We start from the raw sequence: 57671 nt of genomic DNA, 5'->3' as shown, positions 1-57671 counted from the left end.
GGCTTCAGCATTGACCTATCAGATGATCTATCGCCAGCCCGTCCGCAGCGAGTACAACTTACTCAAGCCCAGCGTGCTGCTGATTGTGGGGGAGCAAGACCGGACGGCCGTGATGCGAAACTACGCCGACCCAGAGACGCAAAAGACGATGGGGAATATTCCAAAGCTGGCCGAGGCCGCCGGGAAGGACATCCCGCACTGTAAGGTCGTGATCGTTCCCGACTGCGGACACGTTCCGCATATGGAGCAGCCGGAACGCTTTGACCGCGAGCTGCTGGACTTTCTCAAGTAGGAGGCGACGAAGCGCCTACCAGTATTTCCACGCATTGAAGTGGACTACGTAAATTCCCAGCAGCAGATTGCAGACGGCGTGCGCCAAAACGCAGGCGCGTAAATCTTTCGTCTTCCACATCAAGCCGCACATCGCCGCCGAAAAGATCGCGGCGACCAGCCACTCTGGATGGGAAAAGGCGAAGAGAAGGATGTTCACCGCCAGCGCCGTGGCGTTGAACACACCCGGCGGCACACGCCGGAAGTTGTCCATATCCGTAACGAAACGCAGCAAGAAACCTCGATAAAAGAGCTCTTCGATCAGCGGCACCACGGCCACCAATCCCAGAAAGCGAATGGCGAGAAACGCCGAGCGCCCATTGACATCCCCGATCTTTGTGAAGGGATTGTATTCCTCACGCTTCCCTAAAAAATCAAAGTGATGCGTCAGTGGATCGACCGTCACCCAAACTCCCGTCATCACCGCCCCCACCACAATCGCCAGCAAGGCGTTCTTCACGCTCAGCTTATCCGTCGGCGGATCCGCCGGCCGAAAGATCAGCAGCGTCGCCGCGACCACGGCGATTTTAAACGCATAAAATGCGGGGTAATGCGCGGAGAAGAACGATTCCAAACTGGTGAGCAGAATGAAAAGGGCGAAGGGGACTACATAGTGCAGCCACGATTGGTTGGATGGACGAGACATGGGGCTAGTATAAATGCCGAAGGGGGAGGGTGTCAAGTATAAACATCGCCGTCGGCCATTCTCGCTCTCTTAGCAAACCCCAATTCCCATCATCAGCAAAGCGCGCCAAAAGAATTTTGCGCTCGGGCGAAAAAAGTGTCCGTATTTTCGTCCGAGCGTACATATATCAATATAGGGATCGACGAAGACGAAAAATTTCCCTAGCGAGAGTTGGCAATATGGAACAAAAGAGAAGAAATTGCGGTATATACGAATTAGTTCGTACGAATTAAAACGTAATTGAGTGAGAAAGAAAATTAGGATGAAACAAGTTAAGAAGTCTGGATTTACTCTGATTGAGCTGCTCGTCGTCATAGCCATTATCGCGATTCTCGCGGCAATACTCTTTCCCGTATTCGCCAAGGCGCGTGAGAAGGCCCGGCAGATCGCCTGTTTGAGTAACGAGAAGCAGATCGGCCTGGCGATTATGCAGTACGCCCAGGACAATGAAGAATTGATGCCTGGCTTCAACTCTCTCTATCCTGCCGAACTGCCGTCGACCGATCCTAATTACGATAACCAGTTCCCAGGGTGGGCGGGGAAAGTCTATCCCTATATCAAGAGCAAGGCCGTGTTTAAGTGCCCGGATGACCCCACGACGGCCATCGCTCCCAAAAGCCCAGTTTCTTACGGGTTCAACAAGGACGCGATCAAACAGCCCTTGGCTCGCATGACGGCGCCGGCGTCCACGATACTTCTGTTTGAAATTCAGAATAACTTCGGCGCCGATCCCTCGGATATCAACGACAGCAACTCCGGGGCAGGCCTGGCAATCGGCGCTCCGCTTTCCAATCAGCCATCGGGAACGGCGACGGAAGCGAAGTATGCGACCGGCATGTTTCCCAATCGCAACTATGTGAGCACGCCGACGCCCGTCCATAACAGCGACGGCGCCAACTTCATTGCCGCCGACGGGCATGTGAAGTATCTCAAACCGGGGCGCATCTCCAGCGGCCACAGTCCCAGCTCTCCGGATATTGCACAGGACGATTCCAACGCCGCCAACTGCCCCTCGACACCCTGCGCCAGTGGAACCGGCGTTCTGAACAACGGCGGCGGCAGCGGATCGGCGACACTGACCTTCAGCCTGATTTAGGCGCGGTCGGCCTTGAAACCAGTTCCCACTGCCGGCACGCAGAGAAGGAACTGGTTTTTCCGCAGTCAGACATCTGGCGACGACGCCAAAATCCTTGAACTTCGATAAGGGCGCTATTTATGTACGCAGGAATAGATCATTTTTCACACGGCGCGTGAGAGTGCGCCATCTCACCCAGATGACAAGAAATTCACTCCGAAATATCACTTTTAGAAAACTTACTATGGATCGACATCTCTTCGTCAGGGTTCTCTGGCTCCTTGCCGGCGTGATTGTTACGCCGGCTTTCCATACAGCGGCGCACGCCTCGCCGGCGACGATATGGACACAGCGTAATGACAACGCCCGCAGCGGACAAAACAACAATGAGACGGAGCTGAATGTCGGCAACGTCAATAAGAATACGTTCGGGAAGCTCTTTAGCTATCCGGTGGACGATCAGGTCTACACGCAGCCGCTTTACATACCCGCGCTGACAATGAGCGCAGACAATAAGCCGCACAACGTCGTTTTCGTCGGGACTGTCAACAATACGCTCTATGCGTTCGACGCCGACGATCCCAAGGCGAACGGGGGGAAGCCGCTTTGGAGCCGGAACCTTACGCCCGCCGGCGCGCGCCCTCCGACGGCAAGCGACATCGCCTGGGATTATCGGGACTTCGCGAAGAACATGGGGATCGTCGGTACGCCCGTGATCGATACCGATTCGCGAACGCTGTATGTCGTCTCACGTCACGTCGCCGGCGACAACTTTGCGCAGCAGCTGCATGCCGTCGATATCCGTACAGGTCAGGAACGGCCAAATAGCCCCGTAGTCATCACTGCCGCTTATACTGCGGCGGGAGTCACAACGAAATTTGACAGCCTCTATCAGAACCAGCGCGCCGCGCTGACGCTCGTGAACGGCGTTGTGTATATTGCCTGGGCGTCCCATGGCGATATCGGCGATTACCATGGCTGGATTATGGGATACCGAGCTTCGGATCTGAAACAAACCACGGTCTGGAACACCACTCCGTCCGGTTCGATGTCTTCGATCTGGCAGGCAGGGGAGGGACTGACGACGGACGACGCCGGCAATATCTACTGCATGACGGGCAACGGCGCATTTGATGGGAAAGACAATTTCGGGGAGTGCGTCCTCAAGCTGTCCGCCAATCCGGCCACCGGCGCGCTGTCGGTGCTGGACTACTTCGCTCCCGCCAACTGGGAAATGCTGAACGCCACGGACAACGACTTAGGCTCATCGGGAGTCATGGTGATCCCTGGAACAAAGCTGCTCCTTGGCGGCGGTAAGGGGGGCGCGCTCTATCTCATCGATTCCGACAACATGGGCAAGGAGAACGACGCCAACAACATCGTTCAGGAGTTTCAGGGGACAGCGCCCGTCGGAGGGCAGTCGGGTCATATTCATGGATCGCCCATCTACTGGAAGGACGCTTCCGGCCAATTCGTTTACGTCTGGGGTGAGAACGACTATCTGCGCCAGTACAAATTCACGAATGGCGCGGACGCCAACCACGGATCGTTCAATACGTCCGCAACCTCGCACAGCCCATTCCGGGCGCCGGTCTTTTACCGGGGCATGCCCGGCGGATTTCTCTCGGTGACGTCCAATAACGCCGCGCCGGGAACGGGAATTCTTTGGGCCTCGACGCCATTCAATGACAATGCAAACCAGAAGGTCGTCGAAGGATCCCTCTCGGCGTTCGATGCGCGAGATGTCTCGCACGTCCTCTGGACCAGCAAAGATTTCCCGTCGCGGGACGACATCGGCCTCTTCGCCAAGTTCGTCTGCCCGACGGTCACTAACGGCAAGATGTACATGCCCAGCTGGGGCGTCCACGGCGGCCCCTGTCAGCTCTGCGTCTACGGACTAATCCCCGCTCCGACAGCCGGAACCGGCCTCGCGGTTCAGTACTTCAACGATCCAGCGAACGGCAAGTATCCTCTTACCAAACCGTTCGCAGGCTCGCCGATCTTAACGCGCATCGATCCCGTGATCGACTTCGACTGGGGCAGAACCTCCCCCGATCCCATCGTCCGCACGAACCATTTCTCCGCCCGCTGGACCGGACAAATCGAGCCGCGTTACTCTGAAAACTATACGCTCCATCTGCAATCCTCCAATGGCCGCCGTTTGTGGGTCAATGGGCGTCTCCTCATCGACAAGTGGATCGATAACCGGGACACCGACTACACCGGTCAGATCGCGCTGGAAGCCGGGAAGAAGTACGACATTCGCCTTGAGTATTTCGCGAATGTCGGAATGGCGGACGCCAAGCTCAGCTGGCAAAGCGCCAGCCAGGCGCTGGAATCCGTTCCACAGTCGCAGCTCTATCCTGTTCCCTACACGCCGCCCAAGCGCGCCGTTCTCCCGAAGACGCAACACGCCGTTCCGAAACGTCCCTCATTGGTCAAATAGACACTCCACGCTAGTCTTAGCGGATTGGCAGCCGCCCCGATCTTCGGCGCGGCTTTTTTGCTTGTGCGGCGCCAAGATTGAAAATCAAAATCGAAAAATAAATGTGTCCGGTTTTTCACGCCGATATACATACTGTCATGTGGGGAGAGAAACAGCGTGAACGACCAGCGTCTACTGCGGAATTTTGTCGAACAAGGATCTCAGCAAGCCTTCGCAGAGCTGAGCCAGAGGCATATGGGATTGGTGTTTTCCACCTGTTATCGGGAGCTGGAAGACAATGATCTGGCGCAGGACGCCACCCAGGCTGTCTTTCTGCTGATGGCGCAAAAGGCGAAGTCGCTCTGCCGCCACCCACACATCCCTGGATGGCTGTTTCACACCTCACGCTTCGTCGCCAAGAACGTTCGTAAGACCGAACTGCTCCGCAGAAGACACGAGGAGGCCATGATCGAACAGATAACCAAAAGCGATTACCCCAACGAACCAGAATGGAACGCAATCGATCCACTCCTCAACAACGCGCTGGCGGCGCTGAAGACGCTGGATCGCGACGCCATCCTGCTCCGATACTTCGAAGGCCGAACCTTAGCCGATGTCGGCGCGATCCTCGGTGTCTCCGAGGATGGAGCACGCAAGCGAATCGAACGGGCGCTGGAAAAGATGCGTACCCACTTCAAGCGGCATGACATCGCTGTTACCATCTCAGCCCTATCCCTGCTGCTCGCCGCGCACGCCGCCAAGGCCGTTCCCGCTGGCTGCGTCGCCGCCGTCAAATCGTTCAGCGCCTCCACGGTCGCGGGAGGCGTTGCGTTCACACACGCTAGCCCCCATATTGCACATATCGCCCAAGGAGCAATAAAATCCATGAAAATCGCCAGTTTCAAAACCGCCGCCTCCATCGGAGTCGCCAGTCTCGCCATTGGCGGGACCGTGCAGCATATCGCCGTCGCGCAATACAACGCGCATAAGCCGGCGCAAGTTCTTGTCGCCGCGCAAACGCCCGCCACTGAGAAACCCACCGACCCGACCGCAGGGATCGATCCGCAAGTCCTCACGATCCTCAATAAAGTACAGCACAAATACGCTTCGGCGAAGACGCTGACCGCAGATACTCTCACCACCATCTCAAGAAACAATAATGTGCAAGGCGCTATTCCGGGGGTTCTCCGGCTGATGCGACCCAACTTTGCGGAGAATGAGGAAACATCTGCAGACCTCAATCCAACTTCTCGCGTCGGTTCGGATGGCGTAAAATGCTGGGATCAGGTGATCTATGATCAGTATTACTATAACCAATCCCCAGAGAAAAAATCGGCCCTAGATGGGAGCAATATTTTTGATCGGATCGATCCAATCAATCCCAAAAGCAATTCGACAGATCCCAAAAGCGCATTCTTTAACGTGTACTCGTGGCTAAAACGGAGCACAGAACCGATCGGCGGCCTAAAAGTAATCACCGATACAGGCAAGGAAGATGTTGACGACGTCACTTATGATGTCCTGTCTTGGACGGATACACGCCAACAAAGAGAGGGATATGTATTCGAATCAAAATTATATATTGGAGATGACAATCTTATTCACCAATACAGCAATACGGAGATTGATCGAGGGCAAAACGGCGCACAAGCGCGAATGACTTTTACCACCAGCCAAAGATTTGACAATATCCAGCTGAATACGCCGTTAAAACCGGCGTCGTTTGCCTACATTCCGCCTGCGGTCCCGCTTCGTGTTCCGCCTGCTTCCAGCACATCCGGCCAAGTGCAAAACGCCGGCGAGGGCTAACGCCATTTCCCCGTCAATCGCCGCGCCGATCTTTGGCGCGGCGTGAGCGGCTCGCCTCAACAGCGCTTCTCCCGAAACGCCTCCCCTTCCTCTCATCATTCACTCTCTAGACTATTGAAAATAAATTTTCGCCAAAGGGTGGTTATTTTCGGCTCGCCTGCACATATCAATATGTAGGGAGAGAAAATTTGAACGATCAGCGGCTGCTTCAGGATTTTGTCGAACAGAAATCTCAAAACGCTTTCTCGGAATTGAGCAAGCGGCATATGGGAATGGTGTACTCCACCTGTCAGCGGGAACTGGGAGACAGCGAACTGGCGCACGACGCCACGCAGGCTGTCTTTCTCTTACTCGCCCAGAAGGCAAAGGCGCTGCGCCGTCACACCCATCTGCCGGCCTGGCTGTTCAACGCTGCGCGGCTCATCTCCAAAAACATTCGCCGTTCGGAACAGCGACGTCAGCGACTGGAACAGGTCGTAATGGAGGAAACATTGACAAGCGCTCCTCAACATGAAGCTGGCTGGGAAGCGATTGATCCATTCGTCAATGATGCTCTGGCGATATTAAAAGACCACGAGCGAGACACAATCCTGCTCCGCTATTTCGAGGAAAGAACGCTGGCCGATACCAGCGAGATCCTTGGAATTTCTCAGGAGGCAGCGCGGAAGCGGATCATACGCTCACTGGAAAAGATGCGTACCCACTTCCGGCGCTGCGATGTCGCCGTCTCGATTTCAGCGCTCTCCCTGCTCTTAGCCGCACATGCCGCTAAAGCTGTTCCCGCTGGCTGCGAGGCCGCCGTCCAAACACTCAGCGCTTCCACCGTTGCCGAAAGCGCCGCACTCTCCCACGCCAACCCACATATCGCACAAATCACCCAAGGAACATTGAAATCCATGAAAATTGCTAGCCTCAAGAGCGCTGCCTCGATTGGGATCGTCTGTCTCGCCGCTGGCGGAGTCGCACAGCATCTCGCCGCCGTCGCCCACCCACAGCCGATTGCCGCCGCCCGCAAAATACCCCTCGCGCCCCAGCAGTCCTTCGATACTTCTGGAATAGATCCCAACGTGCTGACGCTTCTTAATAAGGTCCGGCAAACCTATACTCACGCACGCGGATTGACTGAGGACTGCGAGTACCATTTTTCTAACGGAGATAAATATATTGACCTCAGCGGGAAAAGATTTTATGATATCAGGCACTTAAGACTGATGAGCCCCAATCTCGCTGACTACGTTAATCTCGCTGACGAAGTTGACTCAAAGATGACATATGACCAGGACAAAATTGATCGCACAGTGTCGGATGGCTCGGCAATATGGTATTACACGAAGTTTAATGTGATAGAATATACACATAGCGATGGTTTTGACGCAAAACCAATTGGTGTTCCCGGCTACTCAAGGACGCCGTTTACCCATTCTTCAAACCTCGTTCCTCATAGGTATTTTGCAAGTATAGGTGGGGTGTTTACACCCGGTACGAATTTTTATTTCAATGTCTATCAGGAACTGCGAGAGACCGTTCTCAATCACGACCTTCGAAACATAAAATACTCTGGTAAACAAGTGGTGGACGGCGTGACTTATGATGTATTATCCTTTCCTGGAAGTTTCGAAGGAGTAAACATCAGAATCTATATCGGAGCCGATAATTTTCTACATATATATAAATACTCTACCGATACACAGGTCAAAACATTTGTTTATAAAAATATAAAAGTCGATCAAACAATGACGCAGAAATCGTTCAAATATGCGCCCCCGCCCGGCACACGGCTCATCAAACCCTGGACGCCAGGTCAAGAGAGTCAGCCATCTGGTTTCGCTGTGGGCTAAAGCAGATGGCGCCTGCCGCCAATACTCTCTCACGGAATATATCTCAGACCGCCGCGCCGATCTTCGGCACGGCGGCAAGTAAAAGCCTCCTCACATTCCCACCACCAAAAATAATAATCTCCGAATGCTTCGTCAAAAAGTGCGTTTTTTCGTCGCGCCTGCACATATATAGCTGTAGGGAGAGAAATTTTGAACGATCAACGTCTATTGCGGGACTTCACCGAACGAGAATCTCAGGCGGCATTCTCGGAACTGAGCAAGAGGCATATGGGGCTGGTGTACTCCACCTGTCGCCGAGAACTTGGAGACAGCGACTTGGCGCAGGACGCCACGCAAGCTGTCTTTCTCTTACTCGCCCAAAAGGCAAAGGCGCTGCGCCGCCACCCCCATCTGCCGGCGTGGCTATTCAACGCCGCTCGGCTCGTCTCAAAGAATATTCGTAGGACGGAACAGCGCCGTCAGCGACAGGAGCAAGCCTTGATGGAGCAGACATTGAGAGGCGCTTCTCAAATCGAACCCGAATGGGATGCGATCGATCCGTTCGTCAACGACGCCCTGGCGGCGCTCAAAGATCGAGACCGCAATGCGATCCTTCTTCGCTTTTTCGAGGAACGAACCCTTGCCGAAACAGGCGCGATCCTTGGAATTTCCGAGGCAGGCGTACGAAAGCGAGTGGATCGATCGCTGGAAAAGATTCGACTCCACTTGCAGCGGCGCGAGATTGCCGTCTCCGTCTCGGCTCTTTCCCTGCTGCTCGCCGCGCACGCCGCCAAGGCCATTCCCGATAGATGCACCACCGCCATCCAAGCGCTCAGCGCCTCCGTGGCTGCCGACGGCGCTGCGCTCGCCAACGTCAGCCCTCATATCGCCCAAATTACCCAAGGAGCTATTCGATCCATGAAAATCGCCAGTTTCAAAACTGCCGCAGTCATCGGAGCCGCCAGCCTCACTCTCGGCGGAGGCGCCCTGCATATCGCCGCGCGAGCCTATCCGAACGCTTCTAAGCGCCCTGCAGCCAAGGCAGCCATAACTCCGGCCCCTAACTCAGCTGCTGTGGATCCGCAAGTACTGAGGCTGCTTAATGAAGTTCAGCAGACGTACGCGCAGGCGGAAGGCCTGACGGAAGAGAGCAGACATTACACGGCGACTTTTGCTCCCAGTGCGCAGAACATCATAATGAACGAATCCAAGCTCCGGTATCGCGATCTCAAGTTATGGTCCGTCGGCAGCATTCGCCTGATGCGCCCTGGACTGGTCGATACTGTTATGAACATGAGTATTCCCGGGCAGAGTATTATTCAGCATACGGTTACGGACGAACCTTATCTGCGCCGCGCTGTTTTCGTCACGCCGGAAAATGGTTCGACAACCGTATCAAGTTCTGAGGACCCATTAGAAGTGAGCCGCCATCGCATCTATTCGGACCTGGATTCTGAGCAGGTAGGCTGTTTTTTCAATGTGCATAACTGGGCGAAAGCGGTCACTCATGGCAAACTGCAAAATATGAAGTACACCGGCCTACAAAATGTCGAGGGCCTCACCTGTGACGTCCTGACATCATCAGAAGTTACCAGAGCCTCCTCTTCAGAAACCACCCAAGATCTCAACACGATTATGATTGGGATTGACGACCATATGATTCATGCGTACGTACACGCTCGTATCTCAAGATTTGACGATAAGACGCATCCCAGCTCTGTTAAGATTGATACGATAAGCTACCGCTATATTAGGATCGACCAAATGATGGATCCTAAGTCGTTTCAGTTTACGCCTTCTGCTGGAGTTAACGATCTCAACGCTCCAGAGCTGCCGCAAAATATAAGCGCCACTGCTACGATTCGGTTCCCCGATGTGAAAGATCTGACTTCTCTCGTTTTGTCTCAAAATGCTGGAGAGGATTAATGACGAGGACCAATGGACAAGCACTATTCCTGAAATTCATTCGTTCTTAGTGTTCAACTTTTCGCCAAATCTATGCACCACGTACGCAGATGGGGTACAATAATGCTTCATGACACCCACTATCGGCTGCTACGTTCACATCCCCTTTTGCGTGCGTAAGTGCGCCTACTGCGACTTTAACTCCTATTCGGGTTACACGGACGGCACGATCCGGCGCTATGTCGATGCGCTGACTCTTGAGATCGAGCGCGCCCCAGTTCAGCCACAGGCGGTGGACACGATCTTCTTCGGTGGCGGGACGCCAACGGCCATCCCAGCGACCGACGAAGCGGCCCTGCTGCGCGCAGTCCTGGACCGTCTGCCGGTGGCGCCCGACGCCGAGATTACGACGGAGGCAAATCCAGGGACAATGGATGTTCAGCATCTGGAAGTTCTCCGAGAGGCAGGGTTCAATCGCATCTCCTTCGGCGTGCAGTCGTTCGATAGTAATTTGCTGAAGACATTAGACCGAATCCACAGCGCGGACGAGGCAAAGAACGCCGTGAAGGCCGCCCGGGCGGCGGGGTTCGACAACGTCTCGATTGATTTGATGTTTGCGCTGCCCCGGCAGACCAAGACGCAGTGGCGGGATACTTTAGACCAGGCGATGGCGCTGGAGACGGAACATATCTCGCTTTATTCGCTGATTGTGGAAGAGGGGACTGGGTTCTATACGCTGCGCCAAAAAGGACGCCTGCCGCTGCCGGACGAAGACACGGCGGCGGAGATGTTCCAGATGGCGATCGACGCCGCGCACGCGGGCGGATACGAGCAGTACGAAATCTCCAACTTCGCCAAGCCCGGACGCGCCTGCAGCCACAATATCCACTACTGGCGCAACGATCCCTACTATGGGTTCGGCTGCGGCGCCGTGGGCTATTTGGACGGCAAGCGCCTCATGAACATAAAATCGCCGGCGAAATACTGCGAGACGATCGAAGAACAAGGCGATCTGACATACACGTGCGAAGAGCTGACGGCGGAAGAGACGATGGCGGAGACAATGATGCTCGGCCTGCGCCTGACCGGCGAAGGCGTGGACTGCCGTCGCTACGCTGAGAAGTTCGGCGTGGACCCGCGCGTGAAGTTTCGAGAAGATATCGCGAAATTTACGAAGGACGGATTGCTGGAAACCGTCGGCGACTCGCTGCGCCTGACGCCCCATGGGGTCTTTCTCGCCAACGAGGTCATGATGGCGTTCGTGTGAGCCAAAGAATCGCGGGTATGAAACCCACGTCTGGGAGTCGCTTCGCGACTACCCGTCCGTGCCGGACGGACAACTTATGGACAATCGACCACCGGCATTTGCGTCCGGCACGGACGCTTAGCGCGTAGCGCTCCCAGACGTGGGTTTCATACCCGCGATTCCTAACGGGCGTGGGTTTCATAACTTCGGCTGCGCAAACGCTCACGTTGACTTTCCACCCTGCGAGAGCCATAATTAAGATGTTGTGTCAGATGGGACCCGGCTTCGGCCGGGTTAATTTGTGATGAAGTTCTATCCCATCCAGGTGGATCTGAGCGGCAAGCGCTGCGTGGTGGTTGGCGGCGGCGCCGTCGCCGAGCGCAAAGTCGCCGCACTGCGCGAGTATGGCGTCATGGTTTGCGTGGTTGCGCCCGAGGTCACGGAAGAGCTGCGCGCTCTGGCGGAGACCAGCTCTGTCACATGGATGGAGAGCGTTTACCAGCCTGAACATCTCGATGGCGCGTTTCTTGTGATCGCCGCAACGGACAATCGCGAAGTCAATGCGGCGGTAGTGCGGGATGCGCAGGAACGGAATACTCTCGTCTGCGCCGCGGATCGGTTCGCGGATGGAAATTTCGTCTCGCCTTCGACAGTCGTTCGCGGCGATTTGATGCTGACCGTCTCGACGTCGGGACAGAGCCCGACGCTGGCCGCCGTGCTGCGCGAGCGGCTGATGGATGAATTTGGCGAGGAGTGGGCGGGGTACGCCCAGCTGTTCGGCGCGCTGCGCCAAGATTTGAAGGCGCATGGCGCGACGGAGCCCATGCGCAAGAGCATGACGCGGCGAGTGCTGGACGATCCTGAGATCCGAGCGCTCGTGTGCGACGGCAAGTTATTAGAAGCGGAGGCCCAGGCAAGACAATGCCTCTCGTCCTGGTCGGAATAAATCACGAAAGCGCGCCCGTCGAAGTGCGCGAAAAACTGGCGATTGGAGAGCATGCGCTGCCGCGCACGCTCCTCGCCCTCTCGGGTCTGGGCCCTGTCCTCGAAGGCGCCATCCTTTCCACTTGTAACCGCACGGAGATCTACGCCGTTCTGGACCCGGAGTCGGGCGCGACGGAAGAAATTCTCGCGGAGTTTCTAGCCGGTCAGCACGGTCTTTCCCGACATCAATTCGATGGCCGCCTCTACTTCTATCGCGACGGCGCCGCCGCCAATCACCTCTTTTCCGTCGCCGCCGGCGTCGATTCCATGATCCTGGGCGAACCGGATATCCAGCGGCAGGTCAAGCAGGCGATGGAGGCGGCGCAGGGCGCGAAGACACTGGGAACGCTGCTCAATCGCTTGTTTCAGGACGCCCTGGTGGCCGGCAAGCGAGCGCGGACCGAGACGGAGATCGCGCGCGGCGCATTTTCCATCGGCGCGGCCGCCGTGGAGCGCGCGGCGCAGATCTTCGGCGATAGTTTAGAAGGCAACACGGTCCTGGTGCTTGGCGCCGGGAAAATGAGCGAAGTCACCGCGCGGCACTTGCAGGCGAAGGGCGCGCCGACCGTGCTGGTGGCCAATCGCACCTATGAGCGCGCGGAGCATCTGGCGGCGCAGTTCGGCGGACACGCACGGCGCTTTGACGAGCTGGAAAGCGCTCTGCTTTCTGCTGATATCGTTGTCTGCTCTACCTCGGCTCCGCATCCGGTCGTCACGCGTACGCTGATCAAGAACGCCATGCGCGCCCGGCATAACCGTCCTCTCTTTTTGATCGATATCGCCGTGCCGCGCGACGTGGAAGCCTCGGTCGGCGATCTGGACAACGTCTACCTGTACAATATCGACGACTTGATGCAGATCGTCGCCGGCGCACGGCAAACTCGTTCGGGAGAAGTCGCACAGGCGCGGGACATCATCGACGCGATGGCGACGGAGTACGGCCGCTGGCGGCAATCGCTGGAAGTCGCGCCGACAATCGTCGCAGTGCGCGACAAGCTGGCGGCGGTACGCGCCGCCGAGCTGGCCCGCCTGCGCACTCGTCTGCCGGGCCTCTCCGACAAGGAATGGCGCTCCGTGGAGGCGGCGATGGAGTCGCTGACGAATAAAATCGCCCACCCGGCGATCGTCGCAATCAAATCGAGCGCCACCGAGACGGGCGATTCGGCGGCGCTGGAGACGATCCGCCAGGTCTTTGGACTGGAACGGGAAGACGACGACCAACTGCCGGCGACTGCGGTCCCGGCGGCGAACACGCGGAGGGCGCCCGATGCCTAACGGGACGGAAGGTTTTCTGCTCGTCGCGGCGGCGGTGGCGTACCTGATCGCCAGCGTTGGGTACGGAGCGAACTTGCTGCTGCGCCGGTTGAATCTGGCCCGCACGGGGCAGTACGCGGCCATACTCGCCGTCGTCTGCCACACGTTCGCCATCGGCGTCCACTGCGCCGTCACACGCCAAACGCCCTTTACGACGCCTGCCGAAACACTATCCGCCTCCGCCTGGACGGTTGCCCTCGTCTACTTGATTTTAGAGTTTTTGATCAAGCCGAAGCCCTACGCCCTAGGCGCGCTTGCCTTGCCCGCATCCTTCCTGTGCCTCTTCGCCGGCGCGGTGCTGCATCAAACCCAGCGGTCGAATGCGCCGATCACGGTCGCGCCGGAACTTGATTCGCGTCTCATCAGCCTGCATGTCATCGCCATTCTCTTCGCCTTCAGCCTGCTGATGCTCGCCTTCGGCTGCGCTCTGCTCTACTTAGTGCAGCACCGGATGCTGAAGCGCAAGCGAAGCGGCGGTTTGTTCGGGAAGCTCCCGCCGCTGACAACACTGGAAACGCAGGCGTTCAGCATGGTCGCTTTCGCATTTCCTTTGCTGACCGTCGGTCTCGTCTCCGGCGTCATCCGCGCCGCCGCCGGTGGCCTCAGCGGCGCCTGGGCCGCCGATCCGAAGATCCTGGCCTCCACGGTCACCTGGCTCGTCTACGGCGTTTACCTCGGCCTGCACAGCATCGCGCATTGGCGCGGCCCCCGCGCGAACTACATTCTCATCGGCGGCCTACTCGCCGCCCTCGCCACCTATTTCATGCCCACCACCGCGCATCGATTTGGGTAGGATAGAACGGCTCCTCGGAATTCCCCGGTTATGAAACCCGGGTCTGGGAGCGCAAGGCGCTAAGCGTCCGTGCCGGACGCAAATGCCGATAATCGACCACAAGATATTTTGTCCGTCCGGCACGGACGGTTAGATGCGAAGCATCTCCCAGACCCGGGTTTCATAACCGGGGTTCAGGGAGGGCCTCTCTTAGGAACCCACTTATGTTCAAACGCGGACTCTTCAAAACCCTTTTCCAAAAAGTCGACCAGCTTGTGACCGGCCGGGGCCGGATTGATGAAGAGCTTTTTGAGGATCTGGAGGAAGCGCTGATCGGGTCAGACCTGAACATCCATACCACCATGCGCGTCATGGAGGATCTGCGCGGCGCCGTTCGAGATGAACGCTTGAAAGACGGACAGGATGTCAAAGATCGTTTGAAGACGTTCCTGACACAGGCGCTGGTGTCCGGAGAAGGCGCATCGCCGCTGGCGATCTCCCCGCAGGCGCCGACGGTTTATCTGGTGGTCGGCGTCAATGGCGTCGGCAAGACGACCACGATCGCGAAACTGGCTTATAAACTCAAGCGCGAGGGTCATCACGTCATTGTCGCGGCGGCGGACACCTTCCGGGCGGCGGCGGTCGATCAGCTGGCGCTCTGGGGCGAGCGGATCGGAGTCGATGTCGTGAAGGGGCGCGAGGGCGCGGACCCGAGCGCAGTGGTCTTCGACGCCATGCAGGCGGCGGTCAGCCGCAAAGCAGACTTCCTGATCATCGATACGGCGGGGCGGCTTCACAACAAGGTCAACTTGATGGAGGAACTGAAAAAAATCAACCGAATTGTCATGCGTGATCGAAACAATCGCCCCGCCGATGAGACCCTTCTGGTGCTTGACGCCACCACTGGCCAGAACGCAGTCAATCAGGCAAAAGAGTTCAAGGCGGCGGTCAATATCACAGGTCTGGTGTTGGCCAAGCTGGATGGAACCGCGCGCGGCGGGATCGTCATCACTATCAAAGATGAACTTGGCGTGCCGATTAAGCTCGTGGGAGTCGGCGAAAAGCCCGAGGATTTGGAAGTTTTTGACCCGGCGGCCTTTGTCGATGCTCTCTTTGAAGAATAAGCTTTAGAAATAGTTGATCGTAAATAACACAAAAATACGTTTAAAGTGATAAAATATCCGTATGAAATCACGCATTGCCGCGAGTTTCGCGCTCACCTGTGAATCCCGGTCCTTATGGGCCGCCGCAATCTTACTGCTGTTTGCTGGAAGCGCGATGGCCGTGAGCCAGCCCGACATGATTGCGACCATCAAACCAGTCCATGTCTTCAGCGGTCATACCGACGATGTCTCAGCGGTCGCGTTCTCTCCTGACGGTGGGCGTTTCGCTTCCGGCTCGAAAGACACGTCAATCAAGCTCTGGGATATCTCTTCAGGCGAAGAGCTGGAAACCTACCACGGACATACGAGCACGATTACCTGTCTCGCCTATACGGGCAAGGATAACCTCCTGCTGTCGGGCAGCCTGGACAGTACGATTCGTATCTGGGATCTGGACAGTGATGACCCGCCACGGATTTTGTTCGGTCCCGGCGAGCCCGTCACGGATCTCGCCATTTCCAACGATGGAACGCATGTCCTGGCGGCGTCGCATGGCTTTCAGGACTGGAGCATCAGCGAGGGCGTGATCAAGCAGTCGTACCTGGCAAACGGCAATGACTTGCTGAGCATCTGTTATACTCCCGACAACAAACAGGCGCTGAGCGGAGACGCCGACGGCGCCGCACGCGTCTGGACCCTCGGGTCCGACAAGGATTCCATGCGTTTCAGCGGCCACAAAGACGGCGTCCGCCGTGTGCGCGTCGCGGCCGGAGGCAAGATCGCCGCGACATGCTGCTGGGGCGACAGCAGTATCCGCCTTTGGAATATGACGACAGGCCGGGAAATCCAGAAGCTGACCGGGGACGCCGACGCCGTCACGAGCCTCGCCTTCTCCCCCGACGGCAAGACTTTGCTGACGGCGGGCGGCAAGCTGGGCTCGGATTTGAAAACCCTGGACCCGAATGCGCCGGACAGCGTCGCGACGATCGACGTCTGGAATGTCGCAACCGGAAAGATTACCGCGCGTCTGGTCGGCCATAAGGGCTATGTCTGCGCGGTCGCCTTCTCAAGCGATGGCAAGCGCGTTCTCTCCGGCGGCTCGGACAAAACCGCCTTGTTGTGGAAAATGCCGTAGCCATTGCGATCTGTTTCTTGGAGCGGGTGAGAACCCGCTCCGTCTTTGATGAAATTACCCCTTGACATTCCCGAGAATTTTGACGTATAATAATGTTCGACCTGCCGAGGTGGCGAAATTGGTAGACGCGCACGTTTGAGGGGCGTGTGGATTAACCTCCATACGGGTTCAAGTCCCGTCCTCGGCACCAAACTCCCTTTCCCAACAAATTCCTAACCTAAAAAGAGAACCGCTGTGAATCCGAAGAAGGCTGCAGCCGAGCGCGCTGTCGAGTACATCCAGGATGGAATGATCGTGGGTCTTGGCACCGGAAGCACCGCCGCTTTCGCGATCTCCGCTCTGCACGCACGTATTCTCAGCGAAGGTCTCGACGTCACATGTATCCCCACGTCCCGCGCCACCGCCGAAAGCGCCCGCGCCGTCGGTATCCCCCTCTCTGACTGGGACACCGTCCGCAAGTTGGACCTCACCATTGACGGCGCAGATGAAGTGGATCCCGCCTTCCGCCTGATCAAAGGCGGTGGCGGCGCGCTGCTGCGCGAAAAGATCGTTGCATCGGCCACCGAACACCAAATCATCGTCGTCGACGATCACAAGCTCAAAGCCGCCCTCGGCGCCTTCCCGCTTCCCGTCGCCGTCGTCCCCTTCGGATGGCAGGCAACCCGCGACCGTCTCGAATACCTGCTCTCCGCCCCCGTCACGCCCCGCAAAACGCCCAAAGGCGATATCTTCATCAGCGACGACTCGCTCTACATCCTGGACATCCACTTCGGCGGCCCGCTGCCCGATCCCGACGCCCTCACCGCCCGCATCAAAACCATCACCGGCGTCATCGAAACCGGCCTCTTCGTCGGCCTCTGCCACCGCGTCATCGTCGGCCATCTCGACGGGACGACCAGCGAAGCGGCGCTCGGCTACACCACTCTCTAATTTCTCCGGTACAGTAAATCAGGGATTGACCTAGCGCCGACCATGTGTTAAAATGTTTCAACCTCTCCAGTGAAACGTTTCGATTTATTGAGGCAAACCCATCGTTCAGGATCAATTCATGAAATTTTCTGTCCTTTCCATTGCGCTGCTGCTGTCCGCCGGAACGGCGCTCGCGGACACCGGCCGTGTCCGATCCTTCGATGACCATTGGCGCTTCCAGCGGGGCGATGTGCGCGGCGCGGAAAGCCCTGGCTTCAATGACGCTTCCTGGCGTACGGTGGCTCTGCCGCACGACTGGAGCATCGAAGACCTGCCGCACTCTGCTCAGAACGAGCCGGCGATATCCGTCACGAAGGGAACTTGGCGGTATTCGAAGGGCGATGATGCTTCCTGGAAGAATGCGAATTTTGACGATGGCGGCTGGACGTCGCTGCAACTGCCGGCGCTAAATATGACCGAGCAGAATACGTTCGGCTGGTTCCGGCGGACAGTTGATGTCCCGGCGGCGCAGCAAGGCAAGGATTTTCTGCTAACCCTGGGGCAGATCGACGATTCCGACGAGACGTTCTTCAACGGCGTGAAGATCGGCGGCACGGGACCGATTGCTGGAGTTGCGGGACAGGTGGAAGGCAACTATCAAACGTCGCGGATCTACAAAGTTCCGGCGTCTCTGGTCAAGGACAAAAATATCCTCGCCGTGCGCGTTTTTAATGGCATAAACAGCGGCGGAATCTACAACACATTCGACGGCCCGCCGCCCAGCGGGCCATGGGATTATACGCAAAGCGCTGGAGAAGCATCCACCGGTTACGCGGTCGGGGGGACCGGCTGGTACCGCAAGCACTTTACCGTCGGCAAAGCCGACGCCGGGAAACAGATCTCCGTCCAATTCGACGGCGTCTATATGAACGCCGATGTCTCGATCAACGGCAAGCTGCTGGGAACGCATCCCTATGGCTACACGAGCTTTTCTTATGATCTGACGCCGTATCTTAATCCGAACGGGGCTGAGAACGTGCTCGCCGTGCGCGTGCGCAACACGGGCGCGAACAGCCGGTGGTACAGCGGTTCGGGCATCTATCGGCATGTCTGGCTGAATGTCGTCAATTCGCTGCATGTCGCGCAATGGGGCGTCAGCGTCACCACACCGACTATTACCAAAACCTCAGCTCAAGTCCAAGTGGTAACGGACGTACAAAATGACGGGCCGACCGATCAGCATCCCCTGATCGTCACACGATTGGTGAACGCCGCCGGCAAAGTCGTGGGGACGGCAAAAAAAGTCGTGGTTCTAGACGCCGGCAAGCATGCCATGGTGACGCAAACAATCACGCTTCCGACGCCGAAGCTCTGGACGCTGGACAAGCCGAACCTCTACCACGCCGAAGTCGCTGTGGTGGTCGGCTCCAAGGCGATCGATCAGACGAGCGTCCCTTTCGGCGTCCGCACGATCCACTTCGATTCCAAGACCGGGTTTACGCTCAACGGCGTCTCGATCAAGCTGCGCGGCGGCTGCGTACACCACGACAACGGCCCGCTCGGCGCGGCGACGATCGACCGCGCCGAGGAGCGCCGCATCGAGCTGCTCAAGGCGAACGGATACAACGCTGTCCGCACAAGCCACAACCCGCCGTCGCCCGCCTTCCTGGACGCCTGTGACCGCTTGGGCGTCTTGGTGATGGACGAAGCATTCGACTGCTGGGCGATAGGCAAGAACGCCGACGACTACCATCTGTACTTCAACGATTGGTGGAAACGCGATCTCGACAGTATGGTCCTGCGCGACCGCAATCACCCGAGCATCATTCTGTGGAGCGTTGGTAATGAAATTCCCGGCAAGGACGTTTCTGTGGCGAAATTTCTCGCCGAGGAAGTGCGCTCCCTCGATCCGACGCGCCCCGTGACCTCCGCCTACGACGGCGTGAACGACAGCGCCGACGACTATTTTGCCGCCCTGGATGTTGCCGGATACAACTATGGGCCGCAGCGATACGCCGTGGATCACCAGCGCCATCCCGACCGGGTGATTGTCGCCACTGAATCGTATCCCAAAGACGCCGCGCTGTATTGGAAGGGCGTGACGGATAACTCCTGGGTGATCGGTGATTTTGTCTGGACCGCCTTCGATTACTACGGCGAATCTGGCATCGGCCATACTTCGCTCAGCGGCGAAAGCAACGCCTTCAACAAACCCTGGCCATGGCATAACGCCTGGTGCGGCGATCTGGACATTTGCGGATTCAAAAAGCCGCAATCGTACTTCCGTGACGTGTTATGGGGACGCAGTAAGCTGGAGATGGCTGTACATCGGCCTTTGCCCGCAGGCAAGACAGAAAACATCAGCGGCTGGGGCTGGACCGATGAAGCCCGCAGCTGGACCTGGCCCGGCCAGGAAGGGAAGACGATGCGCGTGGCCGTCTACACCACCTGCCCGCAAGTTCGTCTGATGTTAAACGGCAAGGCAATAAACGCACAGCCGGAAAAGGGTTCTGACGGCCTGACGCTGACTTATGATGTCCCCTACGCCGCCGGTGAACTGCGCGCCGTTGGCCTGCAAAACGGCAAGGAAATCGCGAACGTCATTCTGCGCTCCGCAGGCGCGCCCAAGCGGCTGCGCCTGACGGCGGACAGAAGCCGAATTCGCGCGGATCGAAACGATCTTTCTTACGTCACCGTCGAAGTCCTGGACGCCAATGGCGTCCTCGTTCCCAACTCCGCGCCGACGATCCATTTCAAGGCAACGGGACAGGGCGAGTTTGCAGCGGCGGCAAACGCCGATCCCACCGACCTCTCCAGTCTTCAGATGCCCGAGCATCAGCCCTACGAGGGCCGCTGCCTCGCCATTCTGCGGCCGCGTGGCAAACCGGGAGCGATCCATCTGCGCGCGGAAATCGATGGACTGGAAGCCGCATCCGTTACTGTTCAAACCATCGGCATACGCGAATAAAACAGTTACGACGATCTCGAGATTGAAAGAGATCTTGAGATAGGGAAAAGTGAGCGTCTTCCTCGCTTTCCCCTAATTTTACTCCCAACCGAACGCGCTACCCGCCATGCCGCGTGTCGCCCTTCAGCGTCGGAAGCTTGGGGAGCGGCTGCTTGCCCTGGACTGGAGCCAATGGATGCGCGTCGGCGCGGGGTGGGGGCGCGGCTTCGATTTGCGCCTGCTGCGAGCATCCGGCGCATGCGCCAAGCGCTCCCGCCACGGCAAGCGTAGCGAGCGTTGTGGCGCGAATAGTTCTCATGGCGAGACATTCCTTTCCCTTGATTCGCATGGAGGTGACGGACGACTGTGATCCTCCCACAGCTGGAAGCAATGGTCTAGTCAGGGGTAAGGCGGCTCAAGCCGACTCTCTGATTATGGCGATGGCCATTCCTAACTCCGCAGCCTGCTTCAGCTGGCTTACCCCTGATTAGCCCACTGCTTCCAGCTGTGGGACAAAGAGTCAGTCCTAAAGATCGCTGTCGCCGCTCTTATGCAGCGACCAGAGATACTGGCTCAGGTCCATGATCTGCACCGACGCTTCGTTGATCTTTGCATTCCAGTTCGTTCCGGCGGCCAGCGCTCCTGGCATCAGACGTTTGACATGCCCGTCGCAAAAGACGATGTTGCCGCCGCCGGCATGCCGCGGAGCGAAGGTATTCGTTCCCGTATTGGGCACGCCGGTGTTGGGCAGCTCAAACCCATCGTCCTGCCCCCAGCCGTCCAGGCCGCAGGCCTTCGCGGTGGAGCCGGCCGAGGCCGGAGCATCGACCTGATCGGATGGGTAGAAAGCGCCGCTGGAGAGGATTACTTCCGGTTTGGTTTCCGCCAGCAGCACCGTCTGCGCCGGCGCGTCGATCTGCGCCAGACCTACAGGACGGCCAAATGGCACGCCGACGTCCGGAAGCGCCTGGTTGGGGTCACAGCCGGGATCGGGCTGCAAGTAATCCAGGTTCATGCCGTAATTGAGGAATTTGGTGGCCCAGTCGGGGCCGGAATTGACCGGGTTGCCCGTGAACTGATGATAATAGTCAGCTTCCAGATCAGGGCAGTGGAAGACGGAGCCGCCGCCAACCATCGCCACCTTCAAATATGGCTGAATGGAAAGTCCCCAGCTCAGTCGCGGCGCACCGAACCAGCCGCTGCCGATGAGCACCGGGACCATCGTTTCATCGTAGTCTTGGTTGTACTGGAGAATGCTAAGTCCCAGCTGCTTGGAGTTGCTCATACACATGGTCTGGCGAGCCTTCTCGCGAGCCTGGGCAAAGACGGGGAAGAGAATAGCGGCAAGAATCGCGATAATCGCGATGACAACGAGTAGTTCAATCAGAGTGAACCCATTTCGGCGAGCTTTCATGACAATACCTTTCTTCGGATATGACGTCGACTGGACAGAAACCAAAAGACTGCTTTACCAAAGGCCAAGGACCGGCTAAGATTCGCGTCATCGCAAAATATGGCGTGGAAACCCGGGTGGCGGGCTTCCGATGATTTCAGTGCATCTCCTTTCTTGATGATTTTCGCGATATTGCGGCGGTATCGAAGCCGCGCGTGGAGCGCCCGACGGAGAGCGCCGGCTCCAGAATGACATGCTTAAACGGGGCCGAAGGACCAGCCGCAATCCGCTCCAGCAGCAGCTCCATCGCCTGCGCGCCGATACGCTCGAACGGCTGCAGCATTGTGGTGAGGAACGGAGATCCTTCCGTCGTTCGCTCATTCCCGTCAAAGCCTGCCACGGCGGCGTCCCCGGGGACGTCTAGCCCACGAGCGCGCAGGGACTTGATGAGCCGCTCCGCCACGACATCGTTGACCGCAAAAAAAGCGGTGGGCGGATCGGGAAGCGCAAGCAGGGCATCGACAAAATCATCGCGCAGATCAGAAGGGTCCTCCTCGGAGGAGCCGGGGTCGCGCACGATCAGTTCCTCCGAGAACGGCATGCGCGCCTTCGCCAGAGCGCGCCGATACCCCTCGCCGCGCTCGGTGACGGTTGAAGCCCGGGTGTCGTAATTTGTCACATGGGCGATGCGTCGGTGTCCTAGTGAAATCAGATGCCGGGTGAGCGCCTCCGCAGCCCGTACATTGTCCACACCGACAAAATCCGCGTCCAGACCATCCGGCGGCCGCCGATCCAAAAATACCATTGGAATGCCGGCCTCGCGTAGTCCTTCCAGGGCGGGCAGGTTGATCGGCCCTCCCAAATACCATAGGAGGACGCCTTCGACGTCCCGCTCATACGCTAATCGGCGCAGAAAACGATCTTCCGAGCGAAGAATCTCTTCCCAAATGTCTCCATGGGCGCTCTCCAAAAACAGGCGGAAGTCGTCTTCATGGAGCGTCTGACGGACACCACGGATAATCATCGCCGCTGCCAAGTCCGAGGGATGCGGCCAAATCCACAGAGCCAGATTCCGCCGAACACTTGGTTTCTCCAGAGTTGCGGCCGGCGCCTCTGGAGCCAAAACTAAGGGGCGACAGTTCGCCGAGCGCGTGATTAACCCACGATCGGCGATTTCATCGACGGCGGCGCGAACGATCACGCGGCTGACGCCAAACTCATCGGCGAGCGATCGTTCGCTGGGGAGACGACGGGCGCTCGGATAGAGACCGGTGCGGATGCGCTCCTCGATCTGCTGCGCGACATGACGGACGGTAGGAGACGTCTGTGGTTTTGGTTGTGGCGCGTTCATCCTGCTCCAGTTTCTCCTTAACCAGCCGTGTGAATAGACCAGTTATACCAAATACACCAAAAAACTAAACTCTTTTTTATTGGAATCAAAATCACAAATATTCAATGGTTATTATTATGAATAAGAAGAAGTAGACAGACATAAAAAAGCCCATACTCTCAAATCGAGTATGGGCCGAATTGATAAAATGTCAGCGAAGCAGAGAGGCGGCGCCGTCGACATAAATGTCCACACCCGATACGTGCCGCGACAAATCTGAAGCTAAGAATAAACAGGTGTCCGCGACGTCGATCGGCTCGCCTTGGCCTTCATGCAGGGCGGGACTGCCTTCGGGCATCTCGACTTTAATGCCGATTTCTTTGGTGTGTCTTTGTTCGGTGCGGTCGTCGATGTTCGTATGGATCGCGCCGGGGCAGACGGCGTTGGCTCGAATATTATGACGACCCAGCTCCAGGGCGATCATCTTCATAAACGCGACCTGCCCCGCCTTGCTGGAGCTGTACGCCGAGGCGCCCGGGTTGGAGAACGTGCGGTTGCCGTTGACGCTGCTGGTGATGATGATCGAGCCGCCTCCGTTCTTTTTGAGATACGGCACGGCGTAATGCACCGTGAGATATGTCCCTTTGAGATTGATCCCCAGCGTCTTGTCCCATTCTTCCGGCTCAAGCTCCTCGACTGGAGCCCAGACGCCGTTAATGCCGGCGTTGGCGAATACGATGTCCAGCTTTCCAAAGGTCTTTATCGTTTGATCGATCGCATTTTTGACCGAAACTGCGTCGGACACATCGATCTCGATAAAGAGCGCCTTCGCTCCTAGCTTTTCAAGCTCCGCGCGGACTGCTTCGCCTTCATCGACCTGCATATCGGCGATGGCGATGCTCGCGCCTTCGCGCGCAAAGCGCAGCGCCGTCCCTTTGCCGATCCCGCTCGCGCCGCCCGTGATAAAAGCGACTTTTCCATCCAGCATTCCCATAGAATACAAGCCCCCAGACGCCGCACTGATTGCGGCAGGATTATCGCTGGTTTCTACCCAGAATCCCAGGGCGCTTATTCACCACATCAATGAGACTTTTTCATGCCCGGATGCGAAGCCAGCCACTCTTTCCATGTCGTATGGCGCTGGACGCTTTTGTGGACGCTGTCGATCTCGGCGAGAACGTCTTCCGGCTTCGTCGCCAGCTCCAATTGGGCAAGCTCGATATCTTCGTCATTCTCGATGCCCAATTTGTCCTGAACGGCGTCCAGCATTCGCAAAATGCGTGTGACTTCGTGTTCGGTCAGCAGACCGATCTGCAGACTGAGCTCCGCGCGCCGGTCCGCTTCCTCGCTAAGGCGGTTCTGGCTGATGAGCACAAATGTGGAGAGGAAGATCGCCTCCAATGACACGACCATTGTGAGCAGACCATAGGGGTATGGATCAAACGGACGGACTCCGAGCTTGCCCGTGTTGAGCGCGATCCAGGCGCCGAACCACACGATGTGAACGTACACGAATAAGAGGCGTCCCGAGAAATCTGTAATGGCGTCCGAAACTCGATCCGGCGTCTTCCGCGCCTGCGCCGCTTCGATTCGAAGGCGGTCGATCGTGTGGATATTGCGCTCGATCACTTCGCAGAGAATGGGATTGTCGGTGTGGCGTTCACCCGGCGGATCTTGATCTTCGATCTTGGACATCTCAGAACTCTCCTTGAATCGCGTTCGCTTGAGAATCGGCAGGTGAATTCGCCTACAGACGCCCTTCCTTCACATTGATACTTGCCGCATCCTTCGCCCCGTCAGTCATACGCGTCCGCATATGGGTGACGCCGTGCAGGACAAAAAGAGGGACGCCTGCGGCGTGCTGGGCTTTGACGCGTTCGAAGTCAATGTCGTCGGCGTCTTCCAAGACGAATGGGGGGCGCTGATCGTCGGCGAGTGTATGCGTTTGAATGCGGTCGAGGTCGAGGCTTTTGACGTGCCGCAGGAAGAATCCATAGGCGGGCGTCATGCCGAAATTCCGTGGATCTGGATAGTCGGTCTCCTTTTCGGGAGGCGTGACAGCCGCATTCTCCTTTGTTCCTCCGCCTTTGTACCAGATCCGAATGTTGCTCAGGGTCAGATCTTCGACCGGATGTCCTGGAATGCCGGTAACGATCGCACAAGAATCGGGATCGGCGTTATATATGGTGACATCGCTGATGCTGACGCGCCGGATTGCGCCGACCGGTACGCCGCTTGGACCACGCATCCGCCGGCCAAGACGGATGTAGATCGGGGCGCTGACCACATCACGCATGGTGATGTTGCTAATGGAGACGTCTTCCAGCAGAGCTCCGTCCACCGATTCCAGCGCGAGGCCAAGGCAGTGGTCGAAAACGCAGTTGGAGATCGTGATATTTTTGAAGCCCCCGTTTGACTCCGTCCCGAACTTGATGCGTCCATTGCGGCTTCCACTTGAAAGCGGTTGATTCGTCCCGTCCAGATAAGAGCCTTCCTTGAAGGCGCTGACCTGGCAGTTGGTAATGGTGACGTCTTCGCAGGAGCGAGCGAAACCAAGGCCATAGGTGCTTTTGAGGCAGATGCCGTCGTCCTCTGGGGAGTTGACGCCGCAATTGGAGACACGCACATTGCGGCAGCAGTCAATGTCCATGCCGTCACGATTGGTGTCGATGCGCAGGTTATCGATGGTCAAGTTATCGACGCCGGTCGCCAGAATCCCGAACCAGCCGCCATGCCGGATCGTGAAATCGCGCAGTGTAACGTTGCGGCAGAGTTTGAGGCTGATCGCCTTGTTGCCGGACCCAGCGACATCCTCGTCGCCGCGCACCAGTCCTTTGCCCCAGATCTGTCCAGATCCTATGATCGAGACATTGTCCAAATTTTCGCCGTAAATCAGGCTGTTTCGCCAGTGACAGTGACCGAAGTCCTGATACTTGTTTCCCGCGCCCGGCTCCGGATCATCGTACTTCGCCTTTTTGGGATCGGCGGCAAGCAGAGTTGCCCCAGAACCCAGATCGAGCGTGATATTGCTCTTCAAATGAAGCGTGCCGGAGAGATATGTCCCGGCGGGAAAACGCACCGTCCCGCCGCCGGCGCTCGCCGCCGCATCAATGGCGCGCTCGATCGCCGCAGTGTCTTCCGCAACCCCATCGCCGGCGGCGCCGAAGGCGCGGACATCGTAAGCGCCCCCCAAGGGACTGGCGGGAGCCGCCTGTGCAAAGCCTCCCATTGGAGTCAAAGCGGCGGCTAAGACACAAGCTGTCTGGAGAAAGATCTTGCAGGTGAAGCGTCGGGGCTGAACGTGTTTGGGTAACATTTGATCCTCTGGGAATGGGTTCTGTAGACATGTCCGAATGCGATGAGCGAAATCTAGCTGCGTTGAGTATACAAATTGCTCTAATTTCTTGTCAAGTCATTTGCCAAGCGGGAGCCTCGCTGCGAGGAATTGGTAACGAATCGCCTCTCGGTGCGGGTATGATAAATTATGTCGCTTCATGCTGAACTCCACCGTCATCTCGGCGGCGCGGTAGTCCCGCGCGTCTTTTGGCGATATCTGATGCGCGCCGGTCACCCGCTCGCGACCGAATTCCCCACCTACGAAAGTTTTGAGGAGTACGTCACCAAACCTCGCGCCTCCTTGGCCGAGTACTTGGAGCTGCACGCCCTCGTCGAGCCCTTCCAATCCCTGGAAACGCTTCCCTATTTCGTCTCGAAACTTGTCCGCGGCGCCTATGTGTTCGAAGGTATCTGTTATCTGGAGCTGCGCCACTCGCCATTCTATCGCACCGATCGCTCACTCACTCAAGAGGACCGGATTCGACAGATGCGGGAAGTGGTGGAGGTCGTTGGGCAGGCGGGTCGCAGCCGCGAGTATCCGCTCATTATGTCGCAGATCCTCTGCATGCACTCGCGTCTGCCTTATGAAGTCAACAACGCCCTGATCGATCTGGCGGCGGCGCTGCCGGAATATGTCTGCGGGATTGACCTCGCCGGGCCAGACATCTATTACGGCGAACGCATGGACGAATGGGTGAAGCTTTTCAAACGGGCGAACGAGATGGGCATCAAAACGACAGGGCACGTCTTTGAGACCCCCGACGGCTGTTACCCAGAGATGCTGCCCTATCTGTCACGGATCGGCCACGGCATCCAGATCGCCCTGCGCTTCCCCGAAATGCTGCCCGAACTCGCGGAACGCGGCCAGTGTCTGGAAGTCTGCCCGACGACCTATCTCAAAACGGGAACGCTGACGGATCTCACATCCCTGCGCACGGTCTTCGAGCGCTGCGAGGCGGCCGGCGTGGACATCACCATCTGCACCGACAACGCCGGCCTGCACAACGTGCGGCTGCCCTGGGAGTATGAGAACTTGCTGACCCAGGACGTGATCGATTTCGACCAGCTCACGAAGTGCCAGGACGCCGCCTTTCGCCATGCCTTCGCCTGGCCGCACGCGGACCCGCCGCGAGTGATGCTGGACTCCTGGATTCAAGGCCGAGAAGGTTAACGAAGGGTAAGTGTGACGGTCTTTCGCCCCGCTCCCTCCGGGAACCAGACCTTGCTCGTCACCGACCGGCCGCCCACAGTGGCGGTCACTGTATAATCTCCGTAAAACGCCTGCGCCGAATACTGGCCGCCCTTGTCCGAAGCCCCCGAAGCATCCGTCCACCAATCGTGCTTGATCAGTTTGAGCAGACGGTCGTAGGCGGGCTTAGGCGTCATGTCCTTGCGGATCAAACCCGCCGGCGCGTTTTGCCACGCGCCGACATCGCTGAAATCCCACCAGGTGATGGCGCGCAGCGAGGGGTGGCTGAACAGCAGGGAGTAGAACTTCTCCACGTAGTCCGCCTGCGCCTTTTCTGTTTCCACCGTTGCCGGCGCCCAGCCGCCGTTCGTCTTGGCGGCGCTCAGCACGGTCGTTTCCGTGAAGTGGAGGGGACGGCCAAACTGCGCGAATGTGTCACACACATTCCAGACTTTAGCCATCGGCCAGACGCCCTCGTGCATATGCGACTGGACGCCGATCGCGTCCGGGAGCGCTTTGTCTTTTTGCATTTGGCTTAACAAAGCGACATTGGCCGGCCCGGTGTTGTAATCGTTGTAAAGAAACGTCTCCGGTACGCCCGCGCCGGCCTTGCGCGCCCAGCCGAGCGCGGTCTCGACGACGCTGGGAGCGCCGTCCCGCACGATCCATCGGCTCTCCCCATTCGCCGGCGAGTAATACTGCGCGGCCGTGGCTTCGTTGATCACGTCCCAGTAGTGGATCCGGCTCTGGTAGTGGGAGACGATGTCCGTCGCGCGCGCATGGAGCAGCGGGACCGTGGCGTCCGGCTCCGCAGGCGCCCAGCTGGGATAGACTTCATGCCAGACTAAGGGATGCCCCTTCGGCGTGATCCGATGCGCGAGGCACCAGTCCGCCATGGCGTCCAGTCGTTCATAGGTCGGCTGTCCCTTTGAGGATTCAAAAGAGCCCCAATAGAACGGCAGGGTCGCGTAGTTGAAGAGATTAGCGAACTGCGTACGGTAACGAATCTGGTCCGGCGAGTTGTCCTCTGGCCTGAGTTCAAAGATATTACTGCCGAATAAAAACGCATGCCGCTTCATGTGCATCTTAACACGAGCGTTTTTGACAGCCTTGCCCTTCGCATCCTTCACCTGAACTGTCAGGGTTCCCATGCGGTAACGCCGAATCCGCGCCGCGACCGCCTGCGGCGCAGCCGCGCGCTCGGCGGCGGCCATCGCAGGATCTGGCCCCAGATCCTCCACACGCACGCCCGCAAACTCCAGCGTTCCCGCCTGTTCCCCCACCTGAAAACGCGCCGCCAGAGGCGAATTCAGTTCGGAGCCCACCTCTCCCGACATCACAAATTCTTTCCACTGCGGCGTCAGCACAACTCGTTCGCCCACAAGTGAGGTCCAGGGATCGCTCTGCATCTCCACGACGGCGCGGATGGGGTTGCCGCTGGCGGCGCGTCCCCAAAACCGGTAGCGAATCCGATCGCCCGCCTTGGGCGCCTGCGCCAGCGGCGCCGTGATCTGAGCGCCGTAGAACGGTTTGACCGCCGCCTTCACTACAACCTGCATCTCTTCCAACGCCCCGCCGGGAAGCCCCGCCGCCTGGACGATGCGCAACGAGACATTCTCCGGCGAGCCGATCACCGTCCAGCTTGCGTGGCTTAAAAGATCATCGGAGGCAAAAGCCGCTTGGCTCCAGAGCCCGCAAAAAAGAAACAGCAGGACAATAAGTGGGGATCGTTTCCATAGATACATTCGGACATATCTCCAGCAGGCGGGCCTCGCCTGTTTCATCAATCCAGTGCGCGGGTATAGATTATTAGGCTGTTTGTTCACAAGGCGCCACGGATGGCGAAACCTCCCGGCGATCGCCGCGAACAGGCCGTGAATTGACTGCAAAGGAAGCCTAACTCATGAACATTAAGAATTTCGGCGTCGCCGCCATCACCTGTATCGTCCTGTCTCAGAGCTTCGCCGGAGCGCAAACAAAAGACCGGGGCAAGTATCCTGAGAAGCACGACAGCAACACGCTGCACAAGCTTGGCAACGCCATCCAGTATCCGGTGCGTAAGCTTGGCGAGAACGTAAGCAAGAACGCTCAGGGCGCCGGCAAGGCCACTCAGTACTCCGCACGCAAGGCGGGCGAGCACACCGCTGTAGCCGCGCATCAGGCGACCGGCAAAGACTCCATCGATCATGACCGCAAAACCGGCATGGTGCGCAAGATCGAGCCCGACGGCGATGTGAAAGTCATCAAGCCAGCGCGCACCAAGCACTACGCGCACAAGAAGCATGTCATGAAAAAGCACCACACCAAGCATCACACGATGAAACATCACAAAATGTAATCGTGTTTTTGTCAGCGCAAGATTCAGGGCTGGCCAGTTGGCCGGCCCTGAATTGTTTGTACGTCCCGGTTGCGGCGGCTCAGCTCGCAGGCGGGGCACAGAACGATTTCCTGGCCGTGAAACTCCGTCAGCGCATCACATACGGCGCAGGGAAGCCATCCCTGATCCTTCTTCCACTCGTTCGCCTGCGCAAATTTCAGCAGCGTCCGCTCCACCTGCGCCCGCAGCGCGTCGTTCTCAATCTTCTGCACCGCCGCCGCGATCTTCGCCCGGGTCGCCACCGACACATCCAGACGGTCGATCTCCCCCGGCGACGGCGTCTTCCCCAACACCGGCTCCAATTTCGTCTTCGTCCTTGCTAATCCACTCGCCTTGAAATGCAGGTCCGTAATCACCTTGCCGCCCAGCTTCTGATTCAGGCGTTTGATAATATCGTCCTTGAGCAGCGTCAATTCATTCGCCCAGACGCTATTCTTGACTCGCACCACCAGCACCGACCCGCCGCGCACGGACTCAACCTGCGTCACCGACGCCACCTGCGGCCCGACGATCTTCGCCCAGTGCACCTTCGCCATATGCGGCCGCAGCGCCTGCATCAGCTCCGCCGACAGCAGCGTCGCCTCAATCGCCCCGCGCGCCGGCGCCAAGCCTTTTTGGTTTCTCATCCCAGATTTCCTAGAATTTCTCAAGCAAGCCGACGACCGTATCGTCAGCACAGATCACATATTCGCGATCTAAATCGAGACTATCAAACAATATGTATTTGTACCCCTCAGAAGAGGCGGGCGTCAAATCAACGGCGATTAGGTTCCCACACCCATCGGTTCCAATAATAATCAGGCCTGGGAAAAACTCCGCCGCGCCATAACCAATGGTCGCTTCCGACACATCCTGTGCACCACGGAGATTTACGAATAAGTCAGGGCCATGACCTATCGCTCCATTGGACGTTCGTAGGAAATCCAGGTAGTCATCGGGCAATGGCTGATCGGTCAAAGTCAGGACGTATTGAGCGAGCTTCTGAATTTCCTCTTCGGTCGCTCCAGATCTCAAATCTAGCTGGCTCAAAATATTTGGCAACATCTATAACCACGCCGTCAACTTTCGACTGTCTATTATTGCTTCACTCACACTCAATGCCGATAACCGGAAAGCCAAATGAGAAAATTTATTGCAGCTCCAACTTGCCGCCACTGACAGCGTAGACTCTTGCCTGCTCCAGCACACCCTTGGAGAACGGGCGTAAATTCGTACAGCTCAAGAATGTCTGGGAGCCGGCGCGTTCGGTGAGGTCGAAGAGGTGGTGGCGGCGGACGTCGTCGAGGTCGGAAAGGACGTCATCAAGGAGGAGGATGGGGGGTTCGCCGACGAGCTCTTCGATCAATTGGCGTTCGGCCAGTTTGAGTGAGAGGGCGACGGTGCGCTGCTGGCCCTGGGATCCGTAGAGGCGGGCGTCGACGCCGTTGACGAGGAAGGTGAGGTCGTCGCGCTGCGGGCCGCGCAGGGTCGTGCCGCGCTGGATCTCGTCGTGGGCGACTGCGGCGAGGGTTTCGGCGAAGGCTTCACGCACGCCGGCTTCGTCGACGGCGCCGTCTAATGGGAACGAAGGGTTGTAAATCAATTCGAGGGAATCGCGGCCGTCGCTGAGAGTATCGTGGACCTCGGCCGCGAGCAGGCTGAGTCGCTCCAGGAAGAGTCGGCGGCGGTCGATCAAACGAGCCCCGTGATGAGCCAGCTGGGCGCTCCAACTGGGCAAGACCTCTCGCAACCCGTCCAAGCTCCCCCGCGCGTCTCTCAGGTCACGCAGGAGCCTGTTACGCTGTTCTAAGGTCTTGCGGTAAGCCCCCAATGCGTGCACATAACGCGGGGATGTCTGCGCGATCTCCAAATCCAGGAACTGGCGGCGCACGGCGGGCTCCCCGTGGACGATCTCCAGATCCCCGCTATCGAACAAAACGGCGTTGAGCTGGCCGATCACCTCGGCGAGCTTCGTGTGCCGGACTCCGTTGACTCGGGCGACTTTCTTATCGGTCTGGGAAAAGATCATCTCCAGCACGACATCGCTGTTCTTTTCGCGAGTCACACTCGCCGTGATTCTCCCGATCGGATCCTCAAAGCGAATCAGCTCCGTATCCTTGCCGGCGCGAGTCGATTTGCTTGTCGCCAAAACATAGATAGACTCTAGAAGATTGCTCTTGCCCTGAGCGTTCCGTCCCGAGAAGACATTGAGTCCGGGACCTGGCTCGATCTTCAGTCCCTCATAATTCCGAAAGCTCTCCAGCTCAAGAGTCACAATCCGCATATGTCCCGATTCCCGCTCCCTAGATTCGTCCCGCCTCAGAGTCTTATTCCCAATATATAAGAATGATTCTGGATTCGTATTAGTAATAGAATTGTGACTCGACTGTGACTCCCGAATCGCGACTCGCAGGAATCGACGGATTCACGGCGCGACTCGCCATAGCCTAGTAGCAAGACTCTGAAACGACTCGGGAATCGTTATCGAATCGACGAGTCACATGGGAGTCACAGCGAGTCACAGAGTCTCCAGATTCTTCCACCGAATCGTGACTCGACGGATCGAGATTCCTTGGAGGAGTCACAAAGGAGGGAGTCACAGGCACGGAGAGTCACAATCGAGTCACAGCGAGTCACGTTTGAATTCCTGCTGACGTTTGAGAAGAGTCTGGGCTGGCCGCGAGTCTACAGCGAATGTTCGATCTCGTTGCGAATCCCGGCGATGATCGCGAGAATCAGAGGGTCGGACTCCATGGATTTGCGCATGCGGGAGTGCGCATGCGCGATGGCGGAGTGATTCTTGCAGCCGAAAGTGACGGCCAGCGCGGACATAGGAGTCTTAGTGAGTTCGCGGCACAGGTACATGCAGATCTGACGCGCCTGCGCCACGTCCTTATCGCGGGTAGAGCCGCCAAGGATCATATCCTTTGTCACGCCCATATGCGCCGCCGCCGCGTCCAGAATGATGTCCACGGCCGCGCCAGCGCTCGTGCTGACGCTCGGGCGGCCGAATGCAACATAGTCCGTGGGGTGGGGGGCGAAGCTGGGCATGCGCTCGACAAAGTAAGAACTCAGAACGTCGCTCGCAAGCTGCTTGGTGATCGGACTCTGCGCGAGCGACGCATACGCCATCAATTTGATCAGCGCGCCTTCTAAAGCCCGGATATTGCTTTGAATAAGGCTCGCCATGAAAGCGATCACGTCGTCGGGGATGCGAAGGTTCTCTAAAATTGCCTTGCGCTGGAGGATCGCCATACGCATTTCTAATTCCGGCGGCGAGATGTCGGCGATCAGACCACATTCAAATCGGGACCGCAGGCGCTCGTCCATCAGGCGAAGCTCACGCGGCGAGCGGTCGCTGGTGATGACGATCTGCTTGTTCTGCTGGTGCAGTGTGTTGAAGGTGTGGAAGAACTCTTCCTTCGTCTGCTCCTTGGAGGCGATGGTTTGAATATCGTCGACCAGCCAGACATCGACATTGCGATAAGCTCGCCGGAACTCTTCCGTGCGCTTATCGCGCAGGGCCATCACGAAGTGGTTAGTGAATGTTTCCCCGCTGACATAGGCGACACGGGCATGGGGCAGGGTCGCCCGAACATAGTGGCCGATCGCCTGCATCAAGTGCGTCTTTCCTAAACCGGGGCTGCCGTAAAGAAAGAGGGGGTTGTAGGTGCTGGCGAGGCCCTGCGCCACGGCCATCGCGCCGGCCTGCGCCAGGCGGTTCGATTTCCCGACGACAAAGTTGTCGAATGTATACTTATCGCTGAGCGCGCTCGTGGTCAGTTCCGAGCTGTATGGGTTATTGTTCTCAATGACCCGGACGGGCTCGCGTGTAGTTTCACGGCGCGGCATGACCTCCGGGCGGATGCCGTCGCGGATGCCGCTGAAGGCCGTCCGGTCCGGAGGCGCGCCGGCGCTGGGCGAGGCGGCCTGCTGGAGCGGGATCGGCTGTTCGCCGAGCAGGGGATGGACTTCGGGGGTGGCCGTTACGAAACGAAGCTGAAGGCCCGTGGTGTCCAGGTGCTGCTCCAGATAATCGCGCAGCTCCTGCGAATATTTCTTTTCGGACCATTCCCGGGCGAACGACGAGGGCGCGCCCAGTACGATGATCGTACCGTCGAACGACAGCGGGTGCAGCGCCTCTAAGAAGTTCTTGAAAGTGGCTTTGTTGTACTTGTTCGCGAGCGTCCGCAGCGTCCGGTCCCAGGCCTTGCGCAGCGCGATGATATGATCATCTTCTCCCAGCACAAGCTGCTGGGTCTTTGCATTCGGTTCTTCGGGTTTTGGGTGGCTGCTCACAGGTAATAATGACCGCTTCTCTGTCGTCGGAAAATTGCTGGGCGGCCGCTCTGGCGGCGGCTCGATAATGGCGGAAGGCGACTGTTTTCGCAGGAAAATAGTCGCCTCAACGCCGCTCATTATACCGTAAAACGAAGGGGCCGGCAAGCGAAATTTTCGCCTGCCGGCCCTTACTGTCCAAACACGGGAACGGATCGGAGACCCCGCGAGAGTACGAGTGTCTACTATCCCACGAGCTCGCGTGCGGCCCGCAAAACTTCGTCGTAATCGGGTTCAGTCGCCACTTCCGGCACCGTCTGAATGTAGCGAATCACACCGTCTTTATCGACAAGATAGATGGCGCGGGTGAGCAGTCCCAGCTCCTTGATGTGGACGCCGTAGTCGTCGGCGAACTTGCGGTCTTTGTGATCTGAAAGCATCGTGATATTGTCGACATGCTCCTGGATCGCCCAGCGCTTTTGCGCGAACGGCGTATCGGCGCTGATTGAAACGGCGACGATCCGATCCGACGGCAGCGTCGCGATATGCCGGTTGAATTTGCTGGTTTCCAGCGAGCAGACGCTGGTGTCGATCGATGGCACCAGGATCAGCAGGACGGCCTTAGTCCCGTTCTCGCGCAGCTGATCGAGCGTGGTCGGCTGCAAATCCGTTCCCGTCAACTGGAAGTCCGGCGCTTTGTCGCCCACCTTCAGCTCCGGGCCCAGAAGCGTCATCGGGTTTCCTTTGAATGTGATGGCGCCGGAGCGCTCGCTTTGCTCGGTTGTCATGGAATTCTACTCCTTGGATTAAAAACGCCTCAAACGGCGGTCACTTCGGGGCTATGCGTCGCCTAGTTTCACAAGACGAGGTGCATCAAGAGATAGGGCTTTGGCTTGATTTCGCCGTGCAGCAATGGGAACTCAATTCCCACTGAATTGAACTGGCTGATGCGGCCCGAGAGTCCCAGTGATATTCCACGGAACGTCAGCTGCCCGTCGAGCGAATAGCGCCCCTTCTGATCGAAGTTGATCAGCTGCGTTGCGATCGCGGGGCTGAAGCCTCCCCGGCCGCCCAGCATCAGGCCAAGCTTAATTGTCGGCGCCGCAATCGTCTGCGGAGGGTTGAACGCTTTGCCGGAGTTGAAGAACCGAGCGCGCAAAAATTCCGCTCCGACTGTAGAGGCTTTCTTTTCCGCCAGCACCAGGCCGTAATGTCCGGTATTCGCCCAGACGATCGGCGCGCCGCCAATGGCGTCGGCGAGCAGCTGGGACTGTTTCGGCAAAATGAACATGTCGTAGCGGCCGTTGACCAGGAGCGCGTTTTCCGCGCCGTAACCCTTGAGCCAGTTTGTCGGCTCAATCGGAGCCAGGCCGACTTTGAGGTCTTCGTAATCGTAGCCGTGCTGGACGAGCTGTTTGTGCAGGCCCTTCATGAACGGGCTCTTCCAAAGCAGCCCCGCTGCATCCGCGCCGCCGTCGATCGACAGCAGCACCTTCGCCCGGCGGTCCACGCCGGCGGCGAGCGAGGCGATGATCGCGCCCAGGCTTATTCCGCTCATACCTATCCGGCTGGAGTCGATATCGGGCCGGGTTTCCAGCCAGTCCATGGCGCGCCGCACGTCGAGCACGTTTTGGCGAATGGCGCCGACCATCTGCGGCATGTTGCCCGACAGCAGCTCGGCATCAGGCGTATGAGGAACGGGACGGCGCTCCAGGCTGAACGGGGATTCGATCAGCAGCGCCGCCGTATTCGCCTTGGTGACGTCCTCGCAGAACTGAAACTCGTTCTTCATGTTGCGCGGCAGCCACTCAGGAAGAACGATCAGCACCGGATGCGGCCCCGCTCCCGACGGCATGAATAGGTACGCCACCACGGTGTCGTTGGTCGCGAACGGCGTCGTCACCGGGCTTTGATAGGTAATCCGGGTGACCTTGATTCCGTGCGTGTCCTGATAAGGCTTCTCGTCGACGACGACCGGCGATTTTCTGTCGTAATCGTAATAGGAAGGATCGGCGACGTAGGGGCCGGAAGGAACCGCCGGGGTTATGGTGACCACTCGCCCTGCGGCGGGAGCTTCCGGCGCGGTGGGCGTTTGCGCTCCGGCGGCGGAGCCAAAAGCGCCGCCAATCAACGCCATCAGCAGATATACGCCCGGCCGAAGAGCGCGCCGAAAAAAGCCATGTTTCGTCACTAGAATGGAGTTATCCCCGTCTGGCTTGGCCAGTTTCTATCCGCATTGATGCGTTTAGTATACCTCCATGGCCTAGCGATCTTAGGATATCAGTGACGGGATGTCAGTGAATATTGCCGGAAAACGAGTTCAAAAACACCCAGCCGCCCACGATGGCGGTGCTGATGATCAGAACGCCTTTGACTTCCAGCGAGAGATTTGAAGCGAAGGCGATACAAAGCAACGGGATGGTGACGACGGCGGCGAACTCCAGCATTTTCTTACGCTGCCCTTCATTCGTCCAAATCGTTTTGAGAGATTCCAGATAAGTATCGTGCAGCAATTCGCCTCCACACTCTTCGCATGTCCGCGCGTTCAATGGGTTCGAGGCGCCGCAGAAAACGCAGGTGTGAAGATCCCGCGCCTTGCCAAGCCGGCGTCCCTGCGGCGGAGCCGCGCTTCGGCGCGCCGAAGCGTCGAGGTCCATTTGTATCTGGCGGATCTTGTATTGGATTCCGGCGCCGGGCCGATCGCCCGCCGTTTGCAGAGCCTTTTGATACGCGCCGAGGGCTTCGATGAGCCGCTGCGCCTCGCGGTACAGATCGCCCAGACCTTCGTAGGCCGCCGTGTTGCTGGGGTCGTTCTGGATACGCCGCCGAAATCCCGCCTCGGCGTCCCGTCGCCGCCGCGCTTCGCGCCGCGCCTGCAATTTTCGGTATCCGTACCAGGCAGCGAGGCCAATCAAATAAATGATGATGAGAACCAGCAAAATCGTCTCCGAGCAAGATGGGATTAGAGTATCATTTGTAAACGCCCCTCGCGCGAAATGGTTTCGGCAAGCGGTCAGGAGAAACGACATGCATCACCCTTTCGCCCGGATCCTCGCGACCATCATCTTGGCGTCCACCGCCCTTCCGGCCCTCGCCGAGCGCGATATCGTCTTCGCCGCCCGCCACTACGCTCCGCCCGGCAGCCGCCAAACCACGCATTTCCATCTTTACCGGATCAACCCCGACGGCTCACGCCTCACGCCGCTGACATCGGGCGCGCACGATGACGCCGCGCCGCGCTGGTCGCCCGACGGCCGCTGGATCGCCTTCACTCGCGACAGCAACAATCTTTGCGTCATTCGCGCCTCAGGCGGACCCGTGTACGTTCTTTCGTCGGTCAATGCGAAATTGCGGGATTCGTCCGACGCTTATGTGGATTTCAATTCGGCCCGTTGGCTTCCTGATTCTCGGCGCATGCTGATGAACGTCGAATCGGCGAAAACCAGCCAGCTTTTGGATGTTCCCTCCGGGCGCATACGTGTCTTGCCGTCTTCAATCACCAGTCCCGTCTTCTCGACTGACGGAGCGCATATGGTGGCTCTTGCGGCGGATGGGCACACTTATGTCACGGATACTAAATCTCTGTCGCTGGAAAAGGGAGTCAAAATCGCCAGCGATCTACAATCCCCTGCGTGGCTCACGCCAACGACCATCGTCGGAACCATCTCCAGCGAAGGGGATGTCTCAGACTCGATCGCCGCGTTTGATACCGCATCCGGCAGGAAGCTCTGGGGCGGCAAGCTGGTTTACGCCAAACCCACGAACGACGATCTGGGAAATGTCTATTTTGGAGCCAGAAAGATCCCCGGCGATAATCAGCATATCGTCGTACCTGTTGACGCTAGTAACAGCACCGTCCGTCCTGACAACGATTACTACCGAGTCGAAACCAAGACCTGCAAGGCGAAGCTCTGGCTCCCGCAAAGCCAGTTTCTCGTCTTCTCACCCAGCGGCCGCTACATAACATCGAGCGCCAGAGATCTTTCCAACTACGGTCCCAAGCGCGGCGATCGTCAAACGACCGTCTGGACTACCGACCTGCGCGTCGGCGCCTCGCCTACTGATACAAAGCCGCGCTTGATCGTTCATGGGCTGGTGTGGGTCGTTGGGGCGGATTGGCGGAAATAGCAGGGAACAGAATGCAATTATCTTCTCGTCCGCAGCCCGCTTATCTTGTTGAATATCAAGAGATAGAGCCGCAGAAACCCGAATCTTTCGAGAGTATTCAATCGGACCGAGAAAAGAGCTTAAAATTCGGCCATCAATTTTGTGGCGCGCACAATATCGCTGGCGCAAATTGCCCTAACTGCCAAAAGCCGTTGCTGCGTTTCCTCACGCTGGACACAACGGATGAACGCATTGGCCTTTCGCAGTTGGGAGAACGGCGCATCCATTGTCTGTTCTGCTGGACATGCAACATCGCGCACGAGCCGTTTTACTACAAGCACCATGACGACGGCTCAATAGCCTTAATAGAGTATGGTAAGGATGGCGTAGAGGTGGATTTTCCGTACGAGGATTACCCGAGTGCATTTCCCGAAGCGTCGGTGACACTGCTGGAAATCGCAAGTGACGCCCAAAAGGCGATTCAGTCAGTGAATGCTGGGCGCCTGAAAATCTCATCCTGGCGAGACAAGCATCCCGATCTTTTTGGATGTCAGCATCAAATCGGCGGAGAGCCGTTCTTGATCCAGCGCAATCCCAACTACGCGACAGAACGCGATATTCGCTGCCCGGAGTGCAAGAAATCGACGCCATTCTTTGTGTCGATTGCCGACGATTGCCTGGACGAGCGCGGGTTTACCGAGAACGACGGCGTGCAGGTTATCTTCAACCTTTGCCGCCAATGTTTGACAATGTGCGCGTTTCAGCAGTGCGATTGAGGGGAAGCGGACCCATAGCCCCTGGAGGAAATGGGCGAGCTTCCAGAAGTTCCGCCGGATTTCAACCTTGAAATTATGGGGCCACTATGGTGCTAAATATCGGCGCCAGAGTAGTTGACAGCAATCGTGCTGTGTGCTATGATTGCATGACTGCGAAATCCATAGAAAAACCATGATTCCAAAATCAAACCAGGGAGTAGGCATGATTAACACAGAAGTCAGCATGCGGCGTTTCATTTTTAAGGGTTCTAAAGCAAGTATTGCTATACTGTCAGCGGCGGCCACGCTGGGTCTTGGCGCGGCGACGTCCCAGCGCGCTTCCGCCAACGCCACGGCGGTCATGTTCTGCCCGGGAAACATGGGGTATGTCAACGGCCTCACCACGGCGGAGATCAATGGCTACCGGGCGTCGGGTATGTCTACCATGATCCTGTTCACCATGAGTGTGAGCGCCAACGGAGACTTCACCTACGGCGGCAACCCGATCTGTTCGAACGGCAATTATGTCGGGCCGTCCACCTGGCCTGGTCTGCTCAGTCAGTGCCGAACGGCGCCCTCCTCTATCGGCCGCATTGAGATGTGTATCGGCCAATGGGGTGATCCGAGCTTCGCGAATATCAAGAACCGAATCACCGCCGATGGAACCGGCTCCGGCACCGTGCTTTATCGCAATCTTCAAGCCCTGAAGAACGGATTGGGAATCAATGCGATCGACTTCGACGACGAGCAGACGTATGATGTTGGCTCCTCCGTGACCTTTGGCAACATGATCAATGCTGTGGGCATGAAAGTGACCCTGTGTCCGTACACCAATGTGGGGTACTGGTCGGGCGTGAAGTCGGGGCTGGGAAATATCGTCGATGCGGTCTATCTGCAATGCTACGATGGCGGCGCGGGCAACGACGCGGCAACGTGGAATAACTATTTCGGCGGTATGAAGGTTATCCCCGGCTACTGGGACTGGGAGCGGGACGCCACATTTGCGAACAAGATGAACGCCTGGAAGAGCCTCGGAACAGTAGGCGGTTTCCTCTGGCCCTCCAATACCGGCGGCAGCCCACCGGCGGACGGCGCTGAGATGCTGCAATACGCCAACTATATCCACTCAAGCTTTGACAACAACACGGCTTCCAATTACAGCGTTGTCGCCAGTGAAAACCAGACGGTAAACTTCCCCAAACCCGTCGATGCGGCGTACGGCGCCAACAGCAGCTTTGCCTTCAAATACGCGCAGAAGGGGAACCTGACGTTCAGCAACGCCGTATTCGGCGATCCCATCCCAGGAGTCGCCAAATCAGGATATTCCGCGCAGTTCTGGCAGGTCGCCGGCGAAGGCGGCTCCTACACGACCAGCGTTCCGGTGGAGGCCGCTTATGGCGCCAATGGAAGCTACTACTTCAATTGGGGAACCACGGGAACGATCACGTTCAACACCACAACGTTCGGCGGAGACCCAATTTTCGGAACGGTCAAAGCTGGATACATCATGCCGTATGTCCAGTGCGCCGGTGAAAATCAGAGCGTGGCGTTCTCCACCCCGACGGATGTCGCCTATGGCGCAAACGGCCACTATCTCTTCAAGCACGCGGTAACTGGAACGATTACCTTCAACACGGCCACCTTCGGCAGCGATCCGATTTATGGAACCGCCAAAGGCGGCTACTACCGGCCCAGCCATTAAGTAAAGATGGGCGTTTTGCGCCTCTCAGCAACCAGCGACAAAATTTCAGCCTTCAGAGTAACACTCTGGAGGCTGAAATCTATTGTGAATAGCTTTGTCTTAAGTAACGGGTTATGAGTCTTCCGATTGGTTCAGACTGCTTCGCCAGTTTTGGGCTGTGTGGAAATAGCGGAGCACTTCAATAACCCCATTGCGCACCTGGTAAACGACGACAGGATAGCGGGGGTTGCTCTCAGCCATATTTACCGTTTCGCTTCAAAACGCCGCTGCATTTCCTCAAGCGTGAGATTATTTCCAGTTCTGGCTTCGACTGCGGCTGCATCGATTTGCTCAATTACTTCGTTGGTAAACAAATGGTCGTAATTATCGGGGTCGGACGTAATTGAGTCGGCGACGAAATTCGAGAGAAAAACTTCCGCGCTTCCAAAGCCTTCCCGCTGCGCGCGCTTCACGGCGGCGGCATAGGCTTCCTCGGGAATACTGATTGTCACTTCGTGCATGGTCTGTCCACTCAACCGGACGGCAAACAACTCAAATGCTTATATTCTCATTATAGGTCATCATGCGGCGGAATTCAAGCGATCAGTGCACTCATGAAGTGGCTTTCAGCGCGCGGAGGCGGAATTTGAGGATGCGGAGCGATAGCCGGAGTGCGTTTGCCCAGTGGCGTTCTTTGAGTTCTTGCCGTCGCCAGCCACGGACGAGAAGGATCTGATAATGTGGATGCTTTTTAAACGCTTGGCGGGCTAACTTTCGATTTTCAGGAGATAATGCTTCGCTGCATCCGAGCTTATGGTAGGCCATTTTCAGGTACATGGCTTTACGCGCGTAGTTTTTCGAGATGCTTCCATCGTGCATTCGATAATGATAGATAGGGTTCGTCAGATGCTGAAACTGACGCCCCTCCGAAAAACGGACCCAGAACTCCCAGTCCTCAATGATCGAGATGCTCGTGTCAAATTGCATGCCGTTCAATGCGGCTTTTCGGATCAGAGCCGAGCCGGGAGTTAAGATAAAACAGCATGTCGCCATGTAGAGCAATGGGGCGGAGTCGCAATCTTCCCGTGTCACCCGGCGGCCAAATAGCTGACTGAAAATTTCTGAATAGGGCTGGAACCGAACGGGATCGCGCTCCTGAACGTTACCGGCGTCGTCGATAAAAACGATATTCTCAATGGGGCTGTAGACAAGGGCGGCGTTCGGAGACTTTTCGGCGGCGTAAACGAGGCTCTCTAGCGCGTCGGGCGTCCAGAGATCGTCGCTATCGAGAAAGATGATAAACTCAGATTCCGGGCTGCTGAGGGTCAGCCCATGATTTCTTGCGGTGGCGCATCCGGCGTTTTCCTGAGTGACGGACCGAAATCGGGGATCGGCTGCTGCAAACTCCTGGGCGACGTCCACTGACCCATCCGTGGAGCCGTCGTCGACGACGATGACTTCGTAGTCAGTGAACGTTTGCGCTCGAATGCTTTCCAACGTCAGCCGGACATAGTCTCGCCGATTATAAACCGGAACGATCACGCTGACGCGGGGAGTATCGGCGACAGATTTAGTTTCCATAGTACACATCAATGAACGCGGCCACGCTTATCGAATATCAGCGATCAATAGCCCAGCGCAAGCCCTTCGACGCGCGGATCGCTGCCGCCGAGCAGGACGTCGTTTTCGAGGTCTTTGAGGATGACCTGGGAGGCGCAGGCGCCGGACCAGGGGGCGCCGACGGCGAGTTCGTGGCCGAGTTTTCGCAGGGAATAGCAGGCGTCGAGGGGCAGGCTGGGTTCGACCATGAGGCCAGGGCCGTCGTCGGCGCCGCGCCATTTCGGGCTTTCGATGGCTTCCTGGGGATCGCGGCCGTGGTCGATGATCTGGGAGACAACTTGCAGGTTCGTCTGCACCTGAATGTCGCCGCCGGGGGTGCCGCCGATGCCCCAGAGGTCGTTGTCCTTCAGAAGCATGTAGGTGTTGAGGGTGTGCATCGGACGCTTGCCGGGCGCGAGCACATTGGGGTGACTCGGCTCCAGGCTGAAGCCGGTCATGCGGTTGTTCATCAGAACGCCGGTGCCGGGGATCACGACGCCGCAGCCGTATTGGTGGAACACGCTCTGGATCATCGTGACGGCGTTGCCGTGTTCGTCCATCACGCAGAACGAGGTGGTGTCCGTGCCGTAATTGGCCGGATCGCCCAGGCGTCCGGCGCTGAAGCGCGCGGCGGCGGCCTTGGGGTTGATGCGGCGGCGCTGACGCTCGGCGTGGGCCTTGGAGAGTAAGACTTCGATTGGCGTGTCGGGGGTGTCGCCCATGTAAGCGAGCCGGTCGGCGAAGGCGAGCTTTTTGGCTTCGGCCATGAGATGGACGGCCTCGGCGCCTTCGGGGTCCAGCGCGCCCATATCGAACCCTTCAAGGATATTGAGCATCTGAAGCAGCAGATGCCCTTGCGAGACGGGCGGCTGTTCGGTGACGACAATATCGCGATAGGTGGTCTTGATCGGGTCTGAGATTTCGCAGCGGTGGTTCTTGAGGTCGGCGAGGCTGAAAAAGCCGCCGTTCATGTTGGAGTAGGAAACCAGCTTTTTGGCGAAATCGCCTTGATAAAAGGCGGCGCGGCCGCCCTTGGCGATCTCGCGCAGGGTATTGGCCAGCAAAGGCTGATAAAGCGTCGCGCCTCGGCGCGGGTTTTGCGGGACGAGAGCGGCGGCGCTCTCGGGGTATGTCTCCCAGAGGCGCTTGTACGTCTCCATCAGGGCGGCCTGACGCGCGGGCACGGCGTATCCGTCCTCGGCAAGAGCGATGGCGGGCGCGAGCACTTCCGACGCGGTCATCACGCCCCAGTTGTCCTGCGCCGTGAACCAGCCGTCGACCGCGCCGGGAATGGCGGCCGCACGGATGCCGTGAATGGGGATCGTTTCGCCCATCGCTTCCAGCGTGGCCCCGCTCGGCGCGGCGCCGCTTCCGTTGAGGGCGTAGGCGCGGCGGGCGCCGGCATCCCAGTATTGCAGGAAGACATCGCCGCCCAGGTGCGAGCGCTCTGGCTCCAGCACGACCATCGCCGCGCCGATCGCCACGGCGGCGTCGATGGCGTGGCCGCCGGCGCGCAGGATCTCCACCCCCACCAGCGACGCAATCGCATTTCCAGAGGCGACCATGGCGCTGCGAGAAACACGAAGGGGCGTGCGGGTGGGAGTATCAGCCATTATTCGCCTTCTTTGACGACCATATTGGAGAGCGATCCGATCTCCGGAATGCGCACTTCGACCAGATCGCCGGGGCTGAGCGGACCGATGCCCGATGGCGTGCCAGTGATAATCACGTCGCCCGGCTCCAGCGCCATGCGCTTGGAGATAAAGGCGATCAATTGCGGGATCGTGAAGAGCATCTGCGAAGTGTTCGCCTGCTGCTTGACGACGCCATTCACGGTGGTCGTGATTTCTAAGTTGTGCGGATTGCGGATTTCATCGGCCGTCACCAGGCACGGACCCATCGGGCCGAAGGTATCGTAGCTCTTGGAAAGGAACCAGGGCAGGGACTGCGCGAAGGCGCGCTTCTGCTCGTCGCGCGCGGTCACGTCGTTGAAGAGCGTGTAGCCGACAACATAGCCCATGGCGTCGCGCTCGGTGATGTTCTTACCGGCCTTGCCGATGACCACACCCAGCTCGCCTTCAAAGTCCACGCGTCCAATGCCTTCCGGCAGCACGATTTCGGCTTCGGGGCCGATGACGCTGCTGCTCGCCTTTAAGAAGACGATCGGCTCGACGGGAACGTCGGCGTCCTGCTCGGCGGCGTGGTCGGCGTAGTTGCGGCCGATCGCCAGAATCCGGTTGGGGCGGGGGAGGGGGGCAACGGGCGACACGCCCAGCTCCTGCCAGATCTGGTCTAAAATCTTGCCCTTCTCCAGCTCCTTGACGGCTTCGACATAAGTCGGCAGCAGGGCGACCAGATGGTTCAGGTCCTCGGGCAGGTTCAGACTGCGGGGATGGATGGCCTCCGCCACGGCGACGACGCGCGCGAGCGGCAGGATCTTCCCTTTGTACATGATCCCTGGATACGTGGGCTCCAGCGGATCGTCGAATTCTTTATAACAGACGAATTTCAAAGACGGCCTCGCGTTCTTTGCTTTGAGAGCTTTTTACGAGGGCATTTTACCACTCGGGGCTTGGGGGCGTCAATAATCGATTGAGACGATGGGCTCGCATTAGCTCCGAATTGCGGCAAGGCGGTTCAGCCACTCATAGAGCAAAGCACGCTCCCCCTCGGAAAGCAATCCAATATCTGGAAGAACGGCGCGCAAAGCAACCGCCGCCGCCACCGGCCCGGAACTCTCAAACGCGGGTAAGTCCGTGGTGATCGCGGCAATCGCCGCCTCGCGGGCAATTTCCGACAGATGCATATCTCGCTGCCCCTCGGCTTTGCCGAGAAGGGTGAGCACAGTCCCACATCCCGAAGCGTGGAAGAGGTCCGCCGCCCGCTCCTCAGAGATACGTAACCGCCCAGCCGCAGCCACACGCCGAATATGCTCCTGCAAAACGCGATAGCCGGCTTCGGCTGCGGAAGACTTGGCGCCGGGGCGCGGGTCGGCGTACATCAGGAGATAGATGGCGGCGTGTGACAGCCCAAACTCGACGTGTAAATCCCATCCAAAACGCAGATCTTCTACAGGATCTTGCCCGGGCTTACGAACGCTCTTCTCCCGCAGATAGGCTTGGAAGCCGTGTTCCGCAACGGCGTCGAGAAGACCATTCTTGTCCCCAAAGAGGCGATAAATGGCTGGCGCCTGAACGCCGGCGGCGTCGGCCACGGCCCGCGTCGTAACGGCGTCCCGGCCTCCGTGACTGAGCAGCTCAATGGCGGACACAATAATGCGCGTTTTCATTTCCATGACGCTCTCATGATACCATTATTATCAATGGTAATAATAATATGGTATCATTGATAATAATGGCGTCAAAGGAGAAGATTATGATAATCGTGACTGGAGCGACCGGCAAACTTGGCCGGATGATTGTCGAAGGACTACTGAAGAACACTTCGCCCGATCAGATCGGCGTCAGCGTTCGTGATCCAGAAAAGGCTTCGGATCTTCAGGAGCGGGGAGTTCGGGTGCGAAAAGGAGATTTTGGAGATGGCGAGAGTTTACGCCACGCCCTGGAAGGAGCATCTCAGGTTCTCATCGTCTCCAGCAATAGCGCGGGCGCGTCCGCCGTGGAATTGCATCGCAGCGCGATTGAGGCGGCCAAAGTATCGGGAGCTCAGCGTATTCTTTACACGAGCCACATGGGATCGAATCCCAATTCTCATTTCGCGCCTATGCGTGACCACGCCGCGACGGAGGAGATTTTGAAAACGTCGGGCGTCGCGTTCACGTCGCTCCGTAATGGGTTCTACGCGGAATCGGGTTTGATGCTCTTGGGGGACGCCCTCCAAACGGGAACGTTCACCGCGCCGGAAGATGGGCCGGTGTCCTGGACCACGCACGCCGATCTTGCTGAGGCGATGGTGATTGCGCTGACTGAGGAAGGACGTCTGGACGGTTTGACGGCGGCGCTTACGGCTGCGGAAGCGCTCGACCTCAATGCGCTCGCCGAAATCGCTTCGAAGCTTAATGGACGTGAAATCAAACGAGTGACTGTGACGGACGAGGAGTACCGGGCGAGTATGATCGCCCGCGGCGTGCCGGAGATGTGGGCGAATTTGTCCGTGGGGCTGTTCGCCGCAAGCCGGAACGGCGAGTTCGCCGCCGTCGATCCCATGCTGGAGAACCTGCTGAGGCGGCCTGCGATATCCATGGAAGAGTTTTTGGGATCTCGTATTTCCAAACCCATGCAGTCATTGCAATGACGCGCATTCTGCCCGGCGATTTGCATCGCCGGGGGTTAAGCCGTTTCGCCGCGCAGGAGGGTGACGGGGACGATGGTTTCGCGTGGGACTTCGCCGCCCTGGATCTGGGCGCGCAGCACTTCGAGGGCGCGGGTGGCGAGGGTGTCCCATGGAACCGCGATTGTCGTCAGGGTCTGCATCATGAGGTTCTGGTCGAGGCTGCCGTCGAAACCCACCACGGCAAGGTCGCGCGGGGCGCGCATCCCTAGCTTGGCGCAGGAGCGCAGCAGGTGCATCGCGCAGGGGTCGTTCCAGCAGCAGGCGGCGGTCGGCCGCTCCGGCAGAGCGAGCAAAGTGTTCAGGGTCTCGTCGAGATTACCGTCGTCTTCCGAGGCGTCCCCGTAGGTGAATTCCCGGTGGATCACGGTGGCGTCCGAAACCCGGCGCTTCGCCATCTCTTCCCGGAAGGTCTCCACACGCCGGTCGACCGAGATCATGTGGCGTTCCGGGGCGATATAAGCAATGCGTCGATGTCCGCGCGACCAGAGGTAATCGACCGTCTGACGAATCCCGTCCGTATCGTCCGCGACGACGCTGGGCAATGAGGGAATCGCGTCGGAAATAGACACAACGGGCAGCGCCGACTGCGCGAGCTCGGCGACCAATGGGTCCTCGGCGCTCGTGTGCAGAAACAGCCCATCGATCCGTCCGTTGACGAGCTCGCCGTAAATATCGTCGGTGTTGCGTCCGTGGAATACGCCGAGCAGCAGGATATCGACGCGCTTGGCGTCGCAGACCCGCTGGAGGCCGCCGAGCACCGCCGCCATATAAGCGTCGCGCACGCTCATATAGTTATATCCGGTATGGAAGCCGACGATATCCGTACGGCGTCCGCGCAGGGAGCGGGCGATGGCGTTCGGGCGATACCCCATCTCACGCGCCGCCTCCAGCACCCGCTGACGCGTTTCCGTGGACGCCCGGTATCCCTGTGTTCCACTGAGTATGCGCGAGACCGTCGGCTGTGACAGTCCCAGTTTTTCCGCAATATCTTTCGAGGTAACCGGCATTGTTCTAGTTTTCCGCGAACCCCTCATGGGAGAACGACTTGATTAGGATGCGTATCCCTGCGTACATTATTACGTATGAGTGCGACGGGCGTCAAGTTTTGGCGCTGATCAGGTCCGAGAACCCGATTTATGTCCTGCTACCGATACTCGATATCATCCAAATAAAACGTCACGGGATGTCCCTGTCCGGCGACGACCCACACAAACCCCGTCTTGACCCGGGTCAGATCGAGATCGCTCACGTCGATCGAGTACTGTTTCCATTCCTTGGTGAGCGTCACATTCCCGGTTTTGCCGGAGGCTCGGTCGGGATACTTTTTGTCCGTGCCGATCAGGCCGAACGAGAAGGCGACGACTTCCCCGCCTTGGTCGCCGCGCGCCCAGAAGCTGAGCTGCTTGGCGCCGGTCACGTTCCAGCCGCCGGGCTTTTCGCCCCAGTCGTTCGCGGGACTTTGCCAGACCACGCCGCCCCAGTTGTCATTTGCCGTATACTGGACCTTCAAAGATGTTTTGCCCGCATGTGGATTTTCGGCAAAGCCGGGGTCCATTTGGATCGCGCCTGTGTTGCCCATGTATCCCGCAGGAGTGTACGGCGTGTCGCCGTCGGCTTCGCTGTAGATTACGAACGGCAGCTTGGCTTTCGTTCCTTCGGTGGACGCGGCGGCGCCGCCGGTGGCGTACAGTGGAATATTCGCGACAGCCGAGGCTTTGTGACCGTCCGAGATGTAGGCGAATAAGCGATACGGGCCACCCGTCGCTGGGATTTTGACGACGGCGTGCTTGGTGTCGGATGTCTGGATCGCGTCCGGATAGTCGTCCGGAACGCCTTCTGGCGCGCCGCCGGCGACATGCGCCATAGGATCGCCTCGGAGCACCCATTTCACGGTCAAAGGATATTTTTGCGGGCTGGATGCGGCGAGGGTGGCCTTGACCTCCGAACCTGCGGGGATTTTGTCTTCGCCGTCTAAAGTCAGCTTTTCGATGGTCGGGCAAAGGGCAACGGGCGGCTTGCCGCTCCAGAGCTGCGTCATGGCGTCCACCGGCGCGAGCTTCGAGCCATCCGGCAGCAGCATGCCGAACCAGGTCGCGGTCGCTTCCTGTTTGTGGCTCCAGAGGAAAGTGTAGGAACCGAGTGAGAGCGGCTGATGGAGGACGCTCTTTTCGTAGGTATCCCGGTAGAACTTCGACTTTTCCGTGCTGGTCGGTTCGGGCGCGGCGCCCCAGTCGTTCGCCTTCAGCTCCCAGGTTCCGGGAGGTCCGAACTCGGTGATGACGAACGGTTTGACGCCGCCCGCCGTCTTGTATCGGTCGGCCACCGAGGGGCCGCCGGCGTAACTGTTGATCCCCAGGATATCGATATCCGGGCAGTACTTGTTCAGCTGCGCGACTTTATTGCCGCCGACTTCGGCGAATACCGTCATCGTCGGATGGTTCGGGTCGAGCTTCTTCGCCAGCGCCGCGATGTCCTCGACGGCTTTCCACATTTCTGGGTCATCTTCGGACCCGTTCTCCATCTCATTGCCGATCGCCCACATCAGCAAAGACGGCGAGTTGCGATACTTCATAATCGCTTCCTCTGCGGCTTTGTACTGAGCGGCGACCTGAGCGGCGTTATGGTAATCGAAGCCCTGATCCTTGTGCCCCAGCCAGATTCCCGCCGTGACCGTTATCCCCAGCGACTGCGCTTCGGTCAGGATCGGGCCAAGGCCGTCCACGCCCCAGGTCCGGATCGAGTTGCCGCCGCTGGCTTTCAGCAGCTGCCGCGAATCATTGCCGCCCGCACCCTTGATGAAATACGGCTTGCCGTCACGCTGAAGCTGGAAACCGCCGCCGCTCTTGACGAGCTTGACGGCGATGGGCGTGTCGTCCGCCGCCCCCGCAGAGCGGGGATAAAGCGCAAGTCCGGCGGCGGCGCCAAGGACGGGCGCGAGAAACGCGAGCAAGGTACGTGTTTTCATAGTGTGTTCGGAAGCAAAAACGGGTTTCAGCAAGCGATTTCGTAGGTTGCGTATTCGTATAAATGAATTATAACAGAGGGTGTTTTCGCTGTCAAGCGCAATTTCTTGCGCGACCGGAAGATGTGCGGCGGGCTAAGCGCCGAGGCTGCGGGCATCGGGGATGATTTCGCTGACGTGCATGACGCGGTTGCGGCCGTGTTCTTTGGACCAGTAGAGGGCGACATCGGAGGCGGCGATTAGCGTGGCCTGGGTGGTGATGTCGGATGAGGTTGTGGAGGCGCCGATGCTGACGGTGATCGGGCGGTTCGGCCAGAGGGCGTCAGCAATCGTTGCCCGGTAGCGCTCCGCGACGAGAAACGCGTTTTCGGCGTCGGCGCCGTGGAGGATGACGACGAACTCCTCGCCGCCGTAGCGCGCCACCGTGTCCGTGTCGCGCGCGCTTTCGTGGAGCAGGCGGGCGACGGCGATCAGGATTTCGTCGCCGGCGGGATGGCCGTAGGTGTCGTTGTAGGATTTGAAATTGTCGACATCGATCAGCAGCAGGGACAGCGGCATGCCGCTGCGCTCCTTCATCTGCCACTCGCGCTCCAATTGTTCGCGGAAGGCGCGGTGGTTGGTGAGCCCGGTCAAGCCGTCGGTCGTCGCCTGCGCATAGAGGCGCGCGTTCGCTTCTTTTAATGCCTGCTGCGTTGCCATTAGCTCGTTCTGGCTCGCGGTCAGCGCTTCATTGCGCGCTTCCAGCAGATCCTGAATTTTTTGCAGGCTCGAATTGCGCCGCCGCAGACGCTCCATCTGCAGGAACGTGGCTCCAAACAGCAGACCCAGCACCAACGCCGTGAGCATGGCTTTGAACGCCAGCGTTTGGTAATAGTAGGGACGCAGCGTGAACGCGAAGCTCTCACGGCCGGACCAGCCACTCTCGGTGTTGATGCAGCGGACGACAAAGTGATAGCGCCCTGGCGGCAGGTTGGTGTAGAACGCCGTGCGGGAGTTGTCGCCCTCGCGCCAGCTGGAATCAAAGCCTTGCAGCTGATATTCAAAGCGCAGATGGCTGGGATTGCGATAGTCCAGGGCGGTGAAGTGGATCGCGACATCGCCGTCGCCGGGAGGAGCGGTCGCCGGCTTTTCAGTCGAGTAGAGATGTCCGTCCACCAGCGCCTGATCCACCAGAACTTTCGCCGGCGTCGTATCCAGTTCGTTCGGATTGATGCGGACGATCCCTTCCAGCGCGGAGAACCAGAGGCAGCCGTCGAGGGTGCGGCACGCCGACGGCTGTTGCCCGGCGACACACTGGCTGACAAACGCTCCGTCGGCCGGTCCATAAGGATAACAGCGAATCGAAGCCCGATTTCCATCCATCACGTCATTGAGGTCGCGCAGGCTCACCCGAAAGATTCCCTTGGAACTGCCGATCCAGAGGTTCATGCCGGAGTCTGCATTGCCGTCCTGCAGGATCTGGTAAATCCCATCGGAATAAAGCCCCTGTCGCATATCGATATGACGGAAGACCTTACCGCGAAACCGGGTCAGGCCCCCGCCCCAATGCCCGAACCAGAGCGAGCCGTCCGTCGTCTCGCAAATGCTGATGATGATGACGCCGCGAACGCCGTCGGCGCTGCGGTAAACGCGCACGCTGTCCCCGTCGACACAGTAAAGCCCCTCTCGCGTTGTCGCCCACAATCGTCCCAATCGATCGACATAGCTGGTGAAAAACCACGAACCGCCGCTGGGATTGGTCACGGCGACGGTTTTGCCGGCCTGGGTGCGCAAAAATTTGTCCCAGACGCTCAGCCACACAACGCCGTCGTGCGTAACCGTCATCGTACTGGCGATGCGATCTGGCGCGAGTCCGTACTTTGCGGAGACATCCGTGAGGCGCTCCCCGTCGAGCTTTTTGACCCGTCCGCCGCAAAGCGCCAGCATGTCGCCATCGGGTGTTTCGGCAAGCGTCGTGATCGGGGCGCTGTCCGACGCAATCCGCCGGAAGGCCCCGGAACTGCCGCCGGAGTAGTTGTAAAGACCGAATTTGTTGTTGACCGCCCAGAGGCGTCCGCCCAGGTCCGTGAACAGCGTGGTGATTGGCTGCGGAGGCAGCCCGTTTGCGGGAGTGAAGGTGCGGCCATTTCGGTCGCGCAGGCAAGACAGGCCCTCGTCCGTCCCGATCCAGATGTTGCCGGCGTAGTCGCTCAGCGCGCAGACTGCGGCGCCGGCGATGCGGCTGCTGACGGGCTGATATAAAAATGCGCCATGGACCAACAGGGCAACGCGTTCGCCGCTGTTCCCTTCGCTCATATAACGGCAGATCAAGTGTCCGGCGGCGTCCAAAGAAATGGCCTGGATATGGGTTTCGGGAAAGTCGGCGCTGGGGATGGCGCGTCCATCCACGATCTCGTAAAGCCGGCCTCCGCGAAGTCCCCAGACTTTGGCGGCGACGCAGACAATATTTGTTAAGGACGGCTGTGAAGGCTGACCGATCACCCGATGCAGAGTTTGGTTCTTGATGAACGCCATACCCGCTTCCGTGCCGATCCATACGGTTCCCGCGTTGTCGCATTGCAGGGAAACGATCGCGTTTGGGGACGCGCCCGGCATTTGGTAGCGGCGAACGGCGCCGTCGCGAACTTCCAGAACGGCGCCTTCCCGGGTTCCCACCCACAGAGCGCCAGTCAGACCCGGACACCACGATGTCATGACCGCGCCGCCGAGAATAGATGAGGGCTCCGCGAGCGTCAGGGCGTCGCCATGGACGTTATAGAAATTCCGATCGTGCTCCGCCCACAATTGTCCTGTGGGGCTTATCTGGCAAACGACACTTAAATTACCCGCCGCCGCCGTGGGCGGCGTGAAGTCTTTGGCGACGCCGTGGTGGAACCGCGAGATTCCGCCTTCGCCGGAGACCCACAGATCGCCGGCGCCGTCTTCCCGCATCTGCTCGATATTGTTGGTGGCGAGGCCGGGCGTATTGCCGGTGTCGTAGGTAGTGAACTGTTTGCCATCGAATTTCGCGACGCCGTCCTGCGTGGCGACCCAGATGTATCCATCGCGCGCCTGAAGAATGCTCTTGACGTGGTCCTGGGGCAGTCCGTCGTGGGTATTCCAGACCAGCGCGACCCGGTTCGACAGCGAAATCGGCGCGCACTTGCCCGCGCCGGCCGCGAAAAAGAGGCAGGCTAGACTAAGAATCAGGTAACGCAGGATTGACGTCTTCGTCCACATAGGTACAATCAAATCGTGACTGGCGCGGCGGCGCGCCGATGAGAGTCCAATTATCGGCAGATTGCCGCTCCTTCCTCATAAATGCTTGAGACTGCGTCGTCATCGGCGTGGGGAACGGCGAAGAAGAGATCTCGGCTGGGGAGAGACGTCCTATTATCCGACGAGGTCGGGGGGCGGTTCGTTCCAGGGCGGCGTAATGCTGATCTTCGGCCTGATTGTGGTCATTTCCGGATGACGCGCCATACGCTCGCAGAAATAACAAAACAACTTGGCCGCGTCAAATGCGGCCCGCTTCATTAAATCTTTTCATATAGCATTGACCAATAGCTTTGCGTATGTTATTATCTTACTAGCCACCTGTACTCCGGCAAATTCTTCCGCACTCACTTGTGCTCTCTTCAACCTTGGCGACGCCACCTGCACTTCGCGCCTCCTTTTCTGATCTATCCGCAGCCTCCTTTGTTCGTAACCGGTTTTGGCATTGTCCGCCGGCTCCCGTTTTGTGGAAGGATCGTCCCTATGCGCGCGCTGAAGCACCGCCTGCTTGCCTGCCTCTTGCTGCTCTTTGTCTCTCTTGCCTCCCGGCCCGCCATGGCTGTTGTGCCGGGAGCGCCAACGCTGACCGCTGCCTCCTATTCGACTACTCAGATCAACCTTTCATGGACCATTCCATCGGGGAGTCCGACGAGCTACAATATCTATCGCAGTATGACGGCGGGCGGTGAGGGGGCGACTCCCTATCTGCCAGGCTTCACGGGAGCTTTTAAGGCGGACACCGGGCTTCCTTCTGGCCAGGCATACTACTATCAGGTCAGCGCGGTGAATGCTTCAGGGGAAGGCCCGCGCTCGACGGAAGCGACGGCGATTACGGGAATACCACTTTCTCTGATTCGCGGCGGGCACGCGACGGTCACACTCACCTGGAGCGCGGGCGGGAACGCGGCGGGCTACAACGTTTATCGCGCGGAGGCGGCGGTTGGAGTTTTTACGAAGCTCAACGCCAGTTTAATCACGGCGACGACCTACCAAGATACGGCTGGACTGTCCAACGGCAAGACTTACTCTTACCAGTTGACGGCAGTCGGCGCCAGTGCTCAAGAATCGGGTCGCAGCCCTGCCTTTCAAGTGACGCCGAATGTTCGTATCAACTGCGGCGGTTCGGCGCTCAATACCGATGTCAACGGATTGGTCTGGTCGGCGGAGACGGGCAGTTCCGGTGGAGTAGCCAACTCAACTCCTAACCAACAAAACCCTTCCGCCGATCAAACACTTTATCAGAACCAAGAACAGGAAGCTACGGCGGGGGGTGGACTGACGTACACTTTGCCGGTGGAGAATGGCGTCTATACGCTCATCCTTGGATTTTCCGAGATTAATGGCTACACAAATGGCCCAGGCAATATACGCAAGTTCAACGTAAAGGCCAATGGGCAGCAGGTTCTTACCGATTACAACATTTACGCCTCTGCTGGTATAGGCGATAAGGTCATCGCCGTCGGCCCGCGCGTCAGCGTTCAGAATGGAACATTGACCCTGGTGTTTACCGGCACGGTGAATAAGGCGTCCGTGGCGACCATCGTCCTGGCGCCGGTCGTTCTGCCCACTCTCGATACTCCTCCGCCCGGCTACGCGGCTGGCTCGATTCCCACGGACGACGCCTCATCGTTCTCGGTGGTGCTGCCCTCGCTTGTGGCGGAGAACCATCCGGGCGCGGACATCGGCGCTTACAATCCCGTCGGCCCCAGCGTCTCCTACGAGCGCAGCTATCGCAGTAACTTGACCACCGCCGGCTACTCGTCTCCGGGCATGGGCCTGGGCTGGACGGATAACTACGACATCACCATCACCAGCGCCAACGCCACGACCTGGAGCACGCCGCTCACGTTAAAATATGGAAATGGCGCGGTGGAAACATTCACACCCATAAATGTGGTCACGGGTACGGAAACAACCGTGCCGTTCAACCACCCCGCCGGTGCGCCTTACATTGTCAGCGGAGATCCATTGGCAGGAGCCCCAGGCCAGTGGGAATCGCTGACGCTGACGTTCAAGGATCACTCCCAGATGACGTTCACGCCCGCCGATCCGGCGGGGACGAACGTCAAGTACGTGTACACCAAGCTGACCAATCTGGTCGGACGCTATATCACGATCAACCGGGATACCATTGCGAACAACAATCGCGTGACAACGGTGCAGAACGACCTCGCGGCGACGCTGCTGACGTTCAGCTATGATCCGAACTATGGGCGAATGACGTCCGTGGTGGAATCGAACAGCATCGGCGACCGTAAGGTTTCCTACGCCTACTACGCCAACTCCCTTCTGAGCAACGTATCGCAGATTGCCCTGGCGACCGCCACCGGGGTCGCGGACCAGTGGCGTTACGCGCCCCAATTCGTCAACGGCAAGAACTATCTGGCCAGCGTCGACTATCCCAATCCGGCGAACCCGGCCAATTACGCCCGCAACAAGCTGTTCTACGACCAGAACGGCTTCGTCGCGCTGTCCACGGACGCGTCGGGCCGGCAGACCTCCTACCAGCCCAGCCCCAACACCAACCTGACTCTGCTCAACGACTACAACGCCACCGGCACGCTGGCGATGTCGCACAAGCAGAACTACATCCCCACGACCACTGGCGGCGGCAAGAACGTGAATGCGGGCTTCCAGGACGGGAAGGGGTTTGTGGAGACGATGTCCTACGCGGACACCCTCAACCCGTGGATGCCGACGCTGGACATTAGCCGCAAGAACGAGCACACCGACATCACCTATGACGACGCCTCCGGCGTCAGTTATGGCAGCCCGGCGACGGTGACGGATGCGCGCGGCACGGTGACCACGAATGTCTACGACCGCTCCGTCTTTGCGCTGGGCCAGCTGATGAGCTCGGAAACGCACAACGGAACGACCAGCCTGGGGACGACCTCGTATACCTATTACGGCCCTGCCGATGGGGTGATCAACGGTCTGGTTCACACCATCACCGCGCCGGCCCCCGGATCGGTGGGCGGAGCGGGCGCGACGGTGACGACAACCTTCAGCTACGACACGCTGGGCAACGTCACGCAGGTGACCGCGCCCGGCCCCAACGGCCTGACCACCACGACCTACGACTATGTCAACGGCTACGGCGGCGTCACGCAGACCGAGGCGCTGGGCAAGCCGATGACCGTCACCGTCTCCGGGCCGGGCGCAACGACCACCAGCACGTATTTCGAATATGATGGCCGAGGAAATCTCATCGCCCAGACCGATGCGCTGGGCATCCGTACGGACTACAGCTACACGATCGCGGACGCGCCGTACGTGACGGTGCTCCCGCCGACCACGGGAACCACGCGCGCCTACACCCGCACGGACTACCAGTACCCCGGCGGCCCCGTCTCCCGCACCGGCCTGTACCCGGAGGCGGCTCCGGCCAGCATCCCGGTGATCGGCGCAACGCCGTTCCGGTACACGGACACCACGTACACCGTGGACGGGGAAGTGGCCACGGTCACGGGCAGCGTGGAGCCGGTGACGTACACCTACGATGGCCTCTCCCGCGTGTCCACCCTCAAGGACGGCAAGAACAACATCACCAGCTATGTCTATGACGCGGCGGGCAACCTCTCCCAGATCAAATACCCGAATGCCGGCAGCGTCTTCGACACGCTGACGTTCGCCTACGACAGCGACCAGAACCTGACGAGCCGCACGGACGGGCGCGGGTTCGTGACGACTTACAACCGCTCCTCGGTGGACAGCCGGGTAGACTCGGTGACGTACTCCTCGGACGCCACGCTCAACGTGGCCTACTCCTACGACGTACTTTCGCGGATGACGGGCCTGTCCAACACGGCGGCGACACACGCCTACACCCTGGACAACCTGGGCCTGCCGCTGACGCACACGACGAGCTTCACGGGCGGTCCGCAGAACCAGACCCTGACCTACGCCTACAATCCCGACGGCAGCCGCCAATCGCTGTTGCTGCCCGACGCCACTCAGGTCAACAACCCGCGCACTGTCAACAGCGGCCAATTCACCTATGGTTACGACGGCATCGGCCGGCTGACGGGCGTCGCGCCGCCCTGGATTGTTGGCACCACGGTCTCAGGCTTTCCGTATCCCAACGAGCAATTCTCGTACGGCTACCAGGCCAATGGCCGAATGACGACGTCGGGAGACACGCAATACCTCACGACCCGCACGTTCAACCCGCGCGGCTTCCTCACGGGAGTTTCGACAGACGTAATCGGGCGGTTCCACGGGGCCGCGCCGACGGTGGCGACCTACGCGATGAACGGGGCAAACTCGTACGACGTGGCGGGGAATCGTCTCTCCGAAGTGGCTGTGCTTCAGCCGTTGCAGTATACGAACAGCGGCGGAGTGGGGAATGACTTCAGCCACATGCGTTCGTTCACCTACGATAATCGCGACCATCTGACGGGCGAGTCTCTCGTTCCTTCTGGGAGCGGTGAGAACATCCCAGGCAACAACTTCACGCAGTATTTCGACTACGACGCGGTGGGCAACACCACCAACTTCCGTGGCGCCTCTCCGGGCCTGTCCGCCAACACGTTCAACATCGACAACCAGATCGGCAACACGGGCTTTGGTTTCGACGGCAACGGTAACGCGACCACGCACTTCTCGACCGCCTACACCTTCGACGGCGAGAACCGCCTGACGGGGATCGCCAGCCCTGGCTTCTCGGCCACCTACGGCC

Annotated in this window: 44 protein-coding genes and 1 tRNA gene (1 of these 45 running past the window's edge); 22 read left to right on the top strand and 23 right to left on the bottom strand. The window is 58.6% G+C overall.

The features are described from left to right. A protein-coding gene (locus ABIZ35_RS15300) for an alpha/beta hydrolase (RefSeq protein WP_348220789.1) crosses the window boundary here: on the top strand, positions 1–292 show its 3' portion. It extends 683 nt beyond the left edge of the window; only the last 292 of its 975 coding nucleotides appear in the window; its start codon lies beyond the left edge, outside the window; its stop codon occupies positions 290–292. A 15-nt stretch (positions 293–307) separates the two neighbouring features. On the opposite strand, the gene ABIZ35_RS15295 is transcribed toward ABIZ35_RS15300, so the two are convergent. After that, positions 308–976, bottom strand: a complete 669-nt coding sequence (locus ABIZ35_RS15295; protein WP_348220788.1) for a CAAX prenyl protease-related protein — start codon at positions 974–976, stop codon at positions 308–310. Between the two features lie 301 nt (positions 977–1277). Here ABIZ35_RS15295 and ABIZ35_RS15290 point away from each other — a divergent pair, with 301 nt between their 5' ends. The 14 genes from ABIZ35_RS15290 to ABIZ35_RS15225 all read left to right on the top strand — a co-directional run bounded on the left by ABIZ35_RS15290 (position 1278) and on the right by ABIZ35_RS15225 (position 20477). Continuing rightward, on the top strand, positions 1278–2111 hold the full coding sequence (locus tag ABIZ35_RS15290) for a DUF1559 domain-containing protein (RefSeq protein ID WP_348220787.1): 834 nt from the start codon (positions 1278–1280) through the stop codon (positions 2109–2111). Positions 2112–2334: 223 nt separating this feature from the next. Then, positions 2335–4536 (top strand): PA14 domain-containing protein, encoded by a 2202-nt coding sequence (locus ABIZ35_RS15285; RefSeq protein WP_348220786.1) that lies wholly within the window; start codon positions 2335–2337, stop codon positions 4534–4536. Between the two features lie 156 nt (positions 4537–4692). After that, entirely contained in the window at positions 4693–6324 is a 1632-nt protein-coding gene (locus ABIZ35_RS15280) for a sigma-70 family RNA polymerase sigma factor (RefSeq protein ID WP_348220785.1), read from the top strand. Positions 6325–6512: 188 nt separating this feature from the next. Continuing rightward, complete coding sequence (locus ABIZ35_RS15275) at positions 6513–8162, top strand: sigma-70 family RNA polymerase sigma factor (protein WP_348220784.1); 1650 nt, start codon at positions 6513–6515, stop codon at positions 8160–8162. Between the two features lie 189 nt (positions 8163–8351). After that, positions 8352–10067, top strand: coding sequence for a sigma-70 family RNA polymerase sigma factor (locus tag ABIZ35_RS15270; protein ID WP_348220783.1), 1716 nt, complete (start codon positions 8352–8354; stop codon positions 10065–10067). 109 nt (positions 10068–10176) lie between these two features. Continuing rightward, positions 10177–11313 carry a radical SAM family heme chaperone HemW gene (gene hemW / locus ABIZ35_RS15265; RefSeq protein WP_348220782.1) on the top strand — a complete coding sequence of 379 codons (1137 nt, stop codon included), beginning with the start codon at positions 10177–10179 and terminating at the stop codon, positions 11311–11313. A 283-nt stretch (positions 11314–11596) separates the two neighbouring features. Next, a complete protein-coding gene (locus ABIZ35_RS15260; protein ID WP_348220781.1) occupies positions 11597–12238 on the top strand; it encodes a bifunctional precorrin-2 dehydrogenase/sirohydrochlorin ferrochelatase in 642 nt (213 codons plus the stop codon). Continuing rightward, a complete protein-coding gene (gene hemA, locus ABIZ35_RS15255; protein ID WP_348220780.1) occupies positions 12214–13551 on the top strand; it encodes a glutamyl-tRNA reductase in 1338 nt (445 codons plus the stop codon). The genes ABIZ35_RS15260 and hemA overlap by 25 nt, the downstream gene beginning before the upstream one ends. After that, positions 13544–14383 (top strand): cytochrome c biogenesis protein CcsA, encoded by an 840-nt coding sequence (gene ccsA / locus ABIZ35_RS15250; RefSeq protein WP_348220779.1) that lies wholly within the window; start codon positions 13544–13546, stop codon positions 14381–14383. Before hemA ends, ccsA begins: the two co-directional genes overlap by 8 nt. 203 nt (positions 14384–14586) lie before the next feature. After that, positions 14587–15486: a signal recognition particle-docking protein FtsY gene (gene ftsY / locus ABIZ35_RS15245; RefSeq protein ID WP_348220778.1), complete on the top strand. Its 900-nt coding sequence runs from the start codon at positions 14587–14589 to the stop codon at positions 15484–15486. Positions 15487–15547: 61 nt separating this feature from the next. Further along, entirely contained in the window at positions 15548–16600 is a 1053-nt protein-coding gene (locus ABIZ35_RS15240) for a WD40 repeat domain-containing protein (RefSeq protein ID WP_348220777.1), read from the top strand. A 103-nt stretch (positions 16601–16703) separates the two neighbouring features. Then, positions 16704–16790: transfer RNA gene (locus ABIZ35_RS15235), tRNA-Leu, on the top strand. Between the two features lie 44 nt (positions 16791–16834). Then, positions 16835–17530, top strand: a complete 696-nt coding sequence (rpiA, locus tag ABIZ35_RS15230; protein ID WP_348220776.1) for a ribose-5-phosphate isomerase RpiA — start codon at positions 16835–16837, stop codon at positions 17528–17530. A 118-nt stretch (positions 17531–17648) separates the two neighbouring features. Next, positions 17649–20477 carry a glycoside hydrolase family 2 TIM barrel-domain containing protein gene (locus tag ABIZ35_RS15225; protein WP_348220775.1) on the top strand — a complete coding sequence of 943 codons (2829 nt, stop codon included), beginning with the start codon at positions 17649–17651 and terminating at the stop codon, positions 20475–20477. A 97-nt stretch (positions 20478–20574) separates the two neighbouring features. Here the strand turns inward: ABIZ35_RS15225 and ABIZ35_RS15220 are convergent, their stop codons facing one another. From ABIZ35_RS15220 to ABIZ35_RS15195, 6 genes are all read right to left on the bottom strand, one after another. Beyond that, complete coding sequence (locus ABIZ35_RS15220; RefSeq protein WP_348220774.1) at positions 20575–20775, bottom strand: hypothetical protein; 201 nt, start codon at positions 20773–20775, stop codon at positions 20575–20577. 207 nt (positions 20776–20982) lie between these two features. Continuing rightward, complete coding sequence (locus ABIZ35_RS15215; protein WP_348220773.1) at positions 20983–21870, bottom strand: DUF1559 domain-containing protein; 888 nt, start codon at positions 21868–21870, stop codon at positions 20983–20985. A gap of 136 nt (positions 21871–22006) precedes the next feature. Beyond that, complete coding sequence (locus tag ABIZ35_RS15210; RefSeq protein ID WP_348220772.1) at positions 22007–23200, bottom strand: GntR family transcriptional regulator; 1194 nt, start codon at positions 23198–23200, stop codon at positions 22007–22009. Positions 23201–23390: 190 nt separating this feature from the next. Further along, positions 23391–24173 (bottom strand): SDR family NAD(P)-dependent oxidoreductase, encoded by a 783-nt coding sequence (locus ABIZ35_RS15205; RefSeq protein WP_348220771.1) that lies wholly within the window; start codon positions 24171–24173, stop codon positions 23391–23393. An 86-nt stretch (positions 24174–24259) separates the two neighbouring features. Continuing rightward, entirely contained in the window at positions 24260–24874 is a 615-nt protein-coding gene (locus ABIZ35_RS15200; RefSeq protein ID WP_348220770.1) for a DUF1003 domain-containing protein, read from the bottom strand. A 52-nt stretch (positions 24875–24926) separates the two neighbouring features. After that, positions 24927–26495, bottom strand: coding sequence for a glycoside hydrolase family 28 protein (locus ABIZ35_RS15195; protein ID WP_348220769.1), 1569 nt, complete (start codon positions 26493–26495; stop codon positions 24927–24929). Between the two features lie 168 nt (positions 26496–26663). On the opposite strand from ABIZ35_RS15195, the gene ABIZ35_RS15190 reads away from it, so the two are divergent. Next, a complete protein-coding gene (locus ABIZ35_RS15190) occupies positions 26664–27686 on the top strand; it encodes an adenosine deaminase (protein ID WP_348220768.1) in 1023 nt (340 codons plus the stop codon). Here the strand turns inward: ABIZ35_RS15190 and ABIZ35_RS15185 are convergent. Beyond that, the gene (locus ABIZ35_RS15185; RefSeq protein WP_348220767.1) at positions 27683–29449 is read right to left on the bottom strand and encodes an endo-1,4-beta-xylanase; all 1767 of its coding nucleotides are present in this window, start codon (positions 29447–29449) and stop codon (positions 27683–27685) included. The two genes, ABIZ35_RS15190 and ABIZ35_RS15185, sit on opposite strands and share 4 nt — an antisense overlap. A gap of 158 nt (positions 29450–29607) precedes the next feature. Between ABIZ35_RS15185 and ABIZ35_RS15180 the strand changes: the two genes are divergently transcribed. Next, positions 29608–30042, top strand: a complete 435-nt coding sequence (locus ABIZ35_RS15180; protein ID WP_348220766.1) for a hypothetical protein — start codon at positions 29608–29610, stop codon at positions 30040–30042. A 23-nt stretch (positions 30043–30065) separates the two neighbouring features. On the opposite strand, the gene ABIZ35_RS15175 is transcribed toward ABIZ35_RS15180, so the two are convergent. From ABIZ35_RS15175 to ABIZ35_RS15145, 7 genes are all read right to left on the bottom strand, one after another. Then, positions 30066–30707, bottom strand: coding sequence for a DUF721 domain-containing protein (locus tag ABIZ35_RS15175; RefSeq protein WP_348220765.1), 642 nt, complete (start codon positions 30705–30707; stop codon positions 30066–30068). Positions 30708–30717: 10 nt separating this feature from the next. Beyond that, complete coding sequence (locus ABIZ35_RS15170) at positions 30718–31125, bottom strand: SMI1/KNR4 family protein (protein ID WP_348220764.1); 408 nt, start codon at positions 31123–31125, stop codon at positions 30718–30720. Positions 31126–31210: 85 nt separating this feature from the next. Beyond that, positions 31211–32344, bottom strand: a complete 1134-nt coding sequence (gene recF / locus ABIZ35_RS15165) for a DNA replication/repair protein RecF (RefSeq protein ID WP_348220763.1) — start codon at positions 32342–32344, stop codon at positions 31211–31213. 401 nt (positions 32345–32745) lie between these two features. Then, entirely contained in the window at positions 32746–34359 is a 1614-nt protein-coding gene (gene dnaA, locus ABIZ35_RS15160; protein WP_348220762.1) for a chromosomal replication initiator protein DnaA, read from the bottom strand. 224 nt (positions 34360–34583) lie between these two features. Further along, positions 34584–35126 carry a thiol peroxidase gene (tpx, locus tag ABIZ35_RS15155; protein ID WP_348220761.1) on the bottom strand — a complete coding sequence of 181 codons (543 nt, stop codon included), beginning with the start codon at positions 35124–35126 and terminating at the stop codon, positions 34584–34586. Positions 35127–35194: 68 nt separating this feature from the next. Next, positions 35195–36529 (bottom strand): hypothetical protein, encoded by a 1335-nt coding sequence (locus ABIZ35_RS15150; protein WP_348220760.1) that lies wholly within the window; start codon positions 36527–36529, stop codon positions 35195–35197. A 103-nt stretch (positions 36530–36632) separates the two neighbouring features. Next, positions 36633–37277, bottom strand: a complete 645-nt coding sequence (locus ABIZ35_RS15145; protein ID WP_348220759.1) for a hypothetical protein — start codon at positions 37275–37277, stop codon at positions 36633–36635. An 88-nt stretch (positions 37278–37365) separates the two neighbouring features. Between ABIZ35_RS15145 and ABIZ35_RS15140 the strand changes: the two genes are divergently transcribed. From ABIZ35_RS15140 to ABIZ35_RS15130, 3 genes are all read left to right on the top strand, one after another. Beyond that, positions 37366–38466 (top strand): hypothetical protein, encoded by a 1101-nt coding sequence (locus tag ABIZ35_RS15140; protein ID WP_348220758.1) that lies wholly within the window; start codon positions 37366–37368, stop codon positions 38464–38466. Then, the gene (locus ABIZ35_RS15135) at positions 38454–39221 is read left to right on the top strand and encodes a hypothetical protein (protein WP_348220757.1); all 768 of its coding nucleotides are present in this window, start codon (positions 38454–38456) and stop codon (positions 39219–39221) included. Before ABIZ35_RS15140 ends, ABIZ35_RS15135 begins: the two co-directional genes overlap by 13 nt. A 202-nt stretch (positions 39222–39423) precedes the next feature. Beyond that, positions 39424–40902, top strand: coding sequence for a hypothetical protein (locus ABIZ35_RS15130; RefSeq protein ID WP_348220756.1), 1479 nt, complete (start codon positions 39424–39426; stop codon positions 40900–40902). Between the two features lie 242 nt (positions 40903–41144). Here ABIZ35_RS15130 and ABIZ35_RS15125 read toward each other — a convergent pair whose 3' ends face one another. From ABIZ35_RS15125 to ABIZ35_RS15105, 5 genes are all read right to left on the bottom strand, one after another. Further along, on the bottom strand, positions 41145–41402 hold the full coding sequence (locus tag ABIZ35_RS15125) for a hypothetical protein (RefSeq protein WP_348220755.1): 258 nt from the start codon (positions 41400–41402) through the stop codon (positions 41145–41147). A gap of 91 nt (positions 41403–41493) precedes the next feature. After that, on the bottom strand, positions 41494–42462 hold the full coding sequence (locus ABIZ35_RS15120) for a glycosyltransferase family 2 protein (protein ID WP_348220754.1): 969 nt from the start codon (positions 42460–42462) through the stop codon (positions 41494–41496). A 44-nt stretch (positions 42463–42506) separates the two neighbouring features. Next, positions 42507–44093, bottom strand: coding sequence for a gamma-glutamyltransferase (ggt, locus tag ABIZ35_RS15115; protein WP_348220753.1), 1587 nt, complete (start codon positions 44091–44093; stop codon positions 42507–42509). After that, positions 44093–44992, bottom strand: a complete 900-nt coding sequence (locus ABIZ35_RS15110; RefSeq protein ID WP_348220752.1) for a fumarylacetoacetate hydrolase family protein — start codon at positions 44990–44992, stop codon at positions 44093–44095. Before ABIZ35_RS15110 ends, ggt begins: the two co-directional genes overlap by 1 nt. A 99-nt stretch (positions 44993–45091) precedes the next feature. Beyond that, positions 45092–45775 carry a TetR/AcrR family transcriptional regulator gene (locus tag ABIZ35_RS15105; protein ID WP_348220751.1) on the bottom strand — a complete coding sequence of 228 codons (684 nt, stop codon included), beginning with the start codon at positions 45773–45775 and terminating at the stop codon, positions 45092–45094. Between the two features lie 80 nt (positions 45776–45855). Between ABIZ35_RS15105 and ABIZ35_RS15100 the strand changes: the two genes are divergently transcribed. After that, positions 45856–46734, top strand: a complete 879-nt coding sequence (locus ABIZ35_RS15100) for an NAD(P)H-binding protein (protein WP_348220750.1) — start codon at positions 45856–45858, stop codon at positions 46732–46734. A gap of 35 nt (positions 46735–46769) precedes the next feature. Here ABIZ35_RS15100 and ABIZ35_RS15095 read toward each other — a convergent pair whose 3' ends face one another. From ABIZ35_RS15095 to ABIZ35_RS15085, 3 genes are all read right to left on the bottom strand, one after another. Then, positions 46770–47780 carry a LacI family DNA-binding transcriptional regulator gene (locus ABIZ35_RS15095; protein ID WP_348220749.1) on the bottom strand — a complete coding sequence of 337 codons (1011 nt, stop codon included), beginning with the start codon at positions 47778–47780 and terminating at the stop codon, positions 46770–46772. Between the two features lie 137 nt (positions 47781–47917). Continuing rightward, a complete protein-coding gene (locus ABIZ35_RS15090; protein ID WP_348220748.1) occupies positions 47918–49738 on the bottom strand; it encodes a glycoside hydrolase family 2 TIM barrel-domain containing protein in 1821 nt (606 codons plus the stop codon). A 132-nt stretch (positions 49739–49870) separates the two neighbouring features. Then, entirely contained in the window at positions 49871–52954 is a 3084-nt protein-coding gene (locus ABIZ35_RS15085; protein WP_348220747.1) for a diguanylate cyclase, read from the bottom strand. A 519-nt stretch (positions 52955–53473) separates the two neighbouring features. Here ABIZ35_RS15085 and ABIZ35_RS15080 point away from each other — a divergent pair. Further along, the coding region (locus tag ABIZ35_RS15080) for a malectin domain-containing carbohydrate-binding protein (protein ID WP_348220746.1) at positions 53474–57671 on the top strand (4198 nt) is incomplete at its 3' end.

Origin of the sequence: Capsulimonas sp. (genome assembly GCF_039929585.1) — a bacterium.
GTDB lineage: Bacteria > Armatimonadota > Armatimonadia > Armatimonadales > Capsulimonadaceae > Capsulimonas.
This window is presented reverse-complemented; position numbering and strand designations above follow the sequence as displayed.

What these genes read in the sequence shown, in the direction of transcription:
- ABIZ35_RS15295 (WP_348220788.1), bottom strand. Translation starts at nt 976, where the DNA reads ATGTCTCGTCCATCCAACCAATCGTGGCTGCACTATGTAGTCCCCTTC.
- ABIZ35_RS15290 (WP_348220787.1), top strand. Translation starts at nt 1,278, where the DNA reads ATGAAACAAGTTAAGAAGTCTGGATTTACTCTGATTGAGCTGCTCGTC.
- ABIZ35_RS15285 (WP_348220786.1), top strand. Translation starts at nt 2,335, where the DNA reads ATGGATCGACATCTCTTCGTCAGGGTTCTCTGGCTCCTTGCCGGCGTG.
- hemW (WP_348220782.1), top strand. Translation starts at nt 10,177, where the DNA reads ATGACACCCACTATCGGCTGCTACGTTCACATCCCCTTTTGCGTGCGT.
- ABIZ35_RS15260 (WP_348220781.1), top strand. Translation starts at nt 11,597, where the DNA reads ATGAAGTTCTATCCCATCCAGGTGGATCTGAGCGGCAAGCGCTGCGTG.
- hemA (WP_348220780.1), top strand. Translation starts at nt 12,214, where the DNA reads ATGCCTCTCGTCCTGGTCGGAATAAATCACGAAAGCGCGCCCGTCGAA.
- ccsA (WP_348220779.1), top strand. Translation starts at nt 13,544, where the DNA reads ATGCCTAACGGGACGGAAGGTTTTCTGCTCGTCGCGGCGGCGGTGGCG.
- ftsY (WP_348220778.1), top strand. Translation starts at nt 14,587, where the DNA reads ATGTTCAAACGCGGACTCTTCAAAACCCTTTTCCAAAAAGTCGACCAG.
- ABIZ35_RS15240 (WP_348220777.1), top strand. Translation starts at nt 15,548, where the DNA reads ATGAAATCACGCATTGCCGCGAGTTTCGCGCTCACCTGTGAATCCCGG.
- ABIZ35_RS15225 (WP_348220775.1), top strand. Translation starts at nt 17,649, where the DNA reads ATGAAATTTTCTGTCCTTTCCATTGCGCTGCTGCTGTCCGCCGGAACG.
- ABIZ35_RS15220 (WP_348220774.1), bottom strand. Translation starts at nt 20,775, where the DNA reads ATGAGAACTATTCGCGCCACAACGCTCGCTACGCTTGCCGTGGCGGGA.
- ABIZ35_RS15215 (WP_348220773.1), bottom strand. Translation starts at nt 21,870, where the DNA reads ATGAAAGCTCGCCGAAATGGGTTCACTCTGATTGAACTACTCGTTGTC.
- ABIZ35_RS15210 (WP_348220772.1), bottom strand. Translation starts at nt 23,200, where the DNA reads ATGAACGCGCCACAACCAAAACCACAGACGTCTCCTACCGTCCGTCAT.
- ABIZ35_RS15205 (WP_348220771.1), bottom strand. Translation starts at nt 24,173, where the DNA reads ATGGGAATGCTGGATGGAAAAGTCGCTTTTATCACGGGCGGCGCGAGC.
- ABIZ35_RS15200 (WP_348220770.1), bottom strand. Translation starts at nt 24,874, where the DNA reads ATGTCCAAGATCGAAGATCAAGATCCGCCGGGTGAACGCCACACCGAC.
- ABIZ35_RS15195 (WP_348220769.1), bottom strand. Translation starts at nt 26,495, where the DNA reads ATGTTACCCAAACACGTTCAGCCCCGACGCTTCACCTGCAAGATCTTT.
- ABIZ35_RS15190 (WP_348220768.1), top strand. Translation starts at nt 26,664, where the DNA reads ATGTCGCTTCATGCTGAACTCCACCGTCATCTCGGCGGCGCGGTAGTC.
- ABIZ35_RS15185 (WP_348220767.1), bottom strand. Translation starts at nt 29,449, where the DNA reads ATGTATCTATGGAAACGATCCCCACTTATTGTCCTGCTGTTTCTTTTT.
- ABIZ35_RS15180 (WP_348220766.1), top strand. Translation starts at nt 29,608, where the DNA reads ATGAACATTAAGAATTTCGGCGTCGCCGCCATCACCTGTATCGTCCTG.
- ABIZ35_RS15175 (WP_348220765.1), bottom strand. Translation starts at nt 30,707, where the DNA reads ATGAGAAACCAAAAAGGCTTGGCGCCGGCGCGCGGGGCGATTGAGGCG.
- ABIZ35_RS15170 (WP_348220764.1), bottom strand. Translation starts at nt 31,125, where the DNA reads ATGTTGCCAAATATTTTGAGCCAGCTAGATTTGAGATCTGGAGCGACC.
- recF (WP_348220763.1), bottom strand. Translation starts at nt 32,344, where the DNA reads ATGCGGATTGTGACTCTTGAGCTGGAGAGCTTTCGGAATTATGAGGGA.
- tpx (WP_348220761.1), bottom strand. Translation starts at nt 35,126, where the DNA reads ATGACAACCGAGCAAAGCGAGCGCTCCGGCGCCATCACATTCAAAGGA.
- ABIZ35_RS15140 (WP_348220758.1), top strand. Translation starts at nt 37,366, where the DNA reads ATGCATCACCCTTTCGCCCGGATCCTCGCGACCATCATCTTGGCGTCC.
- ABIZ35_RS15130 (WP_348220756.1), top strand. Translation starts at nt 39,424, where the DNA reads ATGATTAACACAGAAGTCAGCATGCGGCGTTTCATTTTTAAGGGTTCT.
- ABIZ35_RS15125 (WP_348220755.1), bottom strand. Translation starts at nt 41,402, where the DNA reads ATGCACGAAGTGACAATCAGTATTCCCGAGGAAGCCTATGCCGCCGCC.
- ABIZ35_RS15120 (WP_348220754.1), bottom strand. Translation starts at nt 42,462, where the DNA reads ATGGAAACTAAATCTGTCGCCGATACTCCCCGCGTCAGCGTGATCGTT.
- ggt (WP_348220753.1), bottom strand. Translation starts at nt 44,093, where the DNA reads ATGGCTGATACTCCCACCCGCACGCCCCTTCGTGTTTCTCGCAGCGCC.
- ABIZ35_RS15105 (WP_348220751.1), bottom strand. Translation starts at nt 45,775, where the DNA reads ATGGAAATGAAAACGCGCATTATTGTGTCCGCCATTGAGCTGCTCAGT.
- ABIZ35_RS15100 (WP_348220750.1), top strand. Translation starts at nt 45,856, where the DNA reads ATGATAATCGTGACTGGAGCGACCGGCAAACTTGGCCGGATGATTGTC.
- ABIZ35_RS15095 (WP_348220749.1), bottom strand. Translation starts at nt 47,780, where the DNA reads ATGCCGGTTACCTCGAAAGATATTGCGGAAAAACTGGGACTGTCACAG.
- ABIZ35_RS15090 (WP_348220748.1), bottom strand. Translation starts at nt 49,738, where the DNA reads ATGAAAACACGTACCTTGCTCGCGTTTCTCGCGCCCGTCCTTGGCGCC.
- ABIZ35_RS15085 (WP_348220747.1), bottom strand. Translation starts at nt 52,954, where the DNA reads ATGTGGACGAAGACGTCAATCCTGCGTTACCTGATTCTTAGTCTAGCC.